Genomic DNA, 57671 nt, shown 5'->3' on the forward strand with positions numbered 1-57671 from the left:
GGGAGGATAGAAAGCTGCTGATTAAAAAAGCACTTACCATCACGGTAAGTGCTTTTTGCTATGTTAAGACCTGGGTTCCACCTGTTCCCATACCTCGTTTCCTATGAAACCAGCTAAGCAGAATAAGTATGTTCGATAATTATAGGTTATCTTAACAGCATCGTCGTCGACTATGAGACTATCCAAGTGAAATATAACTATCTCCTTTGTAGAAACTAACTAAGTCAGCATCGTAACAGTGTTAAGGTCACGTAGATTATACATGTTTATATTATAAAGCTACTTAAGCAGAACGTTATACGTCGAAAGTACTTGGCTGGCGAAGGCCCCGGATGGGTCAAGTGTCGGGAGCGCCATGGAAGGCTCGGCGAGCGACCGATGGTCCCGGATGGACCAAGTACATATCGTGCCATGGATGGCATAGCGATATGTGAAACGGCCTGGGAGGATAGAAAGCTGCTGATTAGAAAAGCACTTACCATTGGTAAGTGCTTTTTGTTTTAGGATTATTGGTTGTTCATAAATAAAGTAGACTTATCTAAATTGATAAGTCTACTTTATTTGCATAGAAACAGCTTTAAATGATTTTCATCGCTAAGGCTAAGAATAGTGTATTCGGGAAAAATAAAGGAGTATATCAAATTATATTTCATAATTTTGTAAGGAGGCATTTAATGATAGAATCTCTGCTGATATCTCAATTAGGAACAGCATTAACGATTGTTGGCGGTGCTGTTTTGATCGGATACTTAATTGAGAGATTCTTACTTACTAAGTTAAAGAAATACGCTGAATCTACGCATTGGGAATGTGATGATATTATTGTTTGTGCGCTTCGGGGGCGATTGATTAGATGGATGCTTTTTGGCGGGTTATATAGCGCTTTAATAGCAATACCGCTTCCTTACGGAATTACTGGGTATTCAAAAAATATATTAATTGTATTATTTGTATTATCTGCTACTGCCGCAGCATCTGATATAGCTGTCGGAATAATAAATATTTATGCTAAAAAAAGCCGCAGAGCATTTCCGTCTACCTCTATTTTTACAAATCTGACAATAAGTTTGCTTTTCATTATTGGCGCTATAATAATTATGCAGTCGCTAGGTATTTCGATTACTCCAATACTAACAGCATTAGGCGTTGGTGGTCTCGCAGTAGCATTAGCCTTGCAGGATACCTTATCAAACTTTTTTGCTGGTCTTCACATATTGTTTTCTCGGCCAATAAGACCAAGTGATTACGTAAGGCTAGATACTGGTGAGGAAGGATATGTTGTTGATATTACGTGGCGTAATACATCTATTAAGGATCTAACAGAAAATATGATCATTGTTCCAAATTCAAAAATGGCAGCGGCAAAAGTAACAAACTTTGCCCTTCCATCTAAAACTGTTATTATTCTCGTACCTATAGGAGTTAGTTATGAGAGTGATCTTGATAAGGTAGAAGAGATTACGGCAGCGGTGGCGAAGGAAGTAATGGTGGAAGTCTCTGGTGGGGTCTCCGACTATGAACCTGTAGTTAGATTTTATAAGTTTGGAGAATTTAGTGTATTATTCAATGTTGTGATGTGTGTACAAGAATTTGCTGCTCAATTTCTTGTAAAACATGAGTTTGTGAAACGTCTTCATAAAAGGTTTCAGGATGAAGGTATTGAGGTGGCCTATCCTGCGCAAACAGTTTATTTAAAAAACGAAAAAAATATTATTGATTAGTTTTAGTTTCCAAATATAGGATTTTAGTTATGTGACGTAGAAGGATAAAGATATCAATTATTGGGGGGGTTAGATATGGATTACGACTCACTAAAATACCCATATCCTTCTCAGCGAAATGTTATTTATGCCGAAAATGGTATGGTAGCTACGTCACAGCCATTGGCAGCTCAGGCAGGCTTGGACATTTTAAAAAGTGGCGGCAATGCAATTGATGCAGCAGTTGCAATGGCTGCATGTCTAACGGTCGTAGAGCCTACGTCTAATGGTATAGGCGGAGATGCGTTCGCCTTAGTATGGACAAACGGAAAGCTGCATGGCTTAAATGCTAGCGGATATGCACCAAAGAATCTTTTGGTTGAGGCTATAACCGCAAAGGGATTTTTAGAAATTCCTCAGTTTGGATGGTTTCCCGTTACAGTTCCAGGCGGCCCAGCTGCCTGGGCAGAATTGGCATCTCGTTTTGGCAAATTACCCTTGAAGGACTCAATGCGGCCTGCAATAGAATACGCTTTCAATGGTTACCCAGTTTCACCTACTACTGCGAAGTGCTGGAAAGATGCAGTAATCAACTATAAATGCTCTTTAACAGACCCGATATTTGAACCATGGTTTAATACCTTTTGCATAGCTGGTGAGGCACCAAAACCTGGACAGATCTGGCGCTCGGTCGATATGGCCAAATCGCTGCAGATTATTGCTGAAACAAATGCTGAGGGATTATATATAGGAGAACTAGCTGAGCGAATTGATCAGTTCTCACGGCAGACTGGAGGCTATCTTCGAGGAGATGATCTAGCAGCTTACAAACCAGAGTGGGTTGAGCCGATCAGTGTAAACTATAGAGGGTATGATATTTGGGAGATACCACCAAATGGACATGGTTTAGTAGCACTGTTAGCTTTAAATATACTAGAAGGCTTTAAATTTGAGAATAGAGATTGCCCTGAGACATATCATAAGCAGATTGAAGCAATGAAATTGGCATTTGCTGATGGGCAGAAGTATATAACTGACAGTAGCAAAATGACTATTAAGCTAGAGGATATTCTGTCAAAAGCTTATGCTTATGAAAGGAGTGCATTAATAGGAAAAGAGGCTAATATTCCCCAGCCTGGAAAGCCTGAGAGCGGGGGAACAGTATACTTAGCTGCAGCCGATAATTATGGCAATATGGTATCTTATATTCAAAGTAACTATATGGGTTTCGGGTCAGGTATTGTTGTACCTGGTACAGGAATTAGTCTCCATAATCGCGGAAAAAACTTTTCACTTGATATGCAGCATGTCAATTGTTTAGAATCAGGCAAAAAACCATATCATACTATAATCCCAGGATTTATTACCAAAAATAATAAGGCCATAGGTCCATTTGGCGTGATGGGTGCATTTATGCAGCCTCAAGGTCATGTACAGATGGTTATGAATTCGATCGACTTTCATTTGAATCCGCAAGCAGCACTGGATGCGCCTCGTTGGCAATGGATATCTGGAAAGACGATCGAAATTGAGAAAGGTACATCTGAGAAAATTATTGATGGCTTAAGAAAGGCCGGACACCATGTACGGATAGTATCTGAGCCTAGTGGCTTTGGCAGGGGACAAATAATCTGGCGTGATAATTACGGTATTTTTTCTGGAGGTACTGAACCAAGAACTGACGGAACAATAGCATGTTGGTAGGATGAATGTGGCACCAATAATTGGTGCCATTTTTTATTTACACGGATTAAACAGATGCTTAAACAGTAATAAATTACCAAGATAATGTATATTTAATAAAAAAAGAAAAAAACAGAGCAAAATTAGGATAATATGGAGGGCTTATGCGGCATTTAGCGAATAATAGCTACATAGTAATAATGATTTTTGTTACTATTATAGTAACAGGGTGTTTTTCACAAAAGCAGTATAAGGAAACTCGTTTTATGATGGATACTATAGTAGAGGTAACGGCATATGGTCCCAACTCGGAACAAGCCGTTAAAGCTGCTTTTAATGAATTTCAGCGGATTCATGATTTAGCGAACAGCTTCGATGAAGAAAGTACAATTTCAAATATTAATAAAAGCGCAGGCATAAAGCCTGTCAATGCTGATCCTGAAATTATTTATATGATAAAACGTGCCAATAGTATGTCTGATAAGCTAGATGGAGTATTTGATGTGACCATTGGTTCGTTAAGTCACCTTTGGGGCATAGGTAAAAAAGGCGAATATGTACCCGCTCTTGGAGAAGTGTCAGCTATTCTGCAAAAGGTAAATTATCAGTTGATAGAGATTAATGAAACTCAAAACTCTGTTTTTCTACCTAAAAGTGGTATGATGCTTGACCTTGGAGGAATAGCGAAAGGTTATGCTGTTGACAAGGCGCTGGAGATATTAAAGCAGAATGGAATAACCTCAGCATTAATTAACGCTGGCGGTGATGTAAGAGTAATTGGCAAAAAGCCGGACGGACAGCCATGGCGTATTGGGGTGCAGCATCCAAGAAATAGCGAGGGAATTAGTGCGAAGCTGGCTCTAACAGAATGGGATACTATGGAGACCTCTGGTGATTATCAACGATATTTAATAAAAGATGGTGTTCGTTATTCACATATTCTAGACCCGAGAACAGGGTATCAACCTAGGCAGTTAGCTAGTGTCACAATAGTAAATAATAATTCTGGCGATGGTGATATACTTAGTACAGCAGTGTTTATTTTAGGAGCTGAGCGTGGCATAGAGTTACTTAAACAGTTTCCAGGAAATGAAGCAATTATAGTTACTGCCGAAGGAAAGACTATTGTGACACCTGGGCTAGAAGGAAGAGTCGAACTATCAGTAAACTAACCAAGGAGAAGATATGAGTAAGCAACTATTGAGCAGAATAAAAAGGGTATTGTCCAATGAAAAAAGAGAGATTAAAACAGTCGGTATGGGTTTTTTCCGTGCAGCTGTTTTGATCCCTTTAATTATAGAAAAAGATAAAGAATCGATATTGTTTGAGGTTAGAGCAAGTGAAATGGCGTGGCAGCCTGGCGAAATTTGCTTCCCCGGTGGGAAGGTCGAGCCTAGAGATGCGAATGAAAAAGAGGCTGCAATCCGTGAGACTGTTGAAGAACTTGGTATAAATGCTAAAAACATTGAAGTTATAGGTGAAATGGGAGAAGTAGTTAGTCCAATAGGCGTTATTCTTAAGCCATATATCGGTATAATCGAAGTGACTGACTATAAACTTAGTAAAAAAGAAGTTGCGCAGGTGTTTAAAGTCCCTCTTGCAATGCTATTAGATATGAAGCCAATCAAAGCACATATGGAAATGGGTAATCGCCCATTAGATGACTTTCCGTTTGAATTGGTTCCGCATTATAACGATGAATGGAAAAGACGCCGCACCTATGAAGTGCTTTTTTATAAGTTCGAAGATAGGGTAATTTGGGGACTTACGGCACAGGTATTAAGTGATTTTATTGATATTTGCCGTAATTAAGAAATTTAAATAGAACCCGTTGCTCTCTAAATAGAGGCAACGGGTTCTTCTGTACTATACGCCTGCGTATTGTATGCGCCAAACAGTTCCATGGACTAAGTGATTATAAATTTCCGTTATCGTTTCGTAAATTGCCGAACGCTTTATTGTTCGCTTCTTAGTAAGCTGTGAGAATTTAAACCAGCGTCCTTCGCGTGTAAGCTGATACACGCTGTTGTTTATTTCCAGCATAATCGTCTTGGTGGGTGAGTTTAAGATCGCGTCCTCGATTAATTTAACAGATGGACCATCAAGTGGTGGAGTTTGAATAAAGTCTTTAGTGTCGTTCATATAACGCGCCCCCCTTTAGTACTAGAAATCTGTCTTAACCCGAAATAAATATATTCTGCTTCTAAGTAAGTGATGACAGTGGTTATACCAATGTCTATAGCAATAATTATATACTGGTAGACAAAAAAATGCTCTCATTAAAGAGTTTAAAATAAAGCGATTATATCAGATTTGCGATTATAAATGCGAATCTGCTCAATCAGACGTAATATTTCGAATATTTGTCCAATAGTAATATCGAAATGGAACTATTAGCTGTTGTATAAGTTATTTTTTCGACATATAATATAAGATATGTTATAAATCTAAGCAATGCCTCGGGGTTTCCCGAGGCATTATATTCGCAGGTGGACGAAGTGTTACGACAATGGTACTATCAAAATAAACTTATAATAAATTCCGTGTTTCTTGTAACTCTTACCGGAATGGTTTTTTTATACCCGTTCTATCAGAGTCATTTTCGGGTTACTCTTGGTGTGCCGGTTTTGGCTGCACTGTTAATGTATTTCCCAAAGCTACCGATAATAAAAACTGCTGTTTTAAGCGGAATTGCCATTTTTGCTGGTCGAAGCGCAATATTTCTTTTTCTAGGTACAAGTGAATTTTTCGATGCTGTTTACCACAATCTACCAGCAATTGTGTATTACTTAGTTTTTGGAATATGTTTCACTGTTTTTAATATTAGGGGATTTTTGCAGCAAGTACCTGTTTTGATTTTATTATTGAGTACTACAGACATTATAAGTAATTGTATAGAACTATTAATACGTTCCGAGCCAGTTCCTAAAAATATTGAAACTATGTTAGTTACGATCGCTACAATTGCAGTAATACGTTCAGGTATAGCAATTTTGGGGTATTACGCACTTAAGCAGTATCGAGACTTTGCGTTAGCTGAGGACAGGCTGTCGCGCTACGCTGAGTTAACTGTAATGATAGCGCAACTCAAATCGGAATTATATTACTTACAAAAATCTTCACAAGATATAGAAAATGTTATGGCTCAAAGCTATTCACTCTATCAGGAATTAAGCCGTAACCACGATAAAAAAAATAAAGAGAAGGCAAGACAAGCCTTAACTGTAGCTCGTGAAATTCATGAAGTAAAAAAGGACTATTACCGTGTATCTAAAGGAATTGAAAAAGTATTAGAGCCGTCTGCAATTGAAAATGGGATGCGCTTATCTGAAATATTTTTTATTATCGAGCAAAATGCACGGCGTAGTTTACGTGATGCTACTAAGCAGCTAAATTTACATATGAGCCTTGAAAATGACTTTTTGACAGACAAGCATTATACTATTGTTTCGATTTTAAATAATCTAATTATTAATGCAATAGAAGCTTGTGATAATGACTGTAATATAGCGGTAACTCAAGAGAAGATAGGAAATGATATTAAGTTTACAGTCAGTGATAATGGACATGGGATCAAAGAGCAGGATTATGAATTAATTTTTGAGCCCGGCTATTCTACGAAATACTGCCCTCATACAGGCCAAATGTCTACCGGATTAGGATTATCGCATGTGAAAAATTTGGTGAATTATCTTGATGGAAAGGTAAATATTAGAGCTAATCAGGGGAAAGGGACTCAATTTATAATAATGTTACCCCTTGATAGTATTGTAATTAAGATTTAATAAAGCAGAGTATTGAAAAAAGGATGGATGTTAGTTGTCACTTCAGTTTATCGTAGTAGATGATGATATAAGTGTTAGGAAGATTATTCAAAATATAGTTGAACAAGCTGAGCTAGGGAAAGTTGTTGCGGACTGTGATAATGGTCTGACGGCGGAAAAAACGATATTAGAGCTTAAACCGGATATAGTACTTGTTGATTTGTTAATGCCAGGGCAAGATGGGGTAACTCTTATTAAGAAGCTTCATGATAAGACGTCAGCCTCATTTATAATGATTTCCGAAAGCAATAATCAGAAAATGATAACCCAAGCCTATGAAAATGGTATTGAGTTTTTTATACATAAGCCAGTAAATGTTATAGAAATAGTGGCGGTTGTTAATAGGGTGCAGGAAAGCCGCAGACTAAAACAAATTATATCAATGATTTCGCAAACAACGGCTCAGTACTCAGGTCAATCAGTACCCTCTGGTCAAGGCTTCGAAATTAGTAAAAAACCTAAAATATATAAAGCATTTTCAGATATGGGGATTATTGGGGAATCGGGAGCAAAAAATATATACCAAATGGCACAAATTATCGATAAGTTAGTACATAGTCCAGAGGAAAACTATCAACTACACGAAGTTTATCAGCAACTATCATCTGTAATAAATATTGATGTCAAAACTATAGAACAGCGAGTGCGTCGATCGATAACTAAAGCACTGCAAAACTTAGCTAACTTGGGTGTAGATGATTACCATAATGAAAAGTTTCAGCTATATAGTACAGCCTTGTTTGATTTTAAAGAAGTGCGCCAGGAAATGAATTTTATTCATGGCAAAAGTCAGTATCATGGAAAAATAAATGTCAAGAAGTTTATTGAAGGCTTGCTCTTTTTAGCCGAAGAGTAACTTTTTTTGAAAAACCCGCTGATCAGGCGGGTTTTTATTTTAGCAAGAAGAGGGTGAGCTTCCTATTATAGACAAGTTATTATGTTTTATTAGAAATATTGAGAAATTTTAGTAACTGGTACAATGTATACAAAGCAACATTGCGTATTATTATGTAGTTTTTTATACTTTGGCTAGTATATTTACCTAGTATTAGTATTCTGTTTGCTCGAAACGAGCGTTTTAATATTATATAAGGAGGTATATAAAAATGGCAACTGAGAAAAAAGGTATTGGAATTTCAACACAAATTTTTATTGGTCTAATTTTAGGTATTGCTTTTGGTTATGTTTTTCCACAGTACGGAGTTGCATTGAAGCCGGTAGGCGATATGTTTATCCGTATGATCAAAATGATTGTAGTACCATTGGTATTCAGTTCATTGATCATGGGTATTGCTGGAACGGGTGACTTTAAAAAGTTAGGTAGATTGGGTGTAAAATCAATTATTTGGTTCGAGATCGCAACTACTTTAGCTTTATTCGTTGGTCTTGCAGTAGTAAATATTCTTAAGCCTGGTGTAGGCGTTAACGTAGTAGCTGCTGATGCAAGCAGCGTAGCTACTGCAGCCAAAAAGTCCATTGATATGATGCAAATGGTTGTAAATATCGTTCCAACAAACGTTGTTGATGCTGCCGCTCGCGGTGACATGCTTCAAATTATCCTGTTCTCAACTTTCTTTGGTGTAGCTGCTGCTGCTATGGGTCCTGTTGGTAAGCCGGTAGTTGACCTTTCCAAGAGTGTTGCGGAAATAATGTTCAAAGTAACTTGGTATGTAATGAAACTAGCTCCTATCGGCGTTTTTGCATTAATCGCCTTTACTGTTGGTAAATTCGGTTTGGGTATGCTCATCCCATTGGCTAAACTGATTGGTTCCTTGTATTTCGCTCTTGTTCTATTTATCGCGCTGTTGCTTTTAGGTGCAACTGCAGTCTTCCGCATTAACTTCTTCCATCTATTCAGAGCGATTAAAGAGCCTGTAATGATCGCGTTCTCCACTGCAGCAAGTGAAGCTGCTCTTCCAATTGCTATGGAAAAACTTGAGAAGTTCGGTGTACCTAAGCATATCGTAACTTTCGTATTGCCTACAGGTTACACTTTTAACTTAGATGGTTCTACTCTCTATAGTGCACTTGCGGTTGTATTCATTGCCCAAGTGTATGGTGTTCCATTCGACTTATCTCAGCAGTTAATCATGGTATTAACACTAATGCTTTCAACTAAAGGTATTGCCGCAGTACCAGGTGCTTCACTAATTGTTATTGCAGGTACAGCTGCAGCATTCGGGTTGCCTGTTGAAGGTATCGCGATAATCCTTGGTGTTGACCGTATTCTTGATATGGCACGTACTGCTTGTAACGTTATTGGTAACTGTGTAGCAGCGGTTGTAGTAGCACGTTGGGAAGGCGAACTTCCAGACGCCACATTACAACAAGCTTATACTCAAAACTACGAAGCATAAATATTAGATTTAAACCTGGAGGTTATAACCTCCAGGTTTTTTGTTTTGTGAGGAAAAAAAATAAAAGCTTTTGGCAACAGATTTACTTTGCCAAAAGCTTTTATTTTTTGTAACAGCTGCATAAAGTTAATACTTCTGATTCATCAAGTACTTTGTAGACGAATTTATTTGAGCAATGTTCAAGCTCAATGATTTCGCCATTGTGAATACTTGCTTTATTGCGATCAGCGATAAGTTTAACGGCTGGCTTAAATGGCAGCCCTTCCGGGACTGAAATTACAACCCCGAAGTCACCAGTACTTAACTGGACGGTAGAACCAACTGGATAAACTGCAATATGATAGATAAAGCTTTTTAGTATATCGCTATCAAAATGCGTACCAGCAGATTTGAGAAGAATATCATAAGCCTGATGTGGCAGCATTGCTTTACGATATGGACGATCAGATGTAAGCGCATCATAAACATCGGCTATTGCAACAATCCTTGCGTACTCATGAATATCGTAAGATGCCAAACCACGAGGATAACCGCTCCCATCAAACTTTTCTTGATGCTGATAAGCGACGTGCATAGGTACAACTGACATGTCAGCACATGATTTACGCAGCAGCTCGAAGCCGACTTCTGAGTGGCTTTGCATAACAGTTAGTTCATCGCCATCAAGTTTCCCAGGCTTGTTCAGGACATCTAGTGGAATTACCGTCTTACCTATATCATGCAGCAATGCACCAAGTGCCAATTCTTCAATTCTAGTCTGGCTATAGCCTCTAGTAACAGCGATCATTGTCGCTAATGCACATACATTTACAGAGTGGGCAAAAGTATAGTCATCGTATAGTCGTATATCTGTTAAATGAATCATCGCGCTGCGGTTTTTAATAATCTCAGCAACAATTGATTTAACTACAGGCTGTACTGCTTCTACATCAACCTTGTGTGATAAGCGCACATTTTCAAATGCTTTTTGAATATTTTTGACTGCTTGTACTCTAGTTTGTTCGCATAATAATTCGGGGATCTCAATATCGGGAAAGTTTTCAGCTTTGATATAGATTGAAGGAATATCAAGCTGATGTAACCTTCTGATATAAGCGGCAGTCAAAGCAACACCTGCACAAAGTAAAAGTTGACCGTCTGCACTATAAATATTTTTGGCTACAATCATGCCGGGTCGTAGATTATTCGTTGAAATTCGCTGCATTACTGGTTCCTCTTCTGTGATCAAATATATGTTAACTCAAATTCAAACACTGATTTACTTTTTGATTCTGTATTTCAAACAGATATTACTATAGGATTACGGGCTAGCGAAGAAGGTCGGCTCCTGTCGATTTTCTACCCAGGATATTATTCGGCAGATAATGGCCAAAACCTGCCGAATATTTGTAGTTTATGAAGCAAAATTACATATTTTCTATAGACACGATGATTGAATAATAAAGTTTGGCGTGACAATACTAAAATAAAATAATGGAAGAGGTGACAAAGTTGCGTAATAGTAAAATACTAACTATTGCAATATTGGTAATATTTATTGCAAGCATAGCATGGCTAGCAGGCTGCAGTAAGAGCCCGGCTCCCAAGCCGTCATTACCAGGACCTAATGACTATCAAAATAACAATGCTGTGCCAATGCCTCCTCGATTGGTAATCGGATACTATGAGAATCCTTGGCCAGGAACACCTGATCAATCGGGGTCGTTTCCTAGTATGAAAACTTTTGCGAAGAGCATGTCAGCGGTTGGACCTTTCTGGTATAAGGCAACTAAAGATGGGACGTTAGAAGCAAAGGATAGTCAGTTAGTTTATGATACAGCACGAAGTCTTGGCTTGAAAATGTATCCTTTGATAACGAACAAAACTGGCTCGACTGATGAAGTGCTAGGTAATCCGGCCATAAGAACCAAGGTAATTGATAATATTGTAAAACTTACCCAGGAGAAGAACTATGATGGAGTGAATATTGATTTTGAGCTGCTCCCGCCCAACCATCGTGACAATCTTACAGCATTTATGGCTGAACTTTATCCTAAAATAAAAGCCATAAATAAAACGGTTATTATATCAGTATTTCCAAGAGTAGATGTTGCAGAAGATGTATCTGGGGCATATGATTATCCTAAATTAGCTCCAAACACAGATTTTCTTCAAATAATGACTTATGATAAACATTGGTCTACTTCGAAGCCGGGAGCTATTGCTCCAGTTGATTGGTATGAAAAGAACATCAAGTATGCTATTGAACAAGCTGGCGGCCCACATAAAGTCATAATTGGAATAAGTGCGTATGGATACGATTGGCCGAAAAAAGGGGCTGGTGAAACGGTAACCTACACATCGGCTATTGTAAAGGCTGAGCAAAAGGGTGTTAAAATACAATACGACGAAGTGACACAGGCACCTAACTATAAATATGATGATCATGAAGTATGGTTCGAAAATGCAAAGAGTACAGCCGCAAAACTTGATATAGTCGCTAAATATAATCCAGCTGGTATTGCTATTTGGCGTATTGGACAAGAACAGCCGGAAGTATGGGCTGAGATTGATAAACGTTTCCCAAAAGGGCAATAAGAAAATGTTAAAAGACTTGATCAGCTCAAGTCTTTTAACATTGGTAACAGGAATTTTTGTAATATACTGCGAATTAAAGAGAGTGTTATTTTAAAATCTAGCCAGTTAGGTGGCAACAGGAGGCTTGTTTTATATGGAAAAGCAAATCCTAAAAGTAGAAGGTATGAGCTGCGGACATTGCAAAAATGCAGTTGAAAAAGCAGTAGGATCTCTACCGGGTGTTGCAGCTGCAGAGGTAGATCTTGCCGCAAAGCAGTTAACTGTGGAATTTGATTCTTCTAAACTTAGCCTAAATCAGATTAAGGAAGCAGTTGAAGAGCAAGGGTTTGATGTTGTCTAGTAACTTGACGAAAAGTGTAGTATTTTGTTATACTATTACAAGCCCCCGATATGGGGGTTTGTTTATTATTTAGCTTATATTTAATGTGAAAGATATAAAAGAAAGAGGTGCAATTATGAGTCGTCTAGAAAAGCGCCTTTCTCAGCAAAAGCATATTCAGACCAAGCGAATTCTTTTTATTTTAGCAGCGCTTTTTGTATTTTTAGTTGCAACCAGTTCCTCATACTATTGGTTCAGCACGAATTTTTCTGACCGCACTAAACGGACTGCGGGTCTAATGACAGCTCAAAATAAGATGAATATTATGGTTCTTGGTGTAGATGAAAGATCGGACGATGTTGGTCGATCAGATACATTATTTGTAGTAACAGTTGATACAAACACTAAGGAAGTAGCTATGCTGTCAATACCGCGTGATACGCGTGTAAAGATTCCAGGCCACGGCTACGATAAGATAAACCATGCTTATTCTCAGGGTGGTCATAAGCTTTCTCAAGAAGCTGTGGAAGGTTTATTAGGTATACCAATTGACCATTACATCAAGATTAACTTCAGCGCCTTTAATAAAATAGTAGATGCCGTAGGCGGCGTTGAAATTGACGTAGAAAAAAGGATGTATTACGAAGATCCATACGACGGCACTGATGGGTTAGTTATAGATTTGAAACCCGGTCTTCAGCAAATGGATGGTAATACTGCAATAAAATACGTTCGCTATCGTGATGAAGAAGGCGATATTGGACGTGTCCAACGCCAGCAAAAATTTATTAAAGCATTAATGAAAGAGGTTGCCAGCCCTACTGTAATTCCTCGAATTCCCGCAATTATCCAGCGAGTAAGTGCAGCTATTGAGACAGATATGTCGACAACTGATATGCTGAGTATGGCCAAAATCCTAAATGATGCTTACAAGAACGGTTTAAAGACGGACATGGTTCCAGGAAAGCCAGCTTTTATAAATGAGGTTAGTTATTGGCTTCCAGATGTCATAGCGCTTAGGCAGCATCTTGCCCAAACACTTGGTGTAACGATGGAAGAAAAATATGTTGTAACCACTAAGCAAGAGGCAACAGATTATGAAACATCGATCCCCAAAGAAATGAAAATTGTAGAAGTACCTAAAGTCGTAAAGACTGAAGATAGTACTAAACAGGCTGTAGACAAGAATAAAAGTGTAGAAAAGCCTACAGCTCCAACTCAGCCTAATATTAATAAGCCAAACACTGCGAAAATTAAGGTAGAAATTCTGAATGCCAGTGGTTCTGACGATGCTGGTGCAGAAATGGCTGCTATTTTAAAAAAACAAGGGTTTGAAGTAGTTGGAGTTTCAAGTCTTACTGCAGCATATAAAAATACGGTGGTTATATCAAATACTACTAATAGTGGTGTCATTAACAAATTGACTGGTCTTCCTTTCTCTTATTCTTTACAAGTAACTAAAGATGAGAGCAAAGGTGCGCAGGCTACAGTCGTAATTGGTAAAGATTACGCGACAAAAAAACAATAACAAGCTAAAATCCGGTAGGCAAATATTGCCTGCCGGATTTTTCTTTTCTAGATATAAACGTATGGGCAAATACATTAAGAAAAGAGATTTATTTGTGTTTATTTAGAAGCTGAAAGTCAACTAGATTTAAGCTAAGAGACGGATTTTTTTGGCGGTTCTAGCAATAATAAGGATGATATGGAAAGGAGTATTTTAGATGTGGGTTACCGAGCAATCGAGAAGAATTAAGGTACTAGTTATAATAGTTTCTTTAGTTATAGCTAGTTTGATAATTAGACTTGTGTGGATGCAATTGCTTCAAGGACCTCAGTATAAGAAAGTTGCTGATGAAAATCGAATTCGTCAAATTGTGTCTCAAGCTCCGCGCGGTACTATATATGACAAAAATGGAGCCGTCATAGTAAGCACTCGCCCAGCGTTTGCGATATCTGTAATTCCCTCCGAATATACCAACCCGGAAGAGGCTACAGTCATATTAGCTAATATTCTAGGAATCAGCAGCGAAAAAATCGATAAACTTGTGAAGGAAGCAAATGACAATCCGTTTACACCTGTACGGATAAAGCGCGACGTCGATGCTGCGATAATTGCTAAGATCCAGGAACGCAAATATTATTTACCCGGAGTTATCGTTGAAGCTATACCAATTCGCCACTATGTTTATAAAGAATTGGCGGCACATGTGCTTGGTTATATTGGAGGAATTAGTGAGGCGGAATATCAAAAAAGAAAGCATCAAGGATATAGTTCTACTGACTTAGTTGGAAAAGACGGTCTTGAAAAAATACTGGAAGAGGATCTTCGTGGCAAAGATGGAGGACTTCAGGTTGAAGTAAACGCAATGGGCGAGGAAGTACAGGTAGTAGGTAATAAACCCGCAGTGCCAGGTAAGGGAATTGTTTTAACGCTTGATGCAAATTTGCAAAAGGCTGCTGAAGAAGCCCTGAATAATCAAATTAACATCGCCCGGCAAATTGGCCACCCTGCAAAAGGAGGCAGTGTTATAGTTTTGGATGTAAATGCTGGCAGAATATTAGCCATGGCCAGCAGTCCAAGCTTTGATCCAAATTTATTTGCAAGCGGGATTAGCACCAAGGATTGGAATAAGCTTATAAATGATCCTGATTTCCCTTTAACTAACAAAGCCATTCAGAATGCCTATCCTCCTGGATCGGTTTTTAAAATAGTTACTGCTGCAGCAGCTCTTGATATGGGATATACTACCCCTAAAGAAATATTTGATGACAGAGGGGTATATGTTTTAAATGGCTGGAGTTTCTATGGGTGGAATACAAAGGGACTAGGTAAATTAGATATAGCTGGAGCCTTATCATGGTCTAGTGATCCCGCCTTTTACGAATTGGGCCATCGTATGGGGATTGATAATCTAGCAAGCTATGCCTTAACCTTTGGCTATGGCAAACTGACAGGAATAAAACTATTTGGTGAGGATGCAGGTTTAGTTCCAACTCAGCAGTGGAAGACGGATACATATGGTCAAGAGTGGTATCCTGGTGAAACGCTAATTGCAGCAATCGGACAAGGTTATTACTTAGCTACTCCTATACAGCAAGCCGTACTTTTAATGGCTGTGGCTAATGGCGGTATTATGTATAGGCCAATGATAGTAGATAAAATTCTAAATCCTGATAGCATTATAGTGCTGGAGCAAGCTCAGCCTGAGGTGGTTCGGACTGTATATCTTAGCCCTGAGATTTGGGATACAATAAGAAAAGGACTAATACAAGTAACAACAGAAGGTACAGGTGCGTCTGTGTTTAAAGGTATGAGTATTCCGGTTGCCGGCAAATCGGGTTCATCAGAAACTGGAAAGGGCACAGTTCACTCCTGGTTTTCGAGTTATGCGCCTGCAGATAAGCCTGCTATAGTTGTTACGGCGTTGGTCGAAGACGGCGGCGATGGATCAGTATCAGCAGCACCCATAGTACGGAAAGTTATTGAATCGTACTTTGGCATTGCCAGTCCGGACCTAAGGTCTGTACAACCTAAAGTAGAAAGCGACTAAGCGTTAAATATAAAACGGTAAATTATCTTTTTTTAAAAGGGATATTACTCCGCAAGAGCGAATATGTTAAGATAAGAAAGGATGGGGATAATATGCCTTTCTATCCAGTTAACCTGCAGATCGCGGGCAAAGCTTGTGCAGTTATTGGCGGGGGAGATGTAGCCGAAAGGAAAGTAGGCTCTTTACTTAAGGCGGAAGCTAAAGTTAGCGTTATCAGCCCTGTTATAACACCAGCTTTAAGTCAGCTAGCACAGAAAAATTATATCGAACATATTGACAGGCCTTACCGGCAAGGTGATCTCGCCGGTTTTTTTCTCGTTATATGTGCGACTAATGATAATGAAGTTAACAAAAGCGCAGCGAAAGAAGCTCAAGTTCGAGGAATCTTAATAAACGTTGCCGACAATCCTGATTTAGGAAACTTTAGTGTTCCAAGCCAGGTTACAAGAGGAGACCTGCTACTAACTGTTTCAACAGGCGGCAAAAGCCCAGCAATGGCTAAAATGCTGCGAAAGGAACTGTCAGAACGTTACGGTAGTGAATATGGTATCTATTTAGAGATATTGGGCAAAGTTCGGGCTGAGATGAAAGCTCGTTTAGCTACTTCAAAGGACCGCGAACAGTTTTGGCGTGAGAATATTGATGAAAGTATAATTTTGTTGCTTCGGCAAGGTAAGATAAAAGAGGCGGAGGCTAAGATAAAAAATGCAACTGGTAGTATTGGGTCTTAATCATAAAACCGCACCAGTTGAAGTGCGGGAGTGCTTTTCATTTTCTGAAGAGCAGGTAAAAGCAGCCTTAAGACATGTTCGGGAATATGATGGAATTAATGAATGTGTAATATTATCAACCTGTAACCGTACTGAAATGTATGCGGAAGTAGACGATGCTGAAGAAGCATTGCCGGTTATGCAGCAGTTTTTAGGCCAAATGGCGGCAAATAACCAAGACGTTGGCGATTTTTTATTCTTCCATACAGATATTAACTGTATTAAACATCTGTTCAGAGTTTCTTCGAGCCTAGATTCACTCGTTATTGGTGAAGGGCAAATTTTAAGCCAAGTTAAAAAAGCTTACTCAATTGCCAGAGATGTTGGAACAACTAGTACTGTTTTGAACACCTTATTTCATCGAGCTATTACCGTTGGTAAAAAAGTGCGTACTGAAACCCGTATTGCTTATAGTGCTGTTTCCGTCAGTTATGCAGCTGTAGAGCTTGCTAAAAGAGTAGTTGGTGATCTATCACAGTCGAACGTACTGTTATTAGGCGCTGGTCAAATGGGGGAACTGACGGCTCGTCATTTGGTTGAAAACGGCGTTAAGACAGTATTTGTTTCAAACAGAAAGTTTGACCGTGCGGCAAATCTTGCAGATAAGTTTCAGGGAATTGCCGTTCCTTTTGAAGATTTCATGAAGTGCGCAGCAAAAGCGGATATAGTAATAACGTCAACAGGAGCTCCCCACTATCTTATTAGGGCGTGGGATGTAGCACATCTTATGCCTAAGCGTAACGGACAGCCGATTATTTTTATTGACATTGCGGTGCCGCGTGACGTTGAACCAGAGGTCGCGGCAATTAATGGAGCGAGCTTATATAACATAGATGATTTAGAGGCTGTAGTTGAATCGAATATGCGCTTGCGTGAGCAGGAAGCTGAGCTTGCTGAACAGATTATTGAAAGTGAAATGCATGAGTTAGCCAATAAGTTTCGCTATTTGGCGTTCAGGCCGGTTATGGCACTTTTGGCAGATAAGGCCGAACGAGTGCGCCAGCGTGAGCTTAAGCGGGCATTGGTAAAACTACCGGAGATATCAGATGAACAGCGAAAGATAATTGAAAGTATGTCCAAAATGATTATCAGGAAACTATTGCGTGATCCGATGATTCGCATTAATGAAGCAGCAGGAACGGATCAGGAACAATTTTATATAGATGCTATCGGAAGGTTATTTAAACTTGATACATTAGGAGAGAGCAGGAAAAGTGAAAGAAAAATTAGTTATAGGTACGCGAGGAAGTAAATTGGCCCTGTGGCAGGCTAACTATATAGCTGAATGTCTAAAGGCCCGATATCCAGGCTTAGAAGTTATAATTAAACGGGTTATGACTACCGGAGATAAAATATTAGATGTGCCTCTTGCTAAAATAGGTGGCAAAGGCTTGTTTACAAAAGAACTCGAAACAGAAATGCTGTCACGTGAAATAGACTTAGCGGTTCATAGTCTTAAAGATATGCCCACAGAGTTGCCGCCAGGTCTTACACTTGCCGCAATAACCGAGCGTGTTGATCCTGGTGATGCCTTAATTAGCCCTAAATATAAGACAGTTGATCAGCTGCCTCAAGGTGCTAAGGTGGGAACTTCTAGTCTGAGACGAAAAGCGCAGCTTTTAAGTTATCGTCCAGATCTAAATATTAGTGATCTTAGAGGGAATCTTGATACTCGTCTACAGAAACTTGAGACAGAACAGCTTGATGCAATAGTGCTTGCCGTTGCTGGACTTAAACGTTTGGGGTGGGAAGAGCGTATAACTCAAATATTGCCTCAAGAAATGTGTCTACCAGCGGTTGGTCAAGGTGCTTTAGCAATTGAGTCCCGCAGCGATGATGTAGAAGTGTTATCAATGTTAACATTTTTAAATGATGAAAAAACTAGAGCGGCTGTTACTGCCGAACGCTCTTTCCTTCATGAGGTTGAGGGTGGATGCCAAGTACCTGTCGGGGTATATGGGACAGTATCAAATAATGAAGTTATTCTAGAAGCAGTTATTTTATCAGTCGATGGAACAAAAAAGGTTAAAGATACTTTAACTGCCTCTTGCAATGAAGCGCAAGCTTTAGGCCGCAGCTTAGCTCAGCGTATGCTAGATGCTGGTGGTCGCGAGATTATGGCGAGTTTAGAATGTATATAGGGCAGCGATTTAGACCAGAGGGCAAGTAAGCTGCAAATAAGGTATTTCGCTTTCTAAATAGGAGGAATAGTTAAATGCAAGGCATGGTTTATCTAGTGGGAGCAGGTCCCGGAGATTACAAACTTATCAGTGTTAAAGCAGTTGAATATATAAAAGAAGCAGATACTATTGTGTATGACAGGCTGGCTGATGATCGTTTATTAGCTTATGCCCGTCCAGATGTTGAATTAATCTACGTTGGCAAAGCTTCAAGCGCTCACACTATGCGCCAGGAGGATATAAATCAACTGTTAGTTGATTTAGCCAAGGCAGGTAAAAAAGTTGTCCGCTTAAAGGGCGGCGATCCTTTCGTCTTCGGACGCGGTGGTGAAGAAGCCTTAAAATTGGTTGAAAACAATCTTCCTTTTGAGATAGTACCTGGAATTACTTCAGCAATATCAGTGCCTGCATATGCTGGTATTCCGGTAACACATCGGGGCGTGGCAACCTCGTTTGCTGTTATTACCGGACATGAAGACCCTACGAAGGCTGAATCCAGCATGAAATGGGATAAGCTTGCTACAGGGGTAGATACACTAGTTTTTCTAATGGGTGTAGAGAACCTGCCTTATATTACAGAACAGCTTATTAAAAATGGTCGCGCGGCTGATACTCCAGCTGCTGTAATTCGCTGGGGGACTAAACCAGAGCAGACAGTTCTCGTCACTACAGTTGGACAAGCTGCTAAAGATGTTGCAGAACAAGGCATTAAACCGCCAGCTATATTTATCGTAGGCGATGTAGTTAATCTTCGTGAAGACTTAGCGTGGTTTGATCGAAAGCCGCTTTTTGGGAAAAATATACTTGTAACTCGCGCGCGCGAACAGGCTAGTGCTCTTACCGCTAAATTGGAAGCATTGGGTGCACAGTGCCTGGAAGCGCCATCTATTAAGATTGTTCCACCAGACAGTTACACTGAGATAGATAAAGCAATTCAAGAATTAAATACATATAACTGGCTGATTTTAACTAGTGTTAATGGTGTTGATTATTTTTTCAACCGCCTGACTCAAGGGAATAAGGACGCCAGAGCCTTAGCGGGACTTAAAATAGCAGCTATCGGCATACAAACTGCTAATAGATTAATGGAGCATGGGATTAAGGCTGATATTATTCCGGCGGAGTTTAGAGCTGAAGGAATAATAGATGCATTGGATGGAAAGATAGGCCATGGTGACAGAATTCTAATTCCAAGAGCCTTGGTTGCTCGCGATATACTTCCTGAAAAACTGACAGAGCTCGGAGCATATGTAAACGTTGTACCTGCTTATAAAACAGTAACAGCCGATACAGATGGAACAACATTGGCAGAAAAAATAGCTGCAGGCAAAATTGATCTTATAACTTTTACAAGTTCATCAACAGTAACTAACCTATTAAGTTTGCTAGGTCCTAATGGAGCCGAACTTGTGTCAAAAACGAAAGTTGCTTGTATAGGCCCGATTACTGCTGGAACTTGCTTAGAAAATAATATTAATCCTGATGTTGTAGCAGAAGAATTTACAATCAGCGGCCTAGTTGAGGCTATCTTAAAAATGTAGAGGAGGAGAGTCTATGAGTACTCCAATAATTCGGCCACGGCGGCTGCGTGTCTCCGCCGGTGTTAGAAGCCTAGTTAGAGAGACTACACTCTCTCCAGCTGATTTTGTATATCCTCTTTTTATCGTACCAGGAACCAATTTAAAAAATGAGATTTCGTCACTGCCGGGCAACTATCATTTATCGCCCGATTTAGCAATAGAAGCGGCCAAAGAAGCCTATGAGCTTGGCATTCCAGCTGTTCTTGTTTTTGGTTTACCAGAATATAAGGATGCTATAGGCTCAAGTGCCTGGGATAGTAACAGTCCAGTGCAGGCGGCAATTCGCGCAATCAAAAAGGCACTGCCGGATATGGTAGTTATAAGTGATGTGTGTTTGTGCCAATATACTGACCATGGGCACTGCGGTCTGCTTAAAGGTGAGACAGTAGAAAATGACGCTACACTTGAATTACTAGCTAAAACGGCTGTAAGTCATGCCGAAGCTGGCGCCGACATGGTAGCTCCATCTGATATGATGGACGGTCGTATACAGGCAATCAGACAAGCTTTAGACAATAACGGTTATACTGATGTTTCAATTATGTCATATGCTGTTAAATATGCATCAGCCTACTATGGACCGTTCCGCGATGCTGCGGACTCAGCACCGCAGTTTGGCGACCGTCGTTCATACCAAATGGACCCAGCCAATGCCCGCGAAGCTTTGCGCGAGGTTCAGCTTGATATCGCTGAGGGCGCAGATATCGTTATGGTCAAGCCAGCTTTAGCTTATTTAGATATAGTCCGCACAATGAAGGACAATACTAATCTGCCGGTAGCAGTATATAACGTCAGCGGTGAATATGCCATGGTTAAGGCTGCGGCAGCCCAAGGCTGGATTGATGAACAAAGAATTGTTCTTGAAACACTTGTCAGCATGAAACGTGCGGGTGCAGATATAATTATTACCTATCATGCTTTAGATGCTGCACGGTGGCTTAAATAAGCAATTTTATGGAGGTAGTTTTTGATGACCTTGAACTTAGAAAAGTCAGCTAAAGCTTTCGGAGAAGCTAAGCAATTTATTCCTGGCGGTGTAAATAGTCCTGTACGTTCTTTCCGCGGCGTAGGCGGGATTCCGCCCTTTATCGCAAAAGCCGAGGGCAGTAAGATTATTGATATTGATGGGAATGAATATATTGATTATGTAGGTTCCTGGGGTCCGATGATATTAGGGCATGCCCATCCAGCAGTAACCGAAGCGTTGCAAAAGGCGCTCTATAATGGAACAAGCTATGGAGCACCAACTCTACTAGAAACAGAGTTAGCTAAACTAATTAATGAACTAGTTCCTTCAATGGAGCTTGTTCGCATGGTTAATTCAGGAACTGAAGCAACTATGAGTGTCTTAAGACTTGCGCGAGCATTCACCAAGCGAAATAAAATTGTAAAGTTCGCCGGATGTTATCATGGCCACCACGACAGCCTGCTTGTAAAGGCGGGGTCGGGTGCGACAACATTAGGTGTGCCGGATAGTCCTGGGGTACCTGACAGCATTGCCGGTAATACAGTCACCGTCAACTTTAATGATGCGGATGAACTTCGCCGAGTATTTGAAGAGATTGGGCAAGATATAGCAGCAGTTATAATTGAGCCTGTTCCTGGTAATATGGGTCTTGTGATTCCAAAACAAGGCTACTTACGAGAAGTTCGTAATATTACCGAGCAATACGGAGCCCTTCTAATATTTGATGAAGTAATGTGCGGCTTCCGCGTGGCGCTTGGCGGTGCTCAATCGGTATATGGCATTCGTCCTGATCTCACCTGCTTTGGAAAAGTTATTGGCGGAGGCCTTCCAGTAGGGGCTTATGGTGGACGACGTGATATCATGGAATATATTTCGCCTGCTGGCCCAGTTTATCAAGCCGGGACATTGAGCGGCAACCCGCTTGCTATGACAGCCGGCATTACGACGCTGAAGCTTATCTCTGAGATACCAGAAACGCCTAAGCAGCCTGATTTCTTCCAAAAGCTTACTGCTAAAACCAAAACGCTTTGTAATGGCATTCAAGCGGAGGCCGAGAAGTATAATCTCAAGCTTCAATTTCATCAAGCAGGTTCAATGTTTGGTATGTTCTTTACTGATAAACCTGTTTATGACTATGAAAGTGCCAAACAATCTGATGTAGGTGCGTTCAATACATATTTTCACGCCATGCTTGAGGAAGGCATTTACCTTGCACCGTCGCAGTTTGAAGCTTCATTTATGTCAGCATCCCATTCTGATGAAGACATTGAAGCTACTATTATAGCTAGTGGAAAAGCTTTTGCTAAAGTAGTAAAATATAATCAAGTAAAGTAATATATATTAAGAAGCCTCTCTTTTGGGAGGCTTCTGTTTACAAATAGAATTATTTGGCGGGAGGAACAGGATAACACATGGGAGAGAAAGGCACAGATATACAATACCTTAGAAATATACCTGTTTTTTGTAGTTTACCCGAGGAGCAGCTGCTGCAAATTCATAAAAATACAAATGAAAAAATGTATCGTAAAGGTACGGTCATATTTATCGAAGGAGATCCAGGCAAAGGATTTCATTACGTTAAAAGCGGTAAAGTTAAAATTGTTAGAATAACTGATGATGGCCGTGAACACATTATCAAAATAATGGGGGCGGGGGAAATCTTTGCCGAGGTCTTACTTTTTAACAATCGACCTTATCCAGCAACAGCAATTTCAGTAGACGACTCTTGCATCGGCTTAATTAATAATCTTGATTTAGAGAAGCTCATACTGAGTAATAATGAGATGGCTCTGCAGCTTATCAAGGCCTTAAGCCAACGTTTGCTGTACGCTCAGCAAAAGATAAAAAATCTTGCACTAAATGACGTTACGGCGCGTACTGCTGAAGTTCTCCTTCGCTTAAGCAGCGAGCATGGGCAAGTTAAAGCCAATGGACAGGTCGAAGTGAATCTCGAATTATCAAGACAAGATTTAGCAAGCTTAGTAGGAACTACGCGAGAAACTGTAACAAGGACGCTAAGTGCCTTAAAGAAAGATAAAGTAATTGATTTTGCTGGTCAAAAAGTTATTATCATTGACTCTGCTGCTTTAAATAGAATAATATCTTAATAATGCAGAAAAGAACTCCTGGACATCAATGTCCGGGAGTTCTTTTGGAGTGTGGAGGTTTTTGGGTTAACCAAGGATAGCTTTAATATCTTCGTCTGCTGTAGTAATAGGCTGTAGTCCAAAGGTTTCATTAAGAACTTTGAAGACGCCAGGGGATACGAAAGCAGGAGCAGATGGACCAAGGCGGATATTTTTAATGTTAAGGTGTAGTAGAGTAAGAAGAATAGCAACCGCTTTTTGTTCGTACCAGGATAAAATAATGTTAAGTGGCAGATCGTTTACGCCGCATTCAAATACTTTCGATAAAGCAAGAGCAACTTGAATACCGGAGTAAGCGTTATTGCACTGTCCTAAGTCTATTAGACGTGGAATACCATCAATATCACCTAAATCTAGGTGGTTAAAGCGATACTTACCACAGGCAACTGTAAGAATTACAGTATCTTTAGGCAATTTCTCTACTAGCTCAGTATAGTAGTTACGGCCAGGTTTTGCCCCATCACAGCCGCCTACTAAGAAGAAGCGCTTAATTTTTCCGGCTTTAACAGCATCAACAATCTTATCAGCAATTCCTAGAATAGCGTTGTGATGGAAGCCGGTGGTTAAGGTGTAGTCGCCTTCTTTCTCTGGCAGCATTGGCAGAGATTTAGCTTTGGCAATTACTTCGGAGAAATCACGATCTGAAATATGCTGGCCGCCTTCTAAACCAGTTACTGTACGGGTAAAGATGCGATCACCATAGGTGTTTTTATCAGTTAAAGGCATAACACAGTTGGTTGTTACAATAATTGCGCCAGGGAATTCTTCAAATTCCTTACGCTGGTTTTGCCATGCTGTGCCGTAGTTGCCAACTAAGTGAGAGTATTTTCTAAGATTAGGGTATGCGTGTGCTGGAAGCATCTCGCCATGGGTATAGATATTGATACCAGTACCTTCAGTTTGTTGAAGTAGTGCTTCAAGATCTAAGAAATCATGACCAGTGATCAAAATGCCGTAGCCTTTTTTAGTGCCAGTAAATACTTTGGCTGGACCAGGCTGACCAAAACGGGAGATATGAGCATTATCTAAAAGCTGCATAACACGGAGGTTCATTTCACCGCATTTCAAGACCATTTCGATGTGTCTTTGCAGACTGAAGTTAACGTTAGTTAAAGTGAAGAATAAGGCATCATGCATAAAAGCATCAACTTGTTCATCGCGAACACCTAGTTCACGTGCGTGGTGGGCATAAGCAGCAATACCTTTTAAACCATAAACTAATGTATCTTGTAAGCTTGCGATATCTTCATTTTTACCGCAGACACCAACTTTTGTACAGCCAGTACCGCCAGCGGTTTGTTCACATTGATAACAGAACATGCTCATTTATTATTCCTCCTTGATTTATCTTGTTGTTATGGTTTTATTATAGAGGAATATAAATGGTAATTCTGTGATGTGTGTCACACTGTAAAGTTTTTTACAAAATAGCAAAAAAAACGGTCATTCGATAGAATGACCGTTAGTGGAGTACTTCATCAGGAGTTTCAAGTTCTTTTAATTCAACAACATTTTTATAGGTCAATGGAATAAGGCTGGCTACGTCAAAATAGGCATCGGCATAATTTGTACCTGTGACTAAATTGCCTGTATCTTTACCATCAAGGAGAACTTTGTAAGTAGGCATATTAAACTACTCCTTCCAATTTTGTAGGTTATTAATATACCCATTACTTGCAGCAAATATTTAAGAGTAAATAAAAAGTTTATTGAGATATTACGATATCGACCGAATCGCCGTTTTTAGTAATAGCAGTGTATTCAGTAGGACGGCCATTCAATAAGATTTGAATTTTACTTGTTGATGGTATTTCCCGAGGATTAAATTCAACCGCCAGCAGGATATCGCTAATCATAGGATTGTGTCTATCAGAGCAGGTGAACACAATATTAGAATTGTTCGGGGCAGAGTCGAGAATGCAAGCAGGCTTATCGTTAACAGAGATACTGTAGCGGCGTGTCGGTATTTGAACTTTATTATTATTGAACAAGATTGTAATAGTTTCTTGGTCGTCATCAGACAGTCCGAGAACCTCAGATACAGTAGGCTCTGTGGGAGGCTTTATAACAATTTTATCATTTGCTGAAACTTTTGCACTGTTCGATACAGCAGTTCCGTTCACTATGAAAGTTGGCCAAACACTATAGGTTCTCTCTGATCCGTTAATAATATAAGTATAATCCCTGGAGCGGGACGGTATACCTGAGGCCTTTAAGACTTCTTCTAAAGTGAGAGGTGCAGAACATAAAATTTCATCACGGTCATTAAGAGTTATATCACCAGAAACGGGCTCACTATTAACAGTAATTATCGATTTTACCATATGATTTACACCATTTATAGTAACTGGATAAGCAGAAGGGATATTAAGGACATCGCTGATTTTTACAGAAGGAACTGTTCCATCTACACCACGAATTACTATGATCTCATCATCCTCGTTAAGTTTCATATCAAAAGTAGCTTTATTGCCATTTAACTCAATAATACCTGGTGTTCCTACAGTCCCGGCAATGAACTTGGTTTTCCCATTGATTTTCAATGTTATGCCCAGACCAGGTTTTCCATGAAGACTACGGATATCAATACCAGCGGCAAGCAAAGCATCAGCAATAGTGAGATGTCCAAGATTAAAAAGATCAATTTTTCTATCGTTAAGTTTAACATTAACGAAATTGAGAGTACGACTTCTCGCTAATTTTAATATACCAAGCGGAGTTACAGAGTCAGGGGTGCGTAATTCTTGTGGTATACCTTCAATACCATCAATAGTATCTGGACGGCGAATGGCTACCCTTGAAGAAGGGATGTCTAAGGATTGTGCAAGAGCTTCTGGCAGTCGAGGAGTTAAAGAACCTCCGCCTACTAACAACACTGCCTGTGGCGTGCCTTGATTCAGAGTTAGAATTTGTCCAGCGATTGCATTCGCTAGCTCACCGACATTAGGTACTATATTATCAATAAGTTCCTTTGCAGAGACTGATTGCTCAAAGCCGAGAACATCTGTAAAAATAACATTCCCATTTTCATTACCGCTTAATTGCCTTTTAACTTGCTCAGCCACGTTAAAATCTAACAAATACTTCTGGGAAATTGCTTCAGTAATTTCATCACCAGCGAAGGGAACCATTCCATAGCCGATAACGGTATTGTCGCGAGTTATAGCAACGTCAGATGTACCTGCACCTACATCAACAAGTACGAGGTTCAAATGGCGCATGGTGGGCGGGATAAGAACATTAATTGCTGCAATTGGTTCAAGGGTTAAAGCAGCCATCTCAAGTCCGGTCTTTTGTAGTGCCGACTGAATTGAGTCGATAACTTGGCGGGGCAAAAAGGTAGCAATTATATTTATTTTGGCTAATCGGCCTTTCTGACCTATCAGCGATTTAATTTTAGTGCCATCAAGAGTGAAATCTATAATGCTATACCCAACACAATAATATAAGGTAGGATCAGCTACTGCATTGGAGGTTGCAAGCTGCTGCTGGGCTGATTGGACAGCAGCTAGCTCAAGGGAACGTTCATCGTCAGCAGTAAGCATGCCGAATACTTCAATTTCAGCAGTGGATCTTAACGTACAAAGGGCTCGTCCTGCGGCGGCGACAGCGACCTCTTTTAGCGGGCCGCATGTTTCTTCTAAAGTAGATTTAATATCAGACAATACGTTAGCTACTTCAGTTACATCATGAATTTGCCCATCCAGCATGGCACGTGTGTGATGTTCTTTACGTTCTGAGGCAATCAGGCGAATAGTGCTGTCGTCCTGTTCTCCGACAAGCCCGACCACACTACGGGTACCAATATCTAAAGCAAATAATAATTTCTTTTCCATGAGAAACTCCTTTTTTAGCTATCGCAAATCAAACTTAAATTCGCCAATTTTTGCTAAATATCCTTTCTCAAATGCTTTTACCGGAGAAACTTCTTATTCAAAAAATTCATTATATGAATAAGAGAAAACTATATATTTAATAAGATAAAATATATGATGTTCACTATACTTGGGACTATATGGTAATATTTAAGTAGAAGCGTGAAATGGGGGCCTTATTATGGCGGATATTCATATTATTTTAGACAGCACTGCTAGTATAACTAATACTTATCTGAAAAAATATGCTAACCTGCATATTATCCCGTTAAACATAATTATCGATAAATCTCAGTGGTATGAAGAACAACTAACACCAGACGAAATGTTTAAGATAGTAGCATCAGGGGGCGGGCATCCTAAAACTTCACAACCAGCAGTTGGTGATTTTTTAGCAGTGATTGACCCGTTGCTAAGAGCAGACAAGGAAATAATTATTATAACATTATCAGGAGGATTGAGTGGTACAGCTCAAGGAGCTCGCCTTGCAGCAACAATGGCTAATAGCAACAAAATACAGGTAATAGACTCAGAAACTACGGCAGTCGGTATGGTAAAGTTAGCTGAGGCCGCACTTACAATGGCCGATAAAGGCAAGAGTGCTCAAGCTATTGTGCGATATCTCCAGACCCAGATCAGGGCAACACATACAATGTTTATTCCAGATACGCTCGATTATTTGCATAAGGGAGGCAGAATAGGTGGAGCGGCAGCATTATTTGGTTCAATATTGCAGATAAAACCAATCTTGCAGCTACTTGACGGGAGAGTTGCTGTATTAGATAAAGTTCGGACTATGCCTAAGGCGATAAGCAGAATGTTAGATGAACTGAAAAGATATAATCAATTAGAATATATTGGTGTTGTCCATTGTGGTGCATTAAATCAAGCTGAAGCATTAAGTAGGCAAATACGGGAATTATATCCTTATACTGATATATCTGTAAGTAGTATCGGTTCTGTACTCGGGGCCCATTTGGGACCGGGAGTTGTAGGTCTGATTTTCCAGGAAAGAATATAAATAGAGGTGAAAACTATGACGAGCAGCAAAGAATTGATTACAGGCGGCGATTTTAGGCGAATGATCGCTGGAGCTTATAGTGCATTTCTGCTCGAGCATGAGAAAATTAATAAATTAAATGTATTTCCTGTACCAGATGGAGATACCGGTACCAATATGCTGCTTACTTTAGGCGCTGTTGCCAGGGCTATAGCCGAAGCTCCAGAACGTGGAATAGGCAGCCTAAGCAAAAGGGCCGCTGATAGCGCAATAATGGGTGCTCGTGGTAACTCAGGAGTAATTCTAGCACAAATTTTCCGTGGGATTGCCAGAGGCCTTCAGGGGAAAGAACAAGCCGATTCATCGGAGATAGGCAAGGCTTTTCAATACGGCGTTCTATATGCCTATCGTGCAGTTTCTAAGCCTGTAGAAGGTACCATTCTAACAGTGTCAAAAGGAATTGCTAAAGGAGCACGCCGTGCAGTTCGAGCTGGATTGCCTTTTGACGAAATTTTAGATGAAGCAATTCGAGCAGGTGAAAGCGAAGTTGAACGGACACCAGAGCTGCTGCCGACATTAAAAGCGGCAGGAGTGGTTGACGCAGGCGGCAAGGGTCTAATTGTCTTTTTAAAAGGATGCATGGAAGGACTTGGTGGTGCATATGCTGGACCCGAGTCAGATATTGATAAGACACTTAGAGCCATCGTCCCAACTGCTGAATTTGAAGCCGCCCGCCCTTATTGCACTGAGTTTATTATCAAAAACTATAAAGTAAAAATTGATGAAGTGAAAAGTCAGCTTGCGAAATTAGGAGAATCCCTTATAGTTGCTGAGGGTTCTGATCTTATAAAGGTACATATTCATACCGATCGTCCGGGACATGTTCTCGAATCTGCTATTACCTGGGGTACACTGCATAATATAAAAATTGATAATATGGCGGATCAGCATATAAATGCAGTTGAAAGTCAAAGCAGAGAAAAGTCATGTATAGCAGTTATCAGTGTCTCGCCTGGACCGGGTATCGCAGAAATTATGAAGCAAATGGGTGCAGCAATAATAATTTCAGGCGGACAAAGCATGAATCCGTCTGTAGAAGAATTCGTTGCCGCAATCCATAGTGGAATTGCTGATAGATACATAATATTGCCCAATAATAGTAATATTGTTTTGGCAGCAGCCCAGGTAAAGAAGCTGGTTGGTGATGCTGCTGAGGTTGTGCCTACAACCAACGTACCGCAGGGTTTAGCAGCACTATTGGCATTTTCTTCAGAAGAGGACCTGGCTAATAATCTTGAGCGGATGAAAAGTCGTATAGGAGAAGTGACTGCTGCAGGTATAACAGTTGCTGTTCGTGACTGTACTATTGGAGCTTGCCAAGTAGCTGAAGGCTCATTTATTGGTGTAGTAAATAATGAAGTAACTGTTTATGATACCTCTGTTCAAGGCACACTCGTAAAATTGGTGCAAAATCTTCTTAAATCAGCTAATGCAATAGTTAGTCTGTATTATGGCAGCGACTTAACACTAGATGAGGCGCGAGCAATTACCGAAAACTTAAAGGAAGTAGTACCAGGTATAGAGATTGAATTATACTATGGCGGTCAACCTCACTATCAGTTTATTGTTAGCATTGAATAAAAAAAGTGCGGTTACCTTTAGTTGGTGGTAAAATACACATAATATTATCAATTTGAATTTTCTGAGGTGTAGATATGTTGGTTTCCTTACCTATGCAGGATTTTTTCGAACAGATGTCTAAACAACCGCCACCTGGAGGAGGCAGTGCAGCAGCAGCAGCAGGCCTAATGGGAGTTAGTCTAGTTCAAATGGCTGTTGCAATCTCAGAGAAACATTTAACTGGATGTAAATCTGGGGTATCTGAGGAATTTACGGTGGAATTAGCAGCAATACATCAGTCCTTGCTAAAACTTATTGACCAAGATGCCAAAGTTTTAGCAGAAGTTCTACCAATAATCTCTGCACCGTGTAATTCTGAAGTAAACGATTTAGAAACATACAATAATGCAGTTCGACTAGCTATCGAAGTACCGCTTGAGATCGCCAGATGTTCTCAAAGAGTTTTAGAAATAGGAAAAACATTGCTAGAGCATTGTGTTGAACATGTTATTGGCGATTTAACTTTTGGTCTGTTAAGCTGCCATAATGCTGTTAGTGGTGCTCTCTTGATGGTGGCTTTGAACTTACCGCTACTTCATGACCAAGAGATAATAAGTGACATTAAGAGGCAAGTATCTTCTCTTAAGAACCATTCAGAGAATCTAATTACAGAGATAAAAGCTGTTGTTTATATCAAAGATACTTATACAGTGCTAAATAACTAAATCAAAAAAACGCCGCATTCTCAGGAGAATGCGGCGTTTTTTATCACTATGTATTATCCGTTGATGATTTTACCACCGTTAATATGAAGCATCTGTCCAGTCATATAAGCTGAATCTTCACTAGCCAGAAATACATAGCTTGGGGCAACTTCAGCCGGTTGGCCTGCTCGTTTCATGGGGGTGTTTTTTCCAAACTCGGCTACCTGCTGTTCGTCAAAAGATGATGGAATTAGTGGAGTCCATATAGGCCCAGGGGCCACCCCGTTAACACGAATACCTTGCCCTACTAAGGCCTGTGATAAAGAGCGTGTAAATGTTACGATAGCTCCTTTTGTTGAAGCATAATCGATTAGAAGTTCATGCCCTTCATAAGCAGTAACGGAAGCTGTGTTAATTATCGTGCTGCCGGATTTTAGGTGAGGCAGGGCCGCTTTAGTTAAATAAAAATAGGCGAAGATATTAGTGCGAAAGGTTTTTTCCCATTGTTCGGATGTTATATCGAGGAGGCTGGCTGCGGTGTATTGAACTGCTGCGTTATTGACCAGTATATCTAGTTTGCCAAACTCCTTTATAGTTTTTGCAATAATCTCGTTGCAGAAAGAATCTTGTCCCACATCACCAGATAAAGTAATGCAGCGCTGCCCGCTTTGTTCTACTTCTTTTTTAGTCACGGCAGCGTCATCGTGTTCGTCAAAATATACAATGACAATATCGGCTCCTTCGCGAGCAAAAGCTAAAGAGACGGCTCTACCAATGCCACTGTCTCCGCCAGTTATAATTGCAACCTTGTTCGTTAGTTTGCCGCAGGCTAGATATTCTGGCTTGATTGAAAGAGGACGAGGGGTCATTAGTGACTCAAGGCCAGGGTGATTAGTTTGGTGCTGGGCTGGGAAATCAATCGCTTGTGTCAGTAGGACGCTTTCTTGACTCATGGGTAAACTCCTTTTTAAAGTTAATATGCCCAATTAAGAGTATTTAATTGACGAAGTCATCCTTCAATTTACCAAAAGTTTCAAAGAAAATTCCTAGTCAAGATATTTTTTTCGGGCAAAACTATAGACTAGGAGGTGAATTTATGAAAAAGAAACAATATGCTGAACAGATGGATGATGCATTGGATATGTACGTTGCCCCAACTGAATCTGATATGGATATGAGAATAGACGCACTAGAAAAAAGCGGCAACATACTGACGCAGAATAGTATTACTAAGTGGATTCTTGGGAATCCGCACGAGCATATGTAAAAGGGCGGCTAAGCCGCCCTTTATTTTTTTGCTATTTATTAGGAACCTGCTTAAGGCTCAGACCAATCCGATTACGATCAATGTCAATACTTATTACCATTACATCGATAATGTCACCGACTGATACAACATCTAAGGGATGTTTAAAATGCTTATGACTGAGCTCAGAACGGTGGATAAGGCCGTTTGTTTTTATGCCGATATCTACAAACACGCCGAAATCAGTAACATTGTGTACTGTTCCCTTAACAATTGTTCCAGGGGTTATATCAGTTAGTTTGACAATATTCTTTCTTGTCATTGGTGCGGGAAGATCTTCACGCGGATCTCGCCCAGGCTTTGCCAAAGCTGCGAGGATATCGCGGACAGTCGGTAAGCCTGCATTTAATTCAGAAGCGACAGTTTCAGCAGATACTGTTTGTACTTTCTCTTGGATAAGTTTTTGCGACGACTTATTAGCTAAGTCAGTAGAGCTAAAGCCCAATTTCTTTAAAATATCTTCGGCTAATGCATATGATTCGGGATGGACTGGCGTGTTATCCAAAGGATTAGTGCCCATCTGCAGTCTTAAAAATCCAGCGCATTGGGTAAAGGCAGCCTGACCTAACCGCGGCACTTTCAAAAGTTGGGCACGGTTTTTAAAAGTACCATTTGCGTCCCGAAAAGCAACGATGTTTTTTGCAACAGTAGCATTAACGCCCGCGACATGCTTCAGAAGTTCGATAGATGCGGTATTTAATTCAACGCCGACATGGTTAACAGCTGACTCGACAACGTTATCAAGTGTGGTACTTAAGCCTTTTTGATCGACATCATGTTGGTATTGCCCAACTCCAATCGACTTTGGATCGATCTTTACAAGTTCAGCGAGAGGATCTTGTACGCGACGGGCTATCGAAACAGCACCTCGCAGTGAAACATCAAGATCAGGCAGCTCATCTTTAGCTAGCTTTGAGGCAGAATAAACAGATGCCCCAGCCTCATTTATAATTAAGTAGTGAACTGGGAGGCTGTGAGCTTGGATTAATTTAGCAACAAACTCTTCTGTTTCGTATGATGCAGTGCCGTTACCGATTGAAATTAATGTTACGCCGTACTGCTCAATTGCGTTTAAAATTACTTCGGTTGCTCGCTGCTGCTGGGCATCACTCATTGTTAGGTAAATAGTATTTGTTGCCAGGACACTGCCGGTTGGGCTGACGACAGCCATTTTACAGCCTGTTCGATAGCCAGGATCTAAGCCTATTACCGTATGACCAGCAAGGGGTGGCTGCAATAGAAGTTGCCTAAGGTTAAGACCGAAAACACGAATTGCTTGGTTCTCAGCATTTTCCGTAAGCTGCGCTCGAACTTCTCTTTCAAGTGCAGGCAGAAGCAGCCTTTTGTAGCCGTCAGCTATTGCATCTCTTATACAGCCGGTAAAAGATGACTCGTTTTTTATGATTTGTTTGGCGATTAGTTCAATATTAAACTCATGATTTGTTTCTAGCTTAACCTTAAGTATATCTTTATTCTCACCTCTATTTACTGCAAGGATTCGGTGAGATGGCATACGTTTTATCGGTTCGCGGTATTCTTTATATGTAAGGAAATCTTTGCCGGCAGTGTCATCTACGATTAGCTCGGTAGATATCTCGGCTGTCTGCCACAACTGCTTACGTAATAAAGCACGAATATGTGCTTGTTCGGTCACTGTTTCTGCAATTATGTCAAGAGCCCCGGCCAACGCCTGCTCAGATGATTCGATGCCTTTTTCAACATCAATATATTGTTGGGCGATATTTAGCGGAGATTCATCAATAATGTCCTGTTTCATTAAAATTTCTGATAATGGTTCTAGCCCTTTTTCTCTGGCGATTTGGGCTCTAGTTCGTTTTTTAGGGCGGTAGGGAAGATAGAGATCTTCTAATTCTTGCATCTTAGTTGTCGCATTTATTGCTTGGGCTAATTCTGGGGTCAGTTTACCTTGGGCGTCAATGCTGGCAATAATATCTTCCTGACGCTTAACAAGGTTGCGCAAATATTGGACGCGTTCATCAATTGTACGAATATGTTCTTCGTTTAATTCCCCTGTCATTTCTTTGCGATATCGCGAAATGAAGGGAATAGTATTACCATCATCCAGCAATTGAATGGCGGACACAACTTGCTTTACTGTTACGCCGATCTCTCGGGCAATATTAGCAGGTATTTCATTAATTAACATTAACTCACCATCTTTTCCATTTTTCAATAAATTATTATAACACAACCAAGTTTCATTTACTTAAAACTAACAAGGGTTACTGTAACTTATCAGCGAATTTTTATATGTAGAATAAACTATTAGTGTGTAAGTTGTAGGTGGAGGTCCATATATATAATGCTGCCGATTAAAAGATATATGCAAATACAAATTATTAGCCTAGCCTGGCCGGTTGTCCTAGAGATGGTTTGGATAATGGTTGTTAATATTTTATTAACTGCTATGGTCGGCAGCTTTGGGGCTGTTGCGCTGGCATCAGTAGGTCTTTCGGGACTGGTTCAGTTTTCTACTGCCATGATCTTTGCAGCTGCCGGTACAGGATCGTCCGCTCTTATATCAAGAGAATGGGGAGCAAAAAACAATCATGAAGTGCGCGTCATTGCGGGACAAGCTCTGCAGATTGGGGGGATTTTAGGAATCCTATTATCGGCAGTCGGTTTTTATATCGCTCCAGCGTTTTTTGTTTTTACGGGTGCTGAACAGAATATAGCTGAACTAGCGGGTCAGCTGCTTAGAATAAATTTTTTGTCTACACCTTTATTTATGATATTTGCGATTGGCAATGCTGTCTTGCGTGGGATAGGACAAACGCGAACGGCTTTTTATATAAGCTCTTTTGCTAATACAGTTGTCTTAATTGTTAGTTATATATTGATTTTTGGATTACTAAGTCCAGCATTAGGCGCGTACGGTGCTGCGTGGGGAACTTGTTTGGGACAAGCAATCGGAGGAATAATTGTATTAGTTGTACTTAAATTTCATAAAAGCATTTGTTTAGATTGGACGGAAATTTTTATTTTTCGAGCCGACGTTATAAAACGGATATTAGCAATAAGTATTCCAGCTGCGCTTGAACAGGTTTCGCTGCAAGGAGGCCGAATAGTTTTTACTCTACTCTTGGCAAGCGTTGGTTCAGTACAGTTTGCAGCTCACCAAATAGCCATGCAAGTGGAGTCGATTTCATTTATGCCGGGCTTTGGTTTTTCAGTCGCAGCTATGACTCTAGTAGGGCAATACCTCGGAAAAGGTATGACGCATCGAGCTGTTCAATATGTATGGCTTACCTGTAAAATGGCCTTCGGAGGAATGGCTGTAATGGGCCTGGTGTTTTTTATTTTTGCCGAAGAGTTAACGAGTCTTTTTATTAATGATCCAGAGGTAGTTTTCTGGGGAGCTATTTGTGTGAAAATAGCGGCATTGGAACAAATAACGATAGCTATTACTTATGTTTTCGGCGGCGCACTGCGCGGAGCTGGAGATACAAAGTGGCCGTTTTATATTACGACTATAGGGGTGTGGGTTGTCCGTATGCCCCTCATATACCTATTTATTAATGTATGGCATTATGATATAACTGCGGCCTGGTTTATAACAGCAGGTGATTTTCTTGTGCGCAGTATAATTCTTTGGTGGCGTTTTGCCACAAGCAGATGGGAATCAAAAGAAAATGCTTGCGGGACTCAACCTTGAGTCAGCAAGCATTTTTATTATATACGTTTCATTACTAAAAAGCTGGCGGCTAAAATCATAGCTCCACCAACGGCAGTGAAAAGGGTAGGTGTTTCACCAAAAATTAAATATGCAAAAATTAAAGAACTGACAGGGTCAACATATGATAAGACGCTAGCATGTTGAATTTTAACCGTTTTTAAACCGGTAAAGTATATCCCAAGCGCAATAGCGGAGTGAACTATTCCCATCGTCAGCATTGCTAATACAGAAGAGAAGGTAAGGGTCGGCGGGTTTAAGATTATAAAAGGAAGGAATATTACCGAGGAAACCCCCATTTGTACTATCACTAAGCTGTTAGTGTCAACAGCGGTCATATATTTAACGAGTATTACAACAGCTGAATAAAATAACGCAGCAGTCAAACCAAACAAAATTCCAATAAAATCGGAACTGCTTAATGAAAACTGATAACTTGAGAGCATCAGAAAAATTCCAGATGCAGCCATTCCAACAGCGTATAAGGCGCGGCGTTCCAGGTGTTCGCCTAGAAATAGCTTGGCCCAAATAATTGCAAGTATTGGTGATAGATAATAGGTCAAAACGGCATTGCCGATAGTTGTTGTTTGTATGGCTTTAAAGAAAAAGAGCCAGTTGAGCGCTATCGCAATACCACTAATAACAGCAAGTTTTTTGTAGCCATTTAGATTTAATGATTTTCGTTTTAATAAAAAATATACTCCAATAGCAACAAAGGCTGTTGCCACTCGAAAAAAGACTATAGTTGGGGCCGGCTGTTCAGCTATGCGGACAAAAATCCCTACGCTGCCCCAAATAAGCATAGCTAGTATTACTTTTAGATATCCAGATGAAACCATATATTCTCCTTGTAACCTTTTTATCCGTAGTTCGGTGATGCTGGAAAAGAATCCTTCTCCCAAAGATGAGGCAGATAATGAAATAATTAAAGAATAGCCTCAGGCTATTCTTTAATTATTTCAATTATTGTTGTTGATGGCTTATAGAGAAGATCGATATCATGAAAATCTTCTGAGACAATTGTCCTTACAACTGGACGAAGCGGATAATGAGCATAGTTTTTAATTACATAACCTGTTTGCCCTGTGCTCAAGCGTACGACAGTTCCGACAGGATATAAAGCTACAGTGTGGAAAAAGGCACGCAGCATATTTAGATCGAATGCTGCATTTCCTTTACTCATCATATCTTCTAAGACATCTTGTCGGTCACTTCCGGTAAGTCCAGCACGCTGCATTGCATTATCATAATAGTTTGCAATGGCTACTATTCGCGCCAGCGGGTGAATATCTTTAAAGCCTATTCTGGCAGGATAACCTGTTCCGTCGTATTTTTCATGATGTTCTGCTGCAATCCTGCAAACACTGAAACTCTGCTCGGCATTGGAAAGAATTTCATGGCCGCAAAGAGCATGAAAGCCCGGGTTGCTGGCTGAATCAGTCACCACGAGTGATTTTCCAATATCGTGCAATAGTGCCCCGACAACAAGGTCTCTTAGCAAGGGGCGAGAAAGTTTAAGATATATGCCTGTTACCAGTGAAAGCAGGCATACATTTACGGCATGATTAACTTCATCAATGCTTGGGTGACGCAGCTGCAAATTTATAATATTTGGTACGTGTTCTTGAATTTCGTCTATAGCGGCATTCGCGGCTTTTGTTATTTGACGCAAGTATAAGTTTTGGAGTTTGGCTGTCAGAATGTCATTAGACTTTATTTTATATAGTGATCTAATACACAAAGCAAGCTCGGTACGTAACTCTGGTGATATAGGCTCATTTTTTAGTGTGTAAGCCAGGGGATCTTCGACCCAAACAGTACGAATACCAAGGCGTTTCAAACGATTGATATAAGCTTCTGTTAAGGTTATCCCTTTCTCGAGCAGTAAATTGCCATAGTCATCTAGAAGGTCTTGCGACAAAACCATGCCGGGAATAGCATTTTCGATGCGCATAGAATCACCTCCAAACTGAGTAGCTAAAACATAAGTATAATGTTGTTATTTACATTATAATGGTTATATATGTAAAATAGACAGTCCTAATTGGATATGGGACTTAAATCCTAGTGTTGTAGTTTCCTGCCGTTTGAGCTTGTTCAGGCGGTTTTTTATACGATATGAAAAAGTAAAATTTTCTTATGCGCATAAGTTTAACATCGACCTTTGATGTCGCTAAGGTTCGCGTAAGCCGTGTTTATGGATTTTTGCCTTAAGTTACATTCAACTAATGACATAGAATACTAAACTATTACGCAAACTAAACCTGTTATAAATGAAAGGAGGGATTTTAATGCTAACGCAAAAAGAATTGATGCATTTGGAAGATTTTTTAGGTGCAGAGCAAAGTTGTGTTAAAACAATGAACCATCTTGCTAATACTGTACAAGATAATCAGTGCAAACAGTTGTTTCAACAGTTTTCCCAAAAAAATCAGCAGCATTTTCAAACAGTAAGCAAGCATTTAAATTCAGGCCAAAACTTACAATAAAGAGGTGATAAATATGGCACAACAGCAGCAAGGACAAGGTCAGCAAAACAAGCAAAACCAGCAGTCTCAAATGAGCGGACAAGGTGCACAATTTTCAGAGCAGGATGTTTTGCAGTTAGCGTTAAATGAAACAAAAATGATGGCCTCTTCAATCAACACCTTTATTCTTGAAGCGTCAGACGATCAACTACGTCGTGACTATATGACAGTGCTTGGTGATGTATACAGCCAGCAAAAACAAATTTTTGACATGATGCAGCAAAAAGGCTATTACAGTGTGCAAAATGCATCGCCGCAATCAATCAGCCAAGTGAAAAACAAGTTTAGCGGTCAAGGTCAGCAAAACTCTCAACAACAGCAAATGCAATAAGAAATCCTCTCCTATAAAAGTAAAAAAATCTCGTGGCTTCGGCCATGAGATTTTTTTTACTTTTATAGGGGAAAAGTCCGAAATCTTGTATGGATAATACTTGACAGTGATTCTCAAATTGAGGTAAAATAAAAACGATAATATCAGGTAATAATAATTTTCCATAACGCATTTTTAGGTTTTAATCTTAAATTTAAATTAATTCAAGATTTGAGAAAGACAAAAAGTAAAGTAGGTGTTAGTGGTGGAAGAACAAAACGTAACGCTATTGCTACGGGACAAAGGATTTAAGGTTACTCCTCAACGTCTTGCTATCTATAATGTATTGGCATCAACCAAAGCACATCCTAGTGCTGAGATGATTTTTAGTCAGTTGCAGCCTTATTATCCGACAATGAGTTTGGCTACAGTTTATAAGACGATTGAAATTCTTAAGGAAATTGGATTGGTACAGATATTAAATGTAGGTGAAGACAGTTTCCGCTATGATGCAAATGTACACAATCATCCGCACGTTCGCTGCATGTGCTGCGGTCGCGTAGACGATCTGTACGACATTGATCCAAGCAATTTTATTAACGATGTTTCAGCTAAAACATCTTATCGCTTAACTGGTCAGCAGTTCTATTTCTATGGAGTATGCCCAGAGTGTCAAGATGCCGAAAAAAGGCAAGCTAACTAATTACTTATGAGCTGCACAGAGCACTGTGCAGCTTAATTTTTTCCCTAATATAAAAAGGGATGTGATGTCAAAAAAAGAATTCAATACTAAAATGCGATGCTAGAATGTAAGGAGTAATGTGATGAAATTAAATCAGTACATAGACCATACTTTGTTAAAACCTGAGGCTACTCCAGATAGTATTGAGAAACTGTGTGGAGAAGCCATTCAATATAACTTTGCAGCCGTTTGTATAAATCCGTGTTATGTTGATCTGGCAGCTCACTTAGTTAAAGGTAGTGGCGTAAAAGTAGCAACTGTCATTGGGTTTCCACTTGGGGCTACTCTTAGTTCAGTAAAAGTATTCGAAGCCCAAGAAGCCATTCTGCGTAAGGCTGACGAATTAGACCTGGTAATAAATCTTGGTGCTGCTAAGCTCGGACTTTGGCAGGCAGTAACAGATGAGATAAAGCATATCGTAAACATTGCCGAAGGTAGTGTAGTTAAGGTAATTGTCGAGACTGGATTGCTGACTGAAGAGGAAAAGAAGCTTGCCTGCAATGCTGTGTTAGAAGCTGGTGCTGCATATATCAAAACATCTACCGGATTCGGGCCTGGTGGTGCAACGATTGATGATATAAAGCTGTTTAAGGCTATTGCTGGTACGAAACTCGGTATTAAGGCTTCGGGCGGGATTCGCACTCGTGAACAAGCGGTAGCAATGATAGCGGCTGGTGCTACTAGAATAGGGACGAGCTCGGGAATACAAATAGTTTCCCATTGATGAGTTTACATAATGTACCGGTGGGCTAACCCCTGAGGGCATGTTATAATAAGATAATGATAGTTATAACCGAAAGGTTCAGATGCCGCGTGCAGATGAGCCTTTTTTTCGCCTGATGGAGCATTACGACGTTTAACCTGAAATAGGTTTATTAATAGAAAGGAGGTGCGTCGATATGAAGATTATTAATCACAGCGATGTAACTATGTTAACGAGTCTGGCCGTTTTGCTTGCCGTTGTGTTTTTGTTCGTTCAAGTACCGGCGCGTCCTCAAATGTGGCTGTACCCTTTGGTGCGTCAAGGGGCTCAAGCAAAATTGAATTATGAGACCAGAAATATGGCTGAATTTGAAACAGAGCATTTCATTGTCAAATATACGCCAGCTGATCGGGACACTGTTCAGATGGTGGCTCAGGCAGCAGAACAGGCTTATAAGCCTGTGACTAAAGAGTTGGGTCATGATTTAAAGGATAAAACTATTATTTTAATTTATCCTGACAAAAATGAATTACGTAAAGCTTTTGGCTGGTCAAATAACGAAAGTGCTATGGGCGTATATTGGGGAGGCGTTATTCAGCTGCTTTCACCTAAGGTCTGGATGAAGGAAGGAGACTCAATAGAAGACTTTATTCATACCGGTCCGATGGTGCATGAATTTACCCACCTGGTATTCGACCATGTAACAAGTGGAAATTACCCTCGTTGGTTTACCGAGGGATTTGCTCAATATGTTGAATATCAAGTAAATGGATATGAGTGGATAATTCCAACAAATACGCTTGATCAAAAACTGTATACCATGGACCAGTTAAGCGATGACTTTGATAATCTAGATAACCAAGCACTAGCTTATCGTCAATCACTTGCCGCAGTACGCTATATAGCAGAGGTGCATGGCGATGAAAAGCTCAAACAAGTTGTCAGTGGTTTAAAGAAAGGCCAAAGTATAGAGAAAGCTATTAGCCAAACTCTTGGAATTAACTTCGCTGATTTTGATGCAGCTTGGCGAGAGTGGGCAGCTATTAATATGAAAAACTAAGCAGGCTGTCGATAAACGCCCATTTGCGTCGCTCAGCCTCAAACCCATAGCTTGCGTACGACCGAGTACGCGGCGCTGCTGGGTTTTGCGGTGCGCCTAGCAACTGAACCTTTCTCAACAGCCTGAAGAGATATACGGGTTAAACCCGTATATCTCATTTTTCATTTTGCCTTGATTTCTACCATTGCAGCATAGATCTTTTCAAGAGATTCAACAATCATTTGGTTTTGCTGGATTAGCAGCTCTTGATTACGGACAGCTGCCCTCATAACTTCTCTGCTTTCATCCATTTGATTAAATAGTGCCTTTACGATCTTATCAATATTCGGCATGAAAAACCTCCTTAAATCTAGAGACTCAAATAATTTTTGTCGGCGGTGCTTTTTCTTACGTTTCTTTTTATCTTTTGTTTTTGGTTTCTCGGGCTGTTCAGGCCGCGCCTTTTTGTGTTTGGGCACAACAACACCCTCCCTTAGAAACTGATGTTTTGATATATATTATGTTTAAGTAGCCAAAGTGGTTACCATAACTTTACTGAAGCAAACTTGTATTATTTTGTCATAACGTGCTAAAATAAGCAGTAACTGTTTTGTGGAAGGGGCGTTATTATGAGTGTTTTTCATGCCTGCGATATTCGTGGAATTGCCGGAACAGAGTTAACTTATGAACTTGCTGAGAAAATAGCTTATGCAATTGGAACAAAGCTTAGCGGACAAACAGTAGTTGTCGGCGGTGATATTCGGCTATCTACACCGCGTATGCAGCAAATAATGATGGATGGTCTGGCGCGTTCTGGTTGCGAAGTAATAAATATTGGCACAGTAGCGACACCCTTGTTTTATTTTGCGCAAAAAATTACTGGTGCGACGGGCGGTGTAATGGTAACTGCATCACACAATCCAGCCTCATATAATGGCTTTAAGCTTGTTATGGGTCCCAAGCCTGTCAGTGAAGAGGATATAAATGAAATTGCTAGACTGACAGAACAGAACGCAAGAGTTGAAGCAGTAGGCAGTGTGCGTGAACTTTCTGTTATACAGGATTACATAGACTATACAGTAAGTAAGGCTAAGGCAAGTGGTATGAAAGTAGTTCTGGATGCCGGAAATGGTGCAGCTTCACATATAGCGCCAAACCTCTATAGACAGTTAGGCTTTGAAGTAGTAGAACTATTTTGTGAGGCTGACGGAACCTTTCCTAATCGGCCGCCGAACCCAGCTGTACCAGAAAACCTTAGTGCTTTAAGCAAAAAGGTTTTGGAAACAGGTGCTTTTCTTGGCATTGCTTTTGACGGCGATGGCGATAGGGTCGGATTTGTTGATGAAACTGGGCGAGCAGTTGATAATGATGATATTTTAGTGTTGCTAGCGCAGAATTATCTAGAGACGCAAAAAGGTCCAATAATTTATGATGCCAAATGCTCAATGGTTGTTCCTGAACAGATTAGCAAGGCTGGCGGAAAACCAATTATGGCACGAGCAGGTCACACCTTTAGTAAATCTGCATTTATACGAGAAAAGGCGCTTTTTGCCGGAGAGATAAGCGGACACTTTTTCTTTTCAGAACTGGGTTATGATGATGGCATGTTCGCGGGCTTAAAGATGTGTGAATATATATCTACTCACGGGCCTTTATCTGTTCTAATTGATGAAATACCAAATTATATTTTGACACCCGAGATAAGGGTTAGATATACAGGCACTGACAAAGAAGCGATACTTGCACAAATTGCACAGAGATTAAGCGACTTTAAACCAAACTTAATAGATGGTGTGCGAATTGAGTTTGACGATGGCTGGGCAATGATCAGAGCATCGGTTACAGAACCACTGTTTACGCTGAGATTTGAGGCTAAGTCATCTGAACGACTAAATGAAATTTCTGATATATTGCTAAATGCTCTGCCAGATAATATTAGAGAGCTGGTCAATAGCTGGAACGCTAAAGATTAGGAAGTATAGAGCAATTGTGGTATTAGGAACTTACGAATAAACATTATTTGCTTAGACTTCATAAAAGCAACAGGTCATAGTTATTTACTAGGATCTGTTGCTTTTATATGTTATAAATTATGACGGTGATGCCTTACTATTTCTGACAAGAGGATTTGAACAACTGTCAGTCGAAGTATATATAGTCATTTGGTCAAACAAAGGAGCACAGTTTTATATGCAAGTACACGTTTTGGCTAGCGGTAGTACCGGTAATGCCACGTTTATAAAAATGGGTAATACAAAAATGCTTGTTGACGCCGGAATAAGCGCCCGCCGTATAAAAAATAGTTTAGCTGAACTTGGCACAGCGGTTGAAGAACTTGACGGTATTTTCATAACGCACGAACATCGCGACCATATTAATGGACTACCGACTTTAACAAAAAAATATAAATTACCTGTATACGCTAAAGCAGCCACCTTCGATTCTATGTATTGCCGGGAAATACTTCCCGAAAGCTGCTGCAAAGTAATCGGAGACAGCATTGATATTAGCGGTGTTAAAGTTGAGCCCTTTAGTATTTCACATGATGCTGCTGACCCAGTGGGATATAGTTTGTATCATCAAAACCTAAAGTGCAGTGTAGCCACTGATATTGGCTTTGTTACAGATTCAGTAAAAAAAGCAATCTCATACTCCGATGTTTTGGTATTCGAATCAAATCACGATGTTGATTTATTGAAAAACGGCGCATATCCCTGGCACTTGAAGCGTCGTATTATGAGTAATCGCGGTCATTTATCCAATACCGATGCCGCATGGACTATAGCGCGAATGGCCAGGCAGAAGCATACTAAGGTTTTTCTTGCTCATCTAAGCCAAGAGAATAATCGTCCAGAAATAGCTGAAAATACTGTACGTAATATTTTAACAGAACAAGGTTGCGAGCTTAATGTTGATATTGATATTAGGCTGACCTACCCCGACAAAACGGCAAGTTTGACTGAAGGCTGATTAGGCGATACTAAAAGCAGCATATTATAAAAAAGACGTAGAAATAGGAAATGATCTACCCATTTTTGCCGGCATTAGAAACAGTACTGACAATTCTGGATGAGTTGCCACAGTAATTTTCTAAGGAGGATGGTATCTATGAGACCAGCATTGAAAAAATTGACTCCCTACTTAGTAGTTTTACTAATTGGAACGCTTTTAGGCGGCGGAATGGTAGCTGGTTATTCTGATAAACAGCTTGCTAAGCCAACACCTCAAAATATGGTGAATATACCAAATCTACAATCACCGGCTCCGACGGGAGCAGTTTCTGATGCTCGCAATACACCAGTAGTTAAAGCGGCGCAGGCGGTTGGACCAGCCGTTGTTGGTATAACAAATAAAGCATATGCAAGGGATTACTTCAATCGCAAAGTTATGATTGAGCAAGGAACAGGATCAGGGGTAATAATTGACTCCAATGGGTATATAGTTACTAACTATCATGTAGTTGAAAACGCACAGGAGATTGTCGTTTCATTATCGGACGGACGAACTATTACTGGCAAAGTTTTAGGCTCCGATCCTGCAACTGATCTCGCTGTTATAAAAGTAGATGCAACAGGAATGCCAACAGCTGTTTTGGGAGACTCGGATAGTATACTGGTAGGTGAACCAGCTATTGCAATTGGTAATCCGCTCGGCTTAGAGTTTAAAGGCAGTGTTACTGCTGGTGTAATCAGTGCGCTAAACCGCTCTATTGAAATAGGCGAACGAAAGTTTAAACTTATTCAAACAGATGCTGCAATTAACCCCGGTAATTCGGGCGGGGCCTTAGTTAATGCAGATGGAATAGTCATTGGAATTAACAGTGCTAAAATTTCAATTCCAGGAGTAGAGGGTATTGGGTTTTCCATTCCAATTAATTCAGCTAGACCTATTATTCAGTCGATAATTGACAAAGGCCGTGTTGTGAGAGCATATTTGGGAGTAGGAATTTTAGATAAAGCCAGTGCTGCTAAATACGGTTATGATCTCAATATTGATCGAGGAGTCTATGTAGCACAATCATCACAAAACGGCCCTGCGGCTAAGGCAGGAATACGCGAAGGTGATATTATTTATAAGGTAGCTGGCATTGAAACAAATAGTGTGGCAGATTTGCGCGCTGCGGTAGACTCGCAGCCTATCGGAAGTAAGGCGGAAGTTGTCTACAGTCGTAATGGTAAAACTCAAACTGTGAGCATATTATTAGAAGAAATGCCGAGTAAACAATAATGAAGATAACAATAGTAGCAGTAGGTAAGATAAAAGAAAAGTATCTTTCAGCTGGTATCGCTGAATTTACAAAACGTTTAACTCCATATTGCAAGCTTAATATCATTGAAGTTGATGAAGAAAGAATGCCAGATAATCCATCAGATGCCGAAAAGGCAAAAGCGCTCACCAAAGAAGGTGAGCGCATGCTTAAGCAAATACCGAGCGACAGTTATCTTATTGTTTTAGATGTCTTCGGTAAGGCATCGTCATCAGAAGAACTTGCGGCAAAAATGAGCGACTTAGCCTTAAAGGGTCAGAGCAGCATAACCTTCGCCATCGGCGGAGCGTTTGGGCTATCACAAGAAATACGAAATACAGCAAAAGAAAAACTGTCATTCTCCAAAATGACCTTCACGCATCAGATGATCAGACTGCTTTTAGTGGAGCAAGTCTATCGGGCGTTTAAGATTAATCGCGGAGAACCGTATCACTGGTAATAGCGAAACAGCTTCGGTCCTTGTAAATAAAGGATCGAGGCTGTTTTTTAGCAGAGGCTACTCTGAAAATATTTAGCATATTCAAGATAGCTTGAATGATAAATAGTTTCTTCTAATCTGAAGTAGAAGCCTTTTTATTGGCATAATCGATATCCAAGATACCTGTTCCTATGTGGAGATTTTTGGGGATAAAGAAGAACTTGTTGTGGAAGAGCTTTCAGTAACAAAAATAAAGGGTAAGATACATAAGATAAAAATTGTAAATTTTTCAAAGAACTAGCATGGGAAAAGCAAGGAGAGATGAAAGGAGAGGGGAATGGATAGTATGAGTAATAGTGCGTTAACGGAGATAGATTTTGCCGAAGTTATTGCTAAAAATGGTGGACGTGCTTTTAGAGTCGGTGGCTCAGTTCGCGATAGTTTTATGGGAAGGCCATCGAAGGATATTGATTATAGTGTTGTTGGAATGGTTAGAAAAAAATTTAAAATATTGTTTCCCGAAGCCGAAGACATGGGTAAGGCTTTTCCCGTTTTTCACTTGGTGATAGGCGGCATAAAACGCGAAGTTGCCTTTGCGAGAACAGAGCAGAAAGTAGGTGACTACAAAGGCTTCAAAATATCAGCGAAACCCAAGATTACGGTTGAAGAAGATCTTTTCAGACGTGACACTACGGTAAACTCCATCGCCTTAGACATTTTGACGGGAGAAATTATCGATCCTTTTCATGGAATAGAGGACATAAAAGCCAAGGTTCTTAGAGCGACGGGACAACATTTTTGCGATGATCCAATGCGTGCCTTGCGACTTGCGGGGCAATCCGCCCGCTTTGGGTTCACGATAGACTGTGATACGCTCCCGCTTGCCATGGCGGCTCAGGAAGAACTTGCTCATGAGCCTGTAGAGCGGATGATTCATGAATTGAGCATAGTCTTGTCAGAAGCAGCGGAACCAGGAAGATTTTTTAAGGTTCTGGCCGAGACTAGGTTATTGCAAATTACATTTAAAGAAATCTCAGATTTGTCTATGGGAGAATTTGAAAGAGTAGTGAACGGGTTAGATTCAGTAGCAAAAGCTACGCAAAATTCGAAGGTAAGGTTCGCAACGTTTGGTTTAGTGCTGAACAAAGAGCGTTTAGAACTATGGAATAATAGAATGAAATTGCCTGGCGGCTGGCTGGATGCGGCCATTACTGTCAATCAAACAATTGGCATTTTAGAACACCCCACGCCTGATAAGATTGTAGATACCATTAATACCTTAAGGCGTGGCTCTCTTACGATAGAGGAGTTTGACCTCATTTCTAATGCGGCAGGATTAAAGATTCCTCAATTGGCACCATTGAAAGCTATAATGGTCTTGCCTAAAGGAGTGGTTGTCCCTACGACTTTACAAGGGAAAGAAATTGGTGAATGGTTGCGAAAAAAACATGTGGAGAAAATTTCCAAAGAGATATATTTCGGCGACTAAGTTCGAGAATAGAGATTAATACAGCAGTTCATATAAAGAAATATACTTAAGTTTCTCCGCTATACCCGATACGCAGAACCGTACCATTGATAACGGCAAAACAAGGCCTCAACCCTTGCTTCGTGCAGGGGTTGAGGCCTTGTTTTTTGTATGTTTCTAAGGATTAGGGATTTTGTACGGATTGCCTAGATGAGTTCCTGTTAATACTTATGTGCTAGTTGTCAACGAGCGCTATAAAAAGAACACTTCACAAAAGGACCTCAGCAACTTATGTTTTTCTATGAGAGTGATTCTGTTTAGTCTCTTGATAGTGAAATAAATGAACCAAATGTGCATGTTTACTTAAAATATTAATATTGGTATAATGTACAAAATATGACAAAAATGTAAGCTCTACTCAGATACTATATGCTATTGCGATTAAAACTAAGTGCAACTATATTGCTTTGCGGGGATAAATCCAGCTTTAGTTGTTGAAGGAGTGATACCGATCAATACGATGCTTGCGATTCAGATGAACATTTGTATGGTTATATTATTGTCAAGCATAGCTGTACATGCTTATTTTAAGCTAGATAGAAAAGAGCAAGTCAATAGGTTGTTTTTAGCTTTAATATTCTTAACGATATTAATATTAATATTAGAAATTTTGAGTGTATTATTAAATTCTAGTAATTACACAAATCTTATTATTCTACATAAGTTGGTTGATACGTTGGGATTCACGCTGACACCATTAGTGCCAATCTGTGCGGTACTATATGTTCATAGACGAACTGACAAATACGACAAAATAAATGTAAACAAGCTTCTCTGGTTGAGTGTGCCGTTTGCTATAAATAGCATTATATCATTAGGGAGCTATAATTTTAACTGGATATTTAGTATAACTAGTGAGAATATCTATGTACGGGGACCAATGTTTATTGTTTCACCAATGACAAGTTACTTTTATTATATTGTAAACTTACAAGTTTTATATAATGCTCGAGAAAAAATCAATAGAGAAGAATTGTTCATACTTAGTTTGCTTACCGTGATTCCATCCGTACTGTCTATCTTTCAATTGTACTACTTTGTATATTTGACGATATGGAATAGTGTAGCTATTGCTGTTGTAATTAACTATGTTTTTATTGTACATAGTCAAACAAAGATTGATTCATTAACAGGATTAGGAAATCGCATAGCTTATGATGAATACCTTGCAATTTCCAGTAGGCAAAGTAACATTGTTTTAGCTGTGGTAAATATTGATCTTGACGACTTTAAAAGTATCAATGATGTTTTTGGGCATCATGAAGGCGATAAAGTGTTGAGAGTATTCGCCAGACACTTGGAAGAAGTATTCGAAGGAAAAGGACTTTCTATCCGCTTGGGCGGCGATGAATTTATAGTCTTAATAAATGAGAACCGAAGAGAAATTGTAGAAAAGTATATAGAAAACTTAAGAAATAACATCAATACATACAATGAAGTCAGCAACAATCCTTATCATATTAAGTTCAGCTATGGATTAGCTATATTTAACAATACATATAATAATATACATGAGCTTATTCAGCATAGTGATAAGCTCATGTATGAAGAAAAAAATAAACGAGTCGAGAAAATATCTTGCGAAATAGGCCAACTAATGGGACGATAATTTATTCATCAAGTGGTTTACCAGCTTGAGTACCCTTCTTTTCCACACCTGCAAGTAAAAATAAAACAGGGGGACAGGTACGATGTTTCAGTCAAAAGTTAGACCGAATATGGTCCTGTCTATCTGCTGTAATTTTTGACTGTTCTTCTATCCAAGAAGGATTTTTTGACAATAATTTATAATTTTTATATCAATCTATTTTCAAAACAGTGGGGGGCAAATACATGAAACAAATTACTGTTGGTGATATGGCGCCTGATTTTGTTTTAAAAGACAATCGTGGACAGGAAATCCGCCTATCAGACTACAAGGGGAAAAAAGTACTTTTATCATGGCATCCGCTAGCATGGACAAAGGTTTGTGCCGAGCAAATGAAATCATTGGAGGATAATCTGGAGAAGTTTACTCAATATAATGTGGTTCCGCTTGGACTCAGCGTAGATTCCTATCCCAGCAAAAATGCCTGGGCAAAAGAATTAGGCATTGCTGAAGTAAAATTGCTAGCTGACTTTTGGCCGCATGGGCAAACTGCTATTAACTACGGCATCTTTCGTGATATAGAAGGTTTTTCAGAGAGGGCCAATATGCTTATTGATGAAAACGGCAAAGTACTCTGGGTGAAAGTGTATCCAGTTTCTGAACTACCTGATATAAACGAGGTTTTTGATCAAATTAAAAATTCCCAATAAGATTATTTGTGAAATTTAAACTGCTTAATAACGTAGCTTATGAAGTCCTTAACTTAACTTGACTTGGTGGAATCGTCCTATCGTGTCTTGGTGACAAGAGGCGTTATAAGCCGGAGAAAAAACTGCAAATGAGCCGATGGACTTAGGTTAGATGTGTGGGCTGGAATATAAGGATTTAAACGGACTTGTTTGGGAAATAATCTATGTAGACAAGAGCAAAGGTCAAGCTCTGAGTTGTAAAAGTGGGATGGAGGTATGGATAATGCCAAAGCTTGTTCCTCATTTATGGTATGACAAAGAGGCAAAAGAGGCCGCAATGTTTTACACTAGCTTATTTGACCGGTCAAAATTGCTCAATGTTGGCTTGATACAGAACACACCTTCAGGAGACGTTGAAATCGTTAGTTTTGAATTAGCTGGGCAACAATTTGAAGCAATTAGTGCAGGACCATTTTTCCAGTTCAATCCTTCTTGCTCCTTAATGGTAGCTTGCGATTCGGTTGAGGAAGTGAATATAAAGTGGCAGGCGCTCCTAGAAGGTGGTTTGGCCCTCATGCCGCTGGATGCTTACCCGTTCAGCAAATGGTATGGATGGGTGCAGGACCGATATGGACTGTCCTGGCAGCTTATGTTGGTGGAGGAGCAGCTAAAATCTCCACAAAAGATTACACCGAACCTTCTTTTCTCCGACCGTGTTTGTGGAAAAGCGGAAGAAGCGGTCACATACTACACGAAAATATTTAATGATGCCGAAGGTGCGATGATTAGCAGGTACCAAGAGGGGGAGGCAATAAACACTAAGGCAAAGGTGAATTTCGCCTCATTTCGGATTGAAGGCATGCAGTTATCAGCAATGGATAACGGTTATGATGTTGACTATAGCTTTAATGAAGCGTTCTCTATCATGGTAAAGTGTCGTGACCAAAGAGAAATTGATTACTATTGGAATGCTCTTTCTGCCGTTCCGGAAGCCGAGCAATGCGGATGGGTGAAGGACAAATTCGGCGTTTCATGGCAGATTGTTCCGGAATTTATGGATGAAATATTGTTCTACGGCTCCAGAGAAGAAGTACAAAATGTAACCGAAGCCTTTCTAAAAATGAAAAAGTTTGATATTGCAGCGTTAGAAAAAGCGAAAATTGGCTAGGAAAATCACCATAAAAGGCATGGCAATCAGCCTAAGTTTATAGCTGTATATGATATGGAGAACCGTACCACTGGTAACGAAAATGGCCTGCTCTCTTTTAAAAGAAGGGAGCAGGCTTTTTGCACTAGTGAGGTTAATAGAGAGAGCAAGTTTCACAGTACTATATGAATAAGGCCGCCCTTGTAGAAAAGATGATGTTGAAAAAGGGGGATTGACATATTAGTGGAAATATATTACACTCTGGTTAACGATTGTTAACCAGAGGGGGATGATAATTTTGAGCCATATGAAAGTAGGGCTTATCGGATTACTTGTACTATTTGCTATAGGGATAGTCGTAAGTTTACCTCCTATTCCACAGGATGTAGCATATCACTCTTTTGCGGGTGATGAGACGCGCTGGGGGATTGCAAATGCGGCAAATGTTCTCTCTAACATCGGATTCATTATTGTGGGATTCATAGGACTTATCAAGATCAGGCATCTGCCGAACAAGGAAATTACCTTAATGTGGAGATTTTTTTTCATTGCGACTATTTTTGTGGGTTTAGGGTCAGCGTATTATCATTTGTTGCCCTCGAATGATACCTTAGTTTGGGATAGGCTTCCCATGGCATTATGTTTTGGCGCTCTTACAGCTTGTGTTTGTACGGAACGTTTGAATGCTAGAATCGGGCGACTGCTTTTTATGCCGCTAGTTATGAGTGGAGTACTGAGTGTCATCTATTGGTGGATTTCAGAACAACATGGTTTAGGAGATCTCCGTCCTTATATTCTTGTTCAATATATTCCGATGATTATAATCCCTCTGTTGATTTTGTTATGCCCCAAATCAACAGAGCAAAATAGAGCCTATTGGCTGTTGCTGGCTAGCTATATTTTAGCCAAAGGCTTCGAGTTTAGCGATGTTCAAATATTTGACCTAACCAACCATGTTATCAGCGGACATACGTTAAAGCATTTAGCCGCTGCTATAGGAATTCTAGCATTACCGCCTAGTGCAATCGAAGTAAATGAGGGTGGTGATACTAGCACTAGATATTGTCTGACGAAAAAAGATAATTTATAGTAGATTTAAGTTAACGAGTGTTAACTTAAATAAGTTTTAACATGCAACAAGCTTTTGTGGATTTGGAAAAAGAGGAGATCTATTAAAGACGTTAAGCGAGGAGTTGTAGTAGCCTCTTTGTTTTATTGGAATACTACCATAAAAACACAAATCATAAGGACAGGTGAAACAAGTATGATTATCGTAACTACTGAATTTGTGCCAGGGAAAGAAGTAAAGGCACTGAAGGGGTTTGTTCGCGGAAGCTCTATCCAATCGAAGCATATCGGTAAGGATATCACTGCTGCGCTAAAAACAATCGTGGGCGGAGAAATTGAGGAGTACAACGAGATGCTGGAGCAGGCTCGCCAAGCGGCAATAGACAGAATGGTTAAAGATGCAAATTCAAAAGGAGCAAATGCGATTATCGGAATGCGCTTAGGATCATCTTCGGTCATGGCTAACGCTGCCGAAATCATAGCATACGGAACAGCCGTAGAAGTGGAGTAATTCTCGCTCCGTTAATGGATTGAGAATTACCAGACAATGGTGGTATATGCGATTATAGAATATAGTTTCAAAATGTTGAGGGCAATAAGGGGAGACATCATTGTACTTTCTTGCGGCGTTTGCACCAAACGGAGAACTGTGTCACTGTTAAACGGAAAAACACCTTCCAGACCTGTGGAAGGTGTTTTGTTACATTATAAATCTGGAAAATTAACATAAGCAGCCAAGGGCGGAGACGGTAGAACTATCGATGAGTTAATTTCAACGCACTCCTGCGTCATGATTTCAGTGTTTTATATGCTGTGTACATAGGCGTGTAATATTTTTTTATAATCTACATCACTAGGTGGGAGTTTGCCATTTGTAATGACAAATTTAATTTTATCATCCAGACTAGGAGCTATACCTTTTTGCTCTAATATATCCGCTAAATGATTGATGGCTCCAACGCTTCCGTCGAAAAAGACAGTTTCCTCCGTAAACGATTGCTTCAAAACCTTACTGAATAGCGGGAAATGAGTACAGCCTAAAACAACCGCACCATAATCAGACAGCTCTAATGATGCAAATTCGTTTTTCAAATACTGACTTACGTCTAAAGTGTCAAACTCAAACTTTTCGGCGAATTTTACTAAGCCGCCTAACGCCAGCGTATCAACCATTGTTGTCGCATCAAGCTTATTAACTAACTGCCTGAATTTTTCCTCTCGCAAAGTAAGACTAGTTGCCAGTACCAATATTTTTTTTCCTCTTTCTTGACAATATGCAAATGCTGGTTTTACAGCAGGTTCCATGCCAATAATAGGGAAGCTATATTTTCTTCGCAATTTCGCGTCCGCAACACTTGTTGCCGTATTACACGCGATCACCACTGCATCTACGTTGATCTCAGCCATATAATCCATAGCGGTTTGGACGTATTGTCTTACTTCGTTTATTTTCTTTTCACCATAAGGTACATGCTTAATATCAGCATAGTAAATGTAATCAGCAAACGGTAGCATTTTTAAAGCATGACCAAGAACCGTTAAGCCGCCAATACCAGAGTCAAAAAAGCCGATCTTCATACTAATCCCTTCCTAGTTGCAATTATTGTATTCATGAACAAATCCGTCAAAATATAGAACTCGATTAAAAAGTGCTACTTATATAATACCACAAACTAGCGGTAGTAGGAATTTGTATGGGAGTTGCTGCTTTAACTAAATGATACGAGAAAGCGCCCCACGTAGCTACAAGCGCTTACATTCACCCTTATATATAGTTGCGAGGAATTCCCCAGTACTCACAACCGGACAGCTCAGAATATACCGAAGAATAGTGTATATAAATATCAGAGTAATCAAGGAAAGGGTACTGCTCAAAAAGGCGGCGATCACCAAACCGAATTGCTTCTAAAACGAGGGGTAACTCTCGCTTGAATATGGAAAAACGTGTTACAGACTGTAATTTGTTCGTTGGACTGAGGTCAATCTGAACAAACCCGCAGAGCTTGTACCCATTCATGGTCCAGCACCACTCGGCTAATACTTCGTCGCGCATCGCTGTAATCTCATCATAAGCGTACTCCTGTCCGATCGAGAGAAACAGTTTCGCTGTTTCATCAGAGTGAGTTAGTGTATATCTCCTCGGAATGATAGGTTCGGTGCGTGTGACATTTCGTAGCTTAGTAGTCAATTTAGCTGGGGCAAGTCTATTCATTGCGTTGCCCCCTCACTAGCGTTTTATACATACTATGCTGTTAAAATGATTGTGACTATAACGCAGTGTGGGACTCGGTAGTAATTTCGGGTGTGAATCATTGCAGGATGCACAGGAATTTACAGAATGAGCAAAGAAGAATTATGGGTTGTATGAGTATTGAAGCTAGAATAGCAAAGGAGGCCGCCATATGGCAGCTGTGAAATGTACAAAGTGCGGAACGGTATTTAATACAGAGGGAGCTATATTAAAGCCGATAGGTGATGGGGGATATAGGGAGTGCTGCCCTAAATGCGGCAGCACAAGCGTATCCAGCACAGAGGACTTCCATTGGGAAGACAGGGGTTGGAAGGGTTTTTAATACTTTAAAGGTTGGCTGATATCTCGATGCATCGCGCTGCGTTATCAGGCGAAGGCAAGAGGATTAGATTATCGGCAATTTCCAAGTCGGTTAACTTTTCTTTAGCGGGAAGCACTGTACGGTTATGCTGATTTCTTATGACTGAAGCGATAGAACCGTCCCCGTGATTCCGTGATTCCCCATGTCAGCCGGTTAGTGATTTAGTAGGATTTTAGGTGTTTCGTTTGTGAAGGGAAAAAGCAGCCTTGAGGCTGCCTTTTTGATTTAACATGGTATTTTACAACCCCTGTTTATACATCTGTGCAAAGCGTACTCCCATATCAAAGGCTTTCTTACAATCGTCGGGGAAAACATCTTTTCGTCGCTGTGCTTTGTGAGTTTCATTAAATGCAGTTGCTACGTACTTGGAATAGTCGCTAAATTGATAGGTGTCTAAAACGTATAGTGACTCACATGATCCAAAGGTTCTTGCTAGGGCCATTTCCGTTCTGCCAAGCGCCTGCTCGTAACCAAACTCTTTCATCCGATTCTCATCTACATTCATTGTATATACAAAACCAATGGGTATCTTTTTCTTAAACAGCGACGAATAGTTTTCATCATATACGAGATATTGAAACACCAATCGTTCGAGGAATGATCTCATCTCCCCGGTGGAATTACCAAGGTAGATCGGTGAACCGAGGATTATGGCATCGGCCTGCTCCAGCTTTTTAAAAATGGGCGTCAGATCATCTTGATATGCGCATGATCCATAGCTCGTGCCATTTTTAAGCTTACAGGCAAAACAGCTTACACACCCTTTATAATTGAGATCATAAAGATGAATGAGTTCGGTTGTCGCTCCCTGAGAAGCTGCTCCCTCCAGTGCTTTATTAAGTAGGGTTGCAGTGTTCCAATTTTTCCTTGGACTTCCATTAATAGCTAATATATTCATGTCGACACCATCCTTTTACTTGATTGTTTTGATAAAATTATATATCATTTTATTAAATTGTGAAGTATGCACTTTAATGGTAGATACTATACAAAAGGAGAGTAATGATGGCTAAATGGTCGAATGATGAATGTAACTGTGCAATTACATATACACTGTCAATTGTGGGAGGGAAATGGAAATGGCTGATTCTTTATAAACTGTCCGAAAGCGGGGTTCTACGGTATGGAGAACTCAAAAAAGTTCTTCCTGACATTACTCACAAGATGTTAAGTCAGCAGTTGAAAGAACTAGAAGCAGAACAGTTGATTCATCGAGAAGAATATCATCAAATCCCCCCAAAAGTTGAATACTGGGTAACCCCAAAAGGAAAAACGTTACTTCCGATCCTCAACCAAATGTCCCAGTGGGGAGAAAAAAACCGACATGCCAATAATAAGAATGCGTCAGAGATGGCTCGGTGACTTGATTTTTATCCGTATATTAATCTTGTGGTGTTACAAGCAACGCCTTAGATGGGTGAATACAATACTGGCATAGAATTTCCACCGTCTTTCAGATTAGAGACAATGTAAAGGTAGGGCATTATAAGCACGAATACTTCTTCTAGTCACTCATAATTGCCTCCGCGCAGCTGTTTAGATTTTGGCCAAAACATTTTAATATGCTTTATTGTAAAACCCCTAGAAGCTTTAGGCTCTAGGGGTTACAAGCTATTGGTATTTGATTAAAAGTAGTCTGTCTTGAAGGCGCTGTCTAGAAAATGTGAGACAGAGACTTAGTTTCGCACAATTATTTTGAATGGGTTTGTTTATACAGGTACCTTACAGTCCGTACTCTGAGCAATTTTCTCTTTGGCTATAGCCAACATTAATTTTATGCGATTGAGTTGGTTTACTTCACTAGCGCCAGGATCATAGTCGATAGGAATGATATTGACATGAGGGTAGCTGTTTCGCAGCTCTTTCAGCATTCCCTTACCCGTAATATGATTGGGCAAGCAGGCAAATGGCTGTAAACACGCAATATTTTCTACGCCGCAATGAATCAATTCAAGCATCTCACCAGTCAAAAGCCAGCCTTCCCCTGTATGATTACCTAGCGATAAATGTTTAGCTGCCATGTTAGCAAGGTGTTCGATGTTATGAGGAGGGGCAAAGCGCTTGCTGTTTTTTAGTGCGGTGCGAAGGTGGCGACGATAAAACTCAACAGCTTTAATAAAGAGATCACCTTTAAACTTATTCATCCAGGTGCCGGATAGTAAATCATAATGCACTTTGCTGTCATAAGCGCAGTATAAGAAAAACTCTAACATGTCGGGCACAACGACTTCGGCACCCTCTCTTTCTAGCATATCTACAATATTATTGTTAGCTGTTGGGTGGTACTTTACCAAGATTTCGCCGACGATGCCGACACGTGGTTTGATTATTTGTTCGTCAATTTCCAAATTATCAAAATCGCGGACAATACCAAAGATATTATTCTTGAAATCATGCTTGCTTTGCATCAACATATCTTGCTTGCACTTGGCTGCCCAATACTCATAGAGTTTTTGGGCTGAGCCAGGTTGTTTCTCATACGGACGTATCCGATGGAGTACTCGCATAAGCAGATCCCCGTAAATAGTACCTATGAGTAAGTTTTTAAACAATCGCAGCGTTAAGGGAAATTCGGATTGATCCTTACCACCCAGAACGAATACTGGTACCTGGGGGATACCGGCATCCTCAAACGCTTTACGGGCTATCGCAGGATAGTTGGTTGCCCGACAGCCTCCGCCGGTTTGGGCTAATAGTACTGACGTAGTATTCAAATCATACTGTCCGGATTTTAAAGCGGTCACTAATTGCCCAACGACAATAATTGTAGGGTAGCAGGCATCATTGTGAACATATTTCAGTCCCTCATCGATTGCCGCTTTGTCAGGTATGGGGGCGACTACTACCTTGTATCCCGCCGTCTGAAAGGCCGATTCTAAGAATTGAAAGTGGATAGGAGAGAGCTGCGGCGCCAATATTGTATGTTGCTTGTTAATTTCAGCAGCAACAATAGGCGGACGTGTGGCTGCAATTTCCGCAAGCTGTTTCATAATAGATATATTGTTATCTCTGTTATTAATGGCTGCCAGCAGTGAACGTATCCTGATTTTAACCGAGCCTAAGCTGCTGATTTCATCAAGTTTAATGACGGTATACGTTCTGTTATGGTTTTCGATAATTTCCTTTACCTGATCAATGGTGACAGCATCAAGGCCACAGCCGAAGGAATTGATTT

Annotated in this window: 55 protein-coding genes (1 of these 55 running past the window's edge); 41 read left to right on the forward strand and 14 right to left on the reverse strand. The window is 40.1% G+C overall.

The window, feature by feature from the left end:
- Positions 1-674: 674 nt before the first annotated feature.
- The 4 genes from V6C17_RS13240 (at position 675) to V6C17_RS13255 (ending at position 5195) form a co-directional block, all read left to right on the forward strand.
- Complete coding sequence (locus tag V6C17_RS13240) at positions 675-1721, forward strand: mechanosensitive ion channel family protein (protein WP_333523042.1); 1047 nt, start codon at positions 675-677, stop codon at positions 1719-1721.
- A 75-nt stretch (positions 1722-1796) separates the two neighbouring features.
- Positions 1797-3404 carry a gamma-glutamyltransferase family protein gene (locus V6C17_RS13245; protein WP_333523043.1) on the forward strand — a complete coding sequence of 536 codons (1608 nt, stop codon included), beginning with the start codon at positions 1797-1799 and terminating at the stop codon, positions 3402-3404.
- 143 nt (positions 3405-3547) lie between these two features.
- Positions 3548-4555, forward strand: a complete 1008-nt coding sequence (locus V6C17_RS13250) for an FAD:protein FMN transferase (RefSeq protein ID WP_333523044.1) — start codon at positions 3548-3550, stop codon at positions 4553-4555.
- Between the two features lie 13 nt (positions 4556-4568).
- Positions 4569-5195, forward strand: coding sequence for an NUDIX hydrolase (locus V6C17_RS13255; protein WP_333523045.1), 627 nt, complete (start codon positions 4569-4571; stop codon positions 5193-5195).
- 54 nt (positions 5196-5249) lie between these two features.
- On the opposite strand, the gene V6C17_RS13260 is transcribed toward V6C17_RS13255, so the two are convergent.
- Positions 5250-5525: a hypothetical protein gene (locus tag V6C17_RS13260; protein WP_333523046.1), complete on the reverse strand. Its 276-nt coding sequence runs from the start codon at positions 5523-5525 to the stop codon at positions 5250-5252.
- Positions 5526-5881: 356 nt separating this feature from the next.
- Between V6C17_RS13260 and V6C17_RS13265 the strand changes: the two genes are divergently transcribed.
- From V6C17_RS13265 to V6C17_RS13275, 3 genes are all read left to right on the forward strand, one after another.
- The gene (locus V6C17_RS13265; protein ID WP_333523047.1) at positions 5882-7168 is read left to right on the forward strand and encodes a sensor histidine kinase; all 1287 of its coding nucleotides are present in this window, start codon (positions 5882-5884) and stop codon (positions 7166-7168) included.
- Between the two features lie 34 nt (positions 7169-7202).
- Positions 7203-8063, forward strand: a complete 861-nt coding sequence (locus V6C17_RS13270) for a response regulator (protein WP_333523048.1) — start codon at positions 7203-7205, stop codon at positions 8061-8063.
- Between the two features lie 250 nt (positions 8064-8313).
- Entirely contained in the window at positions 8314-9564 is a 1251-nt protein-coding gene (locus V6C17_RS13275) for a dicarboxylate/amino acid:cation symporter (RefSeq protein WP_333523049.1), read from the forward strand.
- Between the two features lie 100 nt (positions 9565-9664).
- On the opposite strand, the gene V6C17_RS13280 is transcribed toward V6C17_RS13275, so the two are convergent.
- Complete coding sequence (locus V6C17_RS13280) at positions 9665-10768, reverse strand: HD-GYP domain-containing protein (RefSeq protein WP_333523050.1); 1104 nt, start codon at positions 10766-10768, stop codon at positions 9665-9667.
- 278 nt (positions 10769-11046) lie between these two features.
- On the opposite strand from V6C17_RS13280, the gene V6C17_RS13285 reads away from it, so the two are divergent.
- From V6C17_RS13285 to V6C17_RS13335, 11 genes are all read left to right on the forward strand, one after another.
- Positions 11047-12141: a glycosyl hydrolase family 18 protein gene (locus tag V6C17_RS13285; protein WP_333523051.1), complete on the forward strand. Its 1095-nt coding sequence runs from the start codon at positions 11047-11049 to the stop codon at positions 12139-12141.
- Between the two features lie 133 nt (positions 12142-12274).
- Complete coding sequence (gene copZ, locus V6C17_RS13290) at positions 12275-12481, forward strand: copper chaperone CopZ (RefSeq protein WP_333523052.1); 207 nt, start codon at positions 12275-12277, stop codon at positions 12479-12481.
- Between the two features lie 115 nt (positions 12482-12596).
- On the forward strand, positions 12597-13988 hold the full coding sequence (locus V6C17_RS13295) for an LCP family protein (protein ID WP_333523053.1): 1392 nt from the start codon (positions 12597-12599) through the stop codon (positions 13986-13988).
- Positions 13989-14184: 196 nt separating this feature from the next.
- Positions 14185-16014 carry a penicillin-binding protein 2 gene (gene mrdA, locus V6C17_RS13300; protein ID WP_333523054.1) on the forward strand — a complete coding sequence of 610 codons (1830 nt, stop codon included), beginning with the start codon at positions 14185-14187 and terminating at the stop codon, positions 16012-16014.
- 92 nt (positions 16015-16106) lie between these two features.
- Positions 16107-16745 carry a precorrin-2 dehydrogenase/sirohydrochlorin ferrochelatase family protein gene (locus tag V6C17_RS13305; protein ID WP_333523055.1) on the forward strand — a complete coding sequence of 213 codons (639 nt, stop codon included), beginning with the start codon at positions 16107-16109 and terminating at the stop codon, positions 16743-16745.
- Complete coding sequence (hemA, locus tag V6C17_RS13310; RefSeq protein WP_333523056.1) at positions 16720-18036, forward strand: glutamyl-tRNA reductase; 1317 nt, start codon at positions 16720-16722, stop codon at positions 18034-18036. Before V6C17_RS13305 ends, hemA begins: the two co-directional genes overlap by 26 nt.
- Positions 17999-18925: a hydroxymethylbilane synthase gene (gene hemC, locus V6C17_RS13315; protein ID WP_333523057.1), complete on the forward strand. Its 927-nt coding sequence runs from the start codon at positions 17999-18001 to the stop codon at positions 18923-18925. The genes hemA and hemC overlap by 38 nt, the downstream gene beginning before the upstream one ends.
- Before the next feature lie 74 nt (positions 18926-18999).
- Positions 19000-20505 carry a uroporphyrinogen-III C-methyltransferase gene (gene cobA, locus V6C17_RS13320; RefSeq protein ID WP_333523058.1) on the forward strand — a complete coding sequence of 502 codons (1506 nt, stop codon included), beginning with the start codon at positions 19000-19002 and terminating at the stop codon, positions 20503-20505.
- 13 nt (positions 20506-20518) lie between these two features.
- A complete protein-coding gene (hemB, locus tag V6C17_RS13325) occupies positions 20519-21490 on the forward strand; it encodes a porphobilinogen synthase (RefSeq protein WP_333523059.1) in 972 nt (323 codons plus the stop codon).
- Positions 21491-21514: 24 nt separating this feature from the next.
- Complete coding sequence (gene hemL, locus V6C17_RS13330; RefSeq protein WP_333523060.1) at positions 21515-22846, forward strand: glutamate-1-semialdehyde 2,1-aminomutase; 1332 nt, start codon at positions 21515-21517, stop codon at positions 22844-22846.
- A gap of 77 nt (positions 22847-22923) precedes the next feature.
- Positions 22924-23619 carry a Crp/Fnr family transcriptional regulator gene (locus V6C17_RS13335; RefSeq protein WP_333523061.1) on the forward strand — a complete coding sequence of 232 codons (696 nt, stop codon included), beginning with the start codon at positions 22924-22926 and terminating at the stop codon, positions 23617-23619.
- Positions 23620-23685: 66 nt separating this feature from the next.
- On the opposite strand, the gene hcp is transcribed toward V6C17_RS13335, so the two are convergent.
- The 3 genes from hcp to V6C17_RS13350 form a co-directional block, all read right to left on the reverse strand.
- Entirely contained in the window at positions 23686-24984 is a 1299-nt protein-coding gene (hcp, locus tag V6C17_RS13340) for a hydroxylamine reductase (RefSeq protein WP_333523062.1), read from the reverse strand.
- Between the two features lie 136 nt (positions 24985-25120).
- Positions 25121-25285 carry a hypothetical protein gene (locus V6C17_RS13345; RefSeq protein WP_333523063.1) on the reverse strand — a complete coding sequence of 55 codons (165 nt, stop codon included), beginning with the start codon at positions 25283-25285 and terminating at the stop codon, positions 25121-25123.
- A 79-nt stretch (positions 25286-25364) separates the two neighbouring features.
- Positions 25365-27494 (reverse strand): cell division FtsA domain-containing protein, encoded by a 2130-nt coding sequence (locus V6C17_RS13350; RefSeq protein ID WP_333523064.1) that lies wholly within the window; start codon positions 27492-27494, stop codon positions 25365-25367.
- Between the two features lie 220 nt (positions 27495-27714).
- On the opposite strand from V6C17_RS13350, the gene V6C17_RS13355 reads away from it, so the two are divergent.
- The 3 genes from V6C17_RS13355 to V6C17_RS13365 all read left to right on the forward strand — a co-directional run bounded on the left by V6C17_RS13355 (position 27715) and on the right by V6C17_RS13365 (position 30878).
- A complete protein-coding gene (locus V6C17_RS13355) occupies positions 27715-28554 on the forward strand; it encodes a DegV family protein (protein WP_333523065.1) in 840 nt (279 codons plus the stop codon).
- A gap of 15 nt (positions 28555-28569) precedes the next feature.
- Positions 28570-30174, forward strand: coding sequence for a DAK2 domain-containing protein (locus V6C17_RS13360; protein ID WP_333523066.1), 1605 nt, complete (start codon positions 28570-28572; stop codon positions 30172-30174).
- Between the two features lie 74 nt (positions 30175-30248).
- Positions 30249-30878 (forward strand): cyclodeaminase/cyclohydrolase family protein, encoded by a 630-nt coding sequence (locus V6C17_RS13365; protein WP_333523067.1) that lies wholly within the window; start codon positions 30249-30251, stop codon positions 30876-30878.
- A gap of 53 nt (positions 30879-30931) precedes the next feature.
- Here the strand turns inward: V6C17_RS13365 and V6C17_RS13370 are convergent, their stop codons facing one another.
- On the reverse strand, positions 30932-31810 hold the full coding sequence (locus tag V6C17_RS13370) for an SDR family oxidoreductase (RefSeq protein ID WP_333523068.1): 879 nt from the start codon (positions 31808-31810) through the stop codon (positions 30932-30934).
- Positions 31811-31953: 143 nt separating this feature from the next.
- Between V6C17_RS13370 and V6C17_RS13375 the strand changes: the two genes are divergently transcribed.
- Positions 31954-32124 (forward strand): hypothetical protein, encoded by a 171-nt coding sequence (locus V6C17_RS13375; protein ID WP_333523069.1) that lies wholly within the window; start codon positions 31954-31956, stop codon positions 32122-32124.
- 31 nt (positions 32125-32155) lie between these two features.
- Here the strand turns inward: V6C17_RS13375 and V6C17_RS13380 are convergent, their stop codons facing one another.
- Positions 32156-34330 carry a Tex family protein gene (locus tag V6C17_RS13380; RefSeq protein WP_333523070.1) on the reverse strand — a complete coding sequence of 725 codons (2175 nt, stop codon included), beginning with the start codon at positions 34328-34330 and terminating at the stop codon, positions 32156-32158.
- A 156-nt stretch (positions 34331-34486) separates the two neighbouring features.
- Here V6C17_RS13380 and V6C17_RS13385 point away from each other — a divergent pair, with 156 nt between their 5' ends.
- Positions 34487-35839, forward strand: a complete 1353-nt coding sequence (locus V6C17_RS13385) for an MATE family efflux transporter (RefSeq protein ID WP_333523071.1) — start codon at positions 34487-34489, stop codon at positions 35837-35839.
- A gap of 17 nt (positions 35840-35856) precedes the next feature.
- Here the strand turns inward: V6C17_RS13385 and V6C17_RS13390 are convergent, their stop codons facing one another.
- Entirely contained in the window at positions 35857-36696 is an 840-nt protein-coding gene (locus V6C17_RS13390) for a DMT family transporter (protein WP_333523072.1), read from the reverse strand.
- 104 nt (positions 36697-36800) lie between these two features.
- Positions 36801-37811: an HD-GYP domain-containing protein gene (locus V6C17_RS13395; RefSeq protein WP_333523073.1), complete on the reverse strand. Its 1011-nt coding sequence runs from the start codon at positions 37809-37811 to the stop codon at positions 36801-36803.
- A 337-nt stretch (positions 37812-38148) separates the two neighbouring features.
- Between V6C17_RS13395 and V6C17_RS13400 the strand changes: the two genes are divergently transcribed.
- The 5 genes from V6C17_RS13400 (at position 38149) to V6C17_RS13420 (ending at position 41200) form a co-directional block, all read left to right on the forward strand.
- On the forward strand, positions 38149-38346 hold the full coding sequence (locus V6C17_RS13400) for a ferritin-like domain-containing protein (RefSeq protein WP_333523074.1): 198 nt from the start codon (positions 38149-38151) through the stop codon (positions 38344-38346).
- A 13-nt stretch (positions 38347-38359) separates the two neighbouring features.
- Positions 38360-38716: a spore coat protein gene (locus V6C17_RS13405; protein ID WP_333523075.1), complete on the forward strand. Its 357-nt coding sequence runs from the start codon at positions 38360-38362 to the stop codon at positions 38714-38716.
- Positions 38717-38957: 241 nt separating this feature from the next.
- On the forward strand, positions 38958-39398 hold the full coding sequence (locus tag V6C17_RS13410) for a Fur family transcriptional regulator (RefSeq protein WP_442891504.1): 441 nt from the start codon (positions 38958-38960) through the stop codon (positions 39396-39398).
- 121 nt (positions 39399-39519) lie between these two features.
- Positions 39520-40161, forward strand: coding sequence for a deoxyribose-phosphate aldolase (deoC, locus tag V6C17_RS13415; protein WP_333523077.1), 642 nt, complete (start codon positions 39520-39522; stop codon positions 40159-40161).
- A gap of 175 nt (positions 40162-40336) precedes the next feature.
- Positions 40337-41200: a peptidase MA family metallohydrolase gene (locus V6C17_RS13420; RefSeq protein ID WP_333523078.1), complete on the forward strand. Its 864-nt coding sequence runs from the start codon at positions 40337-40339 to the stop codon at positions 41198-41200.
- A gap of 161 nt (positions 41201-41361) precedes the next feature.
- Here the strand turns inward: V6C17_RS13420 and V6C17_RS13425 are convergent, their stop codons facing one another.
- Positions 41362-41658 carry a hypothetical protein gene (locus V6C17_RS13425; RefSeq protein WP_333523079.1) on the reverse strand — a complete coding sequence of 99 codons (297 nt, stop codon included), beginning with the start codon at positions 41656-41658 and terminating at the stop codon, positions 41362-41364.
- A gap of 150 nt (positions 41659-41808) precedes the next feature.
- Here V6C17_RS13425 and V6C17_RS13430 point away from each other — a divergent pair, with 150 nt between their 5' ends.
- From V6C17_RS13430 to V6C17_RS13480, 11 genes are all read left to right on the forward strand, one after another.
- A complete protein-coding gene (locus V6C17_RS13430; RefSeq protein ID WP_333523080.1) occupies positions 41809-43152 on the forward strand; it encodes a phosphomannomutase/phosphoglucomutase in 1344 nt (447 codons plus the stop codon).
- Between the two features lie 217 nt (positions 43153-43369).
- A complete protein-coding gene (locus V6C17_RS13435; RefSeq protein ID WP_333523081.1) occupies positions 43370-44149 on the forward strand; it encodes an MBL fold metallo-hydrolase in 780 nt (259 codons plus the stop codon).
- Between the two features lie 138 nt (positions 44150-44287).
- The gene (locus tag V6C17_RS13440) at positions 44288-45406 is read left to right on the forward strand and encodes a S1C family serine protease (protein ID WP_333523082.1); all 1119 of its coding nucleotides are present in this window, start codon (positions 44288-44290) and stop codon (positions 45404-45406) included.
- Positions 45406-45885: a 23S rRNA (pseudouridine(1915)-N(3))-methyltransferase RlmH gene (rlmH, locus tag V6C17_RS13445; protein WP_333523083.1), complete on the forward strand. Its 480-nt coding sequence runs from the start codon at positions 45406-45408 to the stop codon at positions 45883-45885. The genes V6C17_RS13440 and rlmH overlap by 1 nt, the downstream gene beginning before the upstream one ends.
- Positions 45886-46030: 145 nt before the next feature.
- On the forward strand, positions 46031-46165 hold the full coding sequence (locus V6C17_RS13450; protein ID WP_333523205.1) for a hypothetical protein: 135 nt from the start codon (positions 46031-46033) through the stop codon (positions 46163-46165).
- Between the two features lie 36 nt (positions 46166-46201).
- Positions 46202-47353 (forward strand): polynucleotide adenylyltransferase, encoded by a 1152-nt coding sequence (locus V6C17_RS13455; protein WP_333523084.1) that lies wholly within the window; start codon positions 46202-46204, stop codon positions 47351-47353.
- A gap of 430 nt (positions 47354-47783) precedes the next feature.
- Positions 47784-49001, forward strand: a complete 1218-nt coding sequence (locus V6C17_RS13460) for a GGDEF domain-containing protein (RefSeq protein WP_333523085.1) — start codon at positions 47784-47786, stop codon at positions 48999-49001.
- A gap of 224 nt (positions 49002-49225) precedes the next feature.
- Entirely contained in the window at positions 49226-49690 is a 465-nt protein-coding gene (locus V6C17_RS13465) for a peroxiredoxin (RefSeq protein WP_333523086.1), read from the forward strand.
- Positions 49691-49952: 262 nt separating this feature from the next.
- Positions 49953-50837: a VOC family protein gene (locus V6C17_RS13470; protein ID WP_333523087.1), complete on the forward strand. Its 885-nt coding sequence runs from the start codon at positions 49953-49955 to the stop codon at positions 50835-50837.
- Positions 50838-51123: 286 nt separating this feature from the next.
- Positions 51124-51906 (forward strand): ceramidase domain-containing protein, encoded by a 783-nt coding sequence (locus V6C17_RS13475; RefSeq protein ID WP_333523206.1) that lies wholly within the window; start codon positions 51124-51126, stop codon positions 51904-51906.
- A gap of 174 nt (positions 51907-52080) precedes the next feature.
- Positions 52081-52395, forward strand: a complete 315-nt coding sequence (locus V6C17_RS13480; RefSeq protein WP_333523088.1) for a YbjQ family protein — start codon at positions 52081-52083, stop codon at positions 52393-52395.
- 293 nt (positions 52396-52688) lie between these two features.
- Here V6C17_RS13480 and murI read toward each other — a convergent pair whose 3' ends face one another.
- Positions 52689-53462: a glutamate racemase gene (murI, locus tag V6C17_RS13485; protein WP_333523089.1), complete on the reverse strand. Its 774-nt coding sequence runs from the start codon at positions 53460-53462 to the stop codon at positions 52689-52691.
- Positions 53463-53649: 187 nt separating this feature from the next.
- Positions 53650-54096 carry a staygreen family protein gene (locus V6C17_RS13490; RefSeq protein WP_333523090.1) on the reverse strand — a complete coding sequence of 149 codons (447 nt, stop codon included), beginning with the start codon at positions 54094-54096 and terminating at the stop codon, positions 53650-53652.
- Between the two features lie 190 nt (positions 54097-54286).
- On the opposite strand from V6C17_RS13490, the gene V6C17_RS13495 reads away from it, so the two are divergent.
- The gene (locus V6C17_RS13495) at positions 54287-54457 is read left to right on the forward strand and encodes a hypothetical protein (protein ID WP_333523091.1); all 171 of its coding nucleotides are present in this window, start codon (positions 54287-54289) and stop codon (positions 54455-54457) included.
- Positions 54458-54734: 277 nt separating this feature from the next.
- Here the strand turns inward: V6C17_RS13495 and V6C17_RS13500 are convergent, their stop codons facing one another.
- Complete coding sequence (locus V6C17_RS13500; protein ID WP_333523092.1) at positions 54735-55394, reverse strand: flavodoxin family protein; 660 nt, start codon at positions 55392-55394, stop codon at positions 54735-54737.
- A gap of 107 nt (positions 55395-55501) precedes the next feature.
- On the opposite strand from V6C17_RS13500, the gene V6C17_RS13505 reads away from it, so the two are divergent.
- On the forward strand, positions 55502-55858 hold the full coding sequence (locus tag V6C17_RS13505; protein WP_333523093.1) for a winged helix-turn-helix transcriptional regulator: 357 nt from the start codon (positions 55502-55504) through the stop codon (positions 55856-55858).
- Positions 55859-56205: 347 nt separating this feature from the next.
- On the opposite strand, the gene V6C17_RS13510 is transcribed toward V6C17_RS13505, so the two are convergent.
- Positions 56206-57671: the final stretch of an acyl-CoA dehydratase activase-related protein gene (locus V6C17_RS13510; RefSeq protein WP_333523094.1), read on the reverse strand. It continues 2785 nt past the right edge of the window; only the last 1466 of its 4251 coding nucleotides appear in the window; its start codon lies beyond the right edge, outside the window; it ends in the stop codon at positions 56206-56208.

This window comes from Dendrosporobacter sp. 1207_IL3150 (assembly GCF_036763085.1).
Classification (GTDB): domain Bacteria; phylum Bacillota; class Negativicutes; order DSM-1736; family Dendrosporobacteraceae; genus JBAIYU01.

What these genes read in the sequence shown, in the direction of transcription:
- V6C17_RS13240 (WP_333523042.1), top strand. Translation starts at nt 675, where the DNA reads ATGATAGAATCTCTGCTGATATCTCAATTAGGAACAGCATTAACGATT.
- V6C17_RS13245 (WP_333523043.1), top strand. Translation starts at nt 1,797, where the DNA reads ATGGATTACGACTCACTAAAATACCCATATCCTTCTCAGCGAAATGTT.
- V6C17_RS13250 (WP_333523044.1), top strand. Translation starts at nt 3,548, where the DNA reads ATGCGGCATTTAGCGAATAATAGCTACATAGTAATAATGATTTTTGTT.
- V6C17_RS13255 (WP_333523045.1), top strand. Translation starts at nt 4,569, where the DNA reads ATGAGTAAGCAACTATTGAGCAGAATAAAAAGGGTATTGTCCAATGAA.
- V6C17_RS13260 (WP_333523046.1), bottom strand. Translation starts at nt 5,525, where the DNA reads ATGAACGACACTAAAGACTTTATTCAAACTCCACCACTTGATGGTCCA.
- V6C17_RS13275 (WP_333523049.1), top strand. Translation starts at nt 8,314, where the DNA reads ATGGCAACTGAGAAAAAAGGTATTGGAATTTCAACACAAATTTTTATT.
- V6C17_RS13280 (WP_333523050.1), bottom strand. Translation starts at nt 10,768, where the DNA reads ATGCAGCGAATTTCAACGAATAATCTACGACCCGGCATGATTGTAGCC.
- copZ (WP_333523052.1), top strand. Translation starts at nt 12,275, where the DNA reads ATGGAAAAGCAAATCCTAAAAGTAGAAGGTATGAGCTGCGGACATTGC.
- V6C17_RS13295 (WP_333523053.1), top strand. Translation starts at nt 12,597, where the DNA reads ATGAGTCGTCTAGAAAAGCGCCTTTCTCAGCAAAAGCATATTCAGACC.
- mrdA (WP_333523054.1), top strand. Translation starts at nt 14,185, where the DNA reads ATGTGGGTTACCGAGCAATCGAGAAGAATTAAGGTACTAGTTATAATA.
- V6C17_RS13305 (WP_333523055.1), top strand. Translation starts at nt 16,107, where the DNA reads ATGCCTTTCTATCCAGTTAACCTGCAGATCGCGGGCAAAGCTTGTGCA.
- hemA (WP_333523056.1), top strand. Translation starts at nt 16,720, where the DNA reads ATGCAACTGGTAGTATTGGGTCTTAATCATAAAACCGCACCAGTTGAA.
- cobA (WP_333523058.1), top strand. Translation starts at nt 19,000, where the DNA reads ATGCAAGGCATGGTTTATCTAGTGGGAGCAGGTCCCGGAGATTACAAA.
- hemB (WP_333523059.1), top strand. Translation starts at nt 20,519, where the DNA reads ATGAGTACTCCAATAATTCGGCCACGGCGGCTGCGTGTCTCCGCCGGT.
- hemL (WP_333523060.1), top strand. Translation starts at nt 21,515, where the DNA reads ATGACCTTGAACTTAGAAAAGTCAGCTAAAGCTTTCGGAGAAGCTAAG.
- V6C17_RS13335 (WP_333523061.1), top strand. Translation starts at nt 22,924, where the DNA reads ATGGGAGAGAAAGGCACAGATATACAATACCTTAGAAATATACCTGTT.
- hcp (WP_333523062.1), bottom strand. Translation starts at nt 24,984, where the DNA reads ATGAGCATGTTCTGTTATCAATGTGAACAAACCGCTGGCGGTACTGGC.
- V6C17_RS13345 (WP_333523063.1), bottom strand. Translation starts at nt 25,285, where the DNA reads ATGCCTACTTACAAAGTTCTCCTTGATGGTAAAGATACAGGCAATTTA.
- V6C17_RS13350 (WP_333523064.1), bottom strand. Translation starts at nt 27,494, where the DNA reads ATGGAAAAGAAATTATTATTTGCTTTAGATATTGGTACCCGTAGTGTG.
- V6C17_RS13355 (WP_333523065.1), top strand. Translation starts at nt 27,715, where the DNA reads ATGGCGGATATTCATATTATTTTAGACAGCACTGCTAGTATAACTAAT.
- V6C17_RS13360 (WP_333523066.1), top strand. Translation starts at nt 28,570, where the DNA reads ATGACGAGCAGCAAAGAATTGATTACAGGCGGCGATTTTAGGCGAATG.
- V6C17_RS13365 (WP_333523067.1), top strand. Translation starts at nt 30,249, where the DNA reads ATGTTGGTTTCCTTACCTATGCAGGATTTTTTCGAACAGATGTCTAAA.
- V6C17_RS13370 (WP_333523068.1), bottom strand. Translation starts at nt 31,810, where the DNA reads ATGAGTCAAGAAAGCGTCCTACTGACACAAGCGATTGATTTCCCAGCC.
- V6C17_RS13375 (WP_333523069.1), top strand. Translation starts at nt 31,954, where the DNA reads ATGAAAAAGAAACAATATGCTGAACAGATGGATGATGCATTGGATATG.
- V6C17_RS13380 (WP_333523070.1), bottom strand. Translation starts at nt 34,330, where the DNA reads ATGTTAATTAATGAAATACCTGCTAATATTGCCCGAGAGATCGGCGTA.
- V6C17_RS13385 (WP_333523071.1), top strand. Translation starts at nt 34,487, where the DNA reads ATGCTGCCGATTAAAAGATATATGCAAATACAAATTATTAGCCTAGCC.
- V6C17_RS13390 (WP_333523072.1), bottom strand. Translation starts at nt 36,696, where the DNA reads ATGGTTTCATCTGGATATCTAAAAGTAATACTAGCTATGCTTATTTGG.
- V6C17_RS13395 (WP_333523073.1), bottom strand. Translation starts at nt 37,811, where the DNA reads ATGCGCATCGAAAATGCTATTCCCGGCATGGTTTTGTCGCAAGACCTT.
- V6C17_RS13400 (WP_333523074.1), top strand. Translation starts at nt 38,149, where the DNA reads ATGCTAACGCAAAAAGAATTGATGCATTTGGAAGATTTTTTAGGTGCA.
- V6C17_RS13405 (WP_333523075.1), top strand. Translation starts at nt 38,360, where the DNA reads ATGGCACAACAGCAGCAAGGACAAGGTCAGCAAAACAAGCAAAACCAG.
- deoC (WP_333523077.1), top strand. Translation starts at nt 39,520, where the DNA reads ATGAAATTAAATCAGTACATAGACCATACTTTGTTAAAACCTGAGGCT.
- V6C17_RS13420 (WP_333523078.1), top strand. Translation starts at nt 40,337, where the DNA reads ATGAAGATTATTAATCACAGCGATGTAACTATGTTAACGAGTCTGGCC.
- V6C17_RS13430 (WP_333523080.1), top strand. Translation starts at nt 41,809, where the DNA reads ATGAGTGTTTTTCATGCCTGCGATATTCGTGGAATTGCCGGAACAGAG.
- V6C17_RS13435 (WP_333523081.1), top strand. Translation starts at nt 43,370, where the DNA reads ATGCAAGTACACGTTTTGGCTAGCGGTAGTACCGGTAATGCCACGTTT.
- V6C17_RS13440 (WP_333523082.1), top strand. Translation starts at nt 44,288, where the DNA reads ATGAGACCAGCATTGAAAAAATTGACTCCCTACTTAGTAGTTTTACTA.
- rlmH (WP_333523083.1), top strand. Translation starts at nt 45,406, where the DNA reads ATGAAGATAACAATAGTAGCAGTAGGTAAGATAAAAGAAAAGTATCTT.
- V6C17_RS13455 (WP_333523084.1), top strand. Translation starts at nt 46,202, where the DNA reads ATGGATAGTATGAGTAATAGTGCGTTAACGGAGATAGATTTTGCCGAA.
- V6C17_RS13465 (WP_333523086.1), top strand. Translation starts at nt 49,226, where the DNA reads ATGAAACAAATTACTGTTGGTGATATGGCGCCTGATTTTGTTTTAAAA.
- V6C17_RS13470 (WP_333523087.1), top strand. Translation starts at nt 49,953, where the DNA reads ATGCCAAAGCTTGTTCCTCATTTATGGTATGACAAAGAGGCAAAAGAG.
- V6C17_RS13475 (WP_333523206.1), top strand. Translation starts at nt 51,124, where the DNA reads ATGAAAGTAGGGCTTATCGGATTACTTGTACTATTTGCTATAGGGATA.
- V6C17_RS13480 (WP_333523088.1), top strand. Translation starts at nt 52,081, where the DNA reads ATGATTATCGTAACTACTGAATTTGTGCCAGGGAAAGAAGTAAAGGCA.
- murI (WP_333523089.1), bottom strand. Translation starts at nt 53,462, where the DNA reads ATGAAGATCGGCTTTTTTGACTCTGGTATTGGCGGCTTAACGGTTCTT.
- V6C17_RS13490 (WP_333523090.1), bottom strand. Translation starts at nt 54,096, where the DNA reads ATGAATAGACTTGCCCCAGCTAAATTGACTACTAAGCTACGAAATGTC.
- V6C17_RS13495 (WP_333523091.1), top strand. Translation starts at nt 54,287, where the DNA reads ATGGCAGCTGTGAAATGTACAAAGTGCGGAACGGTATTTAATACAGAG.
- V6C17_RS13500 (WP_333523092.1), bottom strand. Translation starts at nt 55,394, where the DNA reads ATGAATATATTAGCTATTAATGGAAGTCCAAGGAAAAATTGGAACACT.
- V6C17_RS13505 (WP_333523093.1), top strand. Translation starts at nt 55,502, where the DNA reads ATGGCTAAATGGTCGAATGATGAATGTAACTGTGCAATTACATATACA.